The following is a 57,671-nucleotide window of genomic DNA, read 5'->3' on the forward strand; positions in this document are numbered from 1 at the left end:
CATTGGCGCGAGCCCTGGCAAAGCAGGCCCGGAAGTTTCCGGATTTGAAGCTGTTCATCGTTCTTCCGGCCGCGCCGGAAGATATTGCTTTCGACAGCAACACGGGCCTAGATGCACGGTTCGGCGAGGATCAGCAGATCAAGTGCCTCACGGTGCTAAAGGAGGCATTTGGCGACGACAGGCTTCTTGTCGCGTCACCGGTGCAGCCGCGCCGTTATTCGAGTGACGAGCGCGATGTACTCGAGGATGCCCCCCTGATCTATGTCCATTCGAAAGTTTCGATCTTCGACGAGTTCGGGGCGATCGTTTCTTCGGCGAACCTCAATGGCCGTAGCCTTAGGTGGGACACGGAAAGCGGGCTGTGGTTTGACCGGTCAGACCATGTCGAGTTGGTGCGGCGGCGGGTGATGGGGCACTGGCTGCCGTCCGGTTACGGTGATGAATTCCTTGACCCTGAGACCGCTCTGGAAAACTGGATACGCCTCGTCGACAGGAACACCGAGCGCGCTCCGGAAGATCGTGAGGGTTTTCTCGTGCATTATGATTCTGATGCCGCACGGGACATCGCGATGCCGGTGCCAGGTATGCCCGAAGAAATCGTTTGAGCGATCAGGCGGTTTCGGCGTCGGTTTCGGCCCTCTGAGGTTGTTCCGCTGGAGGCCGTTTGCGGGCGCGCCCTTCGCTGTCGAAGATGTCGAGCATGACAAGAACGATGACCAAGACGGGGATCGCGACGATACCGCCGATCGGCCCCCACAACCAAAGCCACACCACGAGCGATGCAAATATCAGGAGCGGATTGACCGAGATATGCTTGCCGATCATCGCAGGGGTGACAAACTGCGACTCGATCATGTTGAGGCACAGGAACACTGCCGCCGGGGCGAAGACCATCAGACCGTTGAACGCGATGAGACCGGCCAGGAGCAGGCCGCCGATCACCATGATCGGACCCAGGTAGAGAATGAAGTTCAGCATCGCTGCCACGACCCCCCAGATGAGAGGCGCAGGAAGGCCTATCACCATCAGCAGCGCTGCGAGGCACGCACCCAGCCCGGCATTGATGACCGAGATCGTCAGAAAGTACCGGGCCACGAGGCGCTCCGCAGTGGTGAAGCGCTTCTTGATGATCTTGGTCTCGCGCGAAGACCCGATCCAAGTGGATAGCCAGGCGTAGATGCCCTTGCGCGTAAGGAGGAAGAAGAAGAGCGTTCCGCCGAAGATGAGCACTTGCGCCATCACCAGCGGCGCCAGGAGCAGCGTCGATGTCGGATCCGGTATCGGCCCCGAGCCATCTTCTCCTCCTTGTTCTGGTTGGGTGCCGAGAGCCTGACCAACCTCGCGGTTCACCGCATCAAGGCCGCGGATCACGCCGCGAAACTCTTCGATGATGGCCCGCAGTTCCCATTTGATGTTCGGCAAGTCCTCGATCACGCGCCAGAGCAGCGGTTCCAGCAGCACGACCGCGATGGCGACGGCGGAAACACCGAGGAAAAGCACGATAGTTGAGGCGATCCCTGTCGGAATTTTCCAGCGTTCCAGCAGGTCGGTGATCGGGGCAAGTATGATGCCCGTGACGAGACCAAGAACCATAGGCGCAAAAACGTCGGAGGCCAGTTTCAGCACACCGAAGCAAAGGATCACAGCTATGACGATGACGGCGAGCCGCAGAACCGGGTCGGCCGAGGATTTCAGACCTGCCATAGACTTTGCAACGCGGTGTGTGCGGGAATGTTCCGCGGCAAGTGGCAACTTGTGGGAAAATAGCTGCGCTCGCCGTTTCCAGTTGGATCAGGACGCGTCAAAGGACATGCTCGTTGCTCCGCCCTCGCTCATGACACGCTCTCGCGGCCACCAATCGGGATGGTTCTCACGGATGTAGTTCAGAAGGTCTTCACGCAGCTGCATCTCGGTCTCCCATCCCGTCGAAGGATCGGGAGACATGACGTAGAAGCTCATTTCCTGTCCGTTCGATGTCTGGCCGGATACATAGGCGCAAAGCTTGTCGTGATCGATCACGCCGTCCTTCGCCTTGGCAAGCTCGATGAACTTCTCGCGCAGTTCGCCGATATCCGCAGAGTGATCCAGGACGAGCTTTATCGTACTGTAGATGCGGGCATCTCTGACAGACCAGTTCTCGAAAGGTTTCGAGACAAAGTATCTGACCGGTACGACGATCCGGCGCTCATCCCATGTACGCAGACGGATAAACGTGTAGTAGATGCTTTCGACGTAGGCCCAGTTGTCTTCAAAAAGTATGCTGTCGCCGATCCGCACGGGCTTGGCCAAGGCGATCTGCAACGAGGCGAGGATGTTGCCGAGCACGGCCTGGCCCGCGATCCCCAGTAGAACCGTCAGGACACCGGCGGAGGCCAGCAGCGTCATTCCGATCGACTCGAACAGGTTCAGCCTCAACAGCACGTAGACGATTGCGAACCCGACCATGAAAAGCACGATGATCCGCCGCAGGGCGAAGATCGACGTGTAGAGCTCGCGTTTCTCGAGGCTGCGGGTGTCGTCGATGTCGCCGACAACGCGCAAGGTGATCCGGTCGAGGATCGCATCGACAACGCGCAGTGCGGCGATCCCGAAGCCGGAGACCATGATGATTACCAGTGCCGGCCGCACGACGTTGGTCACTGGCCCCGAGAAGGAGACGGCGAGATTGAGAAACAATTGCGCCACGAAGGCTGTGACCATCAGCGCCAACGGCATTGCGGCGCGGTCGATGGCCTGACGGAGGAAGGCACGCGAAGTCTTCTTCGAAAGCATCAAGACGAAGCGGTTCGTGCCCCAAAGAAGAAGACCAAGAATTGCGAGGTACAGGGGCAGTGCGATCCATTCCCATGCCCTAAGAGGCCCCGCGCGGGTTTTCAGGCTTTGCGGGATGAAACGCTCGAAGCGTCGCGGGCCGAACTCGGCAAACAGGCCCGGCACGTCTTCGACGGTTTGCGGGGTGAACAGCCAAACCGGGTCTTGCCCGCTTCCCTTGTACCGCGCGAGGCGTACTTCGTAGGCTTGGCCGTTGACCTCGACCAGCTCGATCCGGATGTTCCGGCGGGTCTCGCCAGCGCGGGGATTGTTGCCCGCCTCGCTTTCGACCATGGCGTCCGGGCGTGCGGACAGCCCGCTCCAGTTGACCCAGATCCGCCGTTCGATCACCGACGCAAGCATCGCCGCCAGTCTCGGACCGTCTTCGGCCTGTTGTCCAACGGGCAGGTCAGACAGGTTCAGAATGTGCGCCGCCCAGTTGAACCGTTCCTGATCGGTCAGATCTATGAAGCTCCGCATCGCCGCGCGAGGCGTTGAACGGTCGAGATTGTCGGGTGCGGCGCCAAGGCCAGTGTTCAGATCTTCGGCCTCGTACCACGACTGGCTGTCTTCCTGCGCGCCGGCGACGGCACCAAGTAGACAAAGCAAGCAGACAAGGAACAGTCGGACAAACGGAATCATGATCATCCATCTTGTCATGATTGATCCGGCTGGGCCAGACAGGCGGCGATGGGCAGCCCAAAAGAGAAACGGCCGGCTGATCGGCCGGCCGTTTTTTGGTGATCAGGAGGCCGTCAGGCCTCTTTCATCCACCAGCGTTCGAGGAACAGGCGGCCGTCCACTTCGTAGTTGTTTGAAAGCTGGCCGACCCCGACCTTGTCGGAGACGGCGAAGACGTCATTGGCGAAAAACGGCACAACCGTCCCGCACTCGTCACGTACCAGCGTCTGCATCTCGGCATACATTTCCGACCGCAGCGGCTGGTCGAGTTCCGAGCGCGCTTGCACCAGAAGGTCGTTGAAGCGAGCGTTGTCCCAGAACGTGTCGTTCCAGGACGCGCCGGCAGCATAGGCTTGGGTAAATATACTGTCGGGCGTCGCGTAGCCCGGCCAGTAACATGCGCACCACGGCTTCTTCATCCAGACGCTGGACCAATAGCCATCGGTCGGTTCTCGCTCGACCGTGATGTTCAGGCCGGCGCGCTTGGCCTGCTCCTTGTAAAGGACAGCGGCGTCAACCGCTCCGGAGAACGCCGCATCCGAAGCGCTGAGCCGGAGATCGACACTGTCGAGACCGGCTTGCCGGAGATGCCAGCGGGCCTTGTCGGGATCGTAGGTTCGTTGTTCCAGTTCGGCGTTGAAGAACGGGTAGGCCGAGTTGATCGGCTGGTCGTTGCCAATCTGGCCGTGGCCAAAAAGGATGGTCTGAAGCATCGCCTCGCGGTCCAGGCCCAGCTTGACAGCCATCCGCACGTGGTTGTCGTCAAATGGGGCGGTGTTGGTGTGCATCGGGAAGGTGTAGTGCGTCTTGCCCTCTACTTCGTGCACGACGATGCCCGCGGTCTTCTTGAGCAGGTCGGTCGTCTTCAGTTCAAGCCGGTCGATGGCGTCGACCGCGCCAGTGCGCAGTGCGTTGGTGCGTGCCGTGACGTCCTTGATCGAGATGAGTTCGGCGCTGTCGAAATGCCCGCGCCCCTCGTGCCAGTAATTCGGGTTCTTCTCGAAATCCGCCCGCACACCGGGCTCGAAGTTCACCAGCTTGTAGGCCCCGACGCCGATACCGTCTTCGTAGGCAAGGCTGCCATCCTCTCGTGCGGCGTAAATCGGGAAATTGAAGCTGCTGAGCTTGAAGGGGAAGTCGGCATCGCCGCCACTCAAAGTGATGACCACGCGGTCGGCGCCGTCGGCCCTGATGTCGGTGATCGCGCTGACCATGCTTTGCGCCGATGAGCTGGAGTTCTCGCCCCGGTGATGGTTGATCGAGGCAATGACATCTTCGGTGCCGAGTGTCTTGCCATCATGAAATTCGACGCCGGGCCGCAGCTTGAATGTCCATGTCTTTGCGTCGGGGGTCGCGTCCCATTCCGTGGCAAGTTTCGGGATGAGCGCGCCGTCGGTGTCGACCTCAGTCAACGTATTGGTGACGGCATAATGCGTCGACGAGAGCATGCCATTTAGCACCTTGCCCGGGTCGAGCACGTCGGTCGTGCTGCCATGGGCGAAGCCAAACCTGAAATGGCCGCCCTTCACGGGAGTGGCTGCGCTGGCCTTGTTGGCCAGGCCCATGGCTGTCGTCATTGCCGCGCCGGCGGCAAGGCCCGTCTGAAGAAAGGCGCGGCGCGATAGGGCGCTTTTCCGGGGCATGTAGATGGCGGGGGTTCTTCTGGACATTTTTTCCTCCTGTTGATTGTCGCGGCCCGGTCGAGCGGGCCACTTTGTGCGCCGGCGGGGTCAGCCGGCGGAAAGTTCGCGGCCGTAAACGGTCGCGTTCACTTCGGGGTCGCCCACGATGCCGGGTTCGCGCTCGTAGACGAACACGCCCATGACCCGCATGGAGTCACCCTCGACGGGCGAGACGCGGTGAAGGGAATTGCAGCCCCGGAAGATGCACAAAGCGCCGGCGGAACGCGCGACGGAGACTGCGTCGTCCGGGCATTCGCCCTTCAGAACACTGCGGACGTAGTCGTAATTCTGGTCGTCATCGCTGCGCGTGTTAGGAACCATTTCGAAGTCGCCGCCCGCTTCGGACGCCTGAAGCATCAGGGTCATGGTAAATGCGTTGACCGAATCAAAGTGCCAGGCCGAGCGATCACCCGTCTGGTAGCAGAGCAGGTTGACGGGCTGGCATGGGTCCTCGTTGTCGTAGAGTTTCTCCTCGCCGACGATCTCGGCCACCATCTGACGCACCGGTTCCCAGTGATAGAGCGTCTTGACAGGGCAATCGTCTGGGACCTGGTCGTAGGCAAGCATCCGCGTGCTGGCTTCAAGCATCAGGTTGCGCGGGTGGTCGGAGGGCAAGGTTTCGTCGCCTTTCCGCTGAAGGTAGCAGTTGCGCTGAGAGCTGTTGTGGTGGGCACGTGGCAAAGCTGCCTTTGCATCCGCCACGGCCCGCTCGCGCGCTTCGGGCCGAATGAAATCGGGCAGCGAGACGTATTGCTTTTCATCGAGTTCCGTCTTCAGGCGTTTCACCAACTCGGCCCGTTCGGGGCTCGCCTGGTCCAAGATCGGGTAGAGATCGAGGTTCACCACATCTTCCGGTCTCATTCGCGCGCTCCTTTTCTGTTCGCGTTTCAATTCGAACGACGCTTCCATCAAAAAGTTGGACGTACAACAAATATTTTGCATCGGGTCGTGAACCCGCTATTCTCGGGCAGCATGTACCAGTCAGGAGACCATAGTGCCGAACCCCTCATCCGCAGACGCCGAAAAACGGCCGAGAACACATGCCGAAATCAATGAATACAGGCGCAGAACGCTGATCGAAGGGGCCTTGCGCTCGCTTGCCGAGCGCGGCGTCGCGGGCACGACGGTGGCCACCATCAGCAAGGAGGCAGGCGCCTCGCGCGGATTGCTTGGCCACTACTTCGCGAACAAGGATGACGTGATGGTGGCGGCCCTTCAGCACCTGTTCGGCCGGATATCCGAATCGGTTCGCGGATCCGTCGACCGGATGGAAGGCACGGCGACCGAAAAGCTGCTGGCCGTGCCCGTATCCTTGTTCGCCGGGGCGACGTTCACCGAATTGAACCGAACCGCGTTTCTTGCGCTATGGCACGAGACGCGCTTCAACGAGAAGGTGCGCAAGGCGAACCGGCAACTCTATCGCGATTACATCATCCGGATGGATCACATGGTCAGGGCCGCCGCACAGGAACAGGGCGTCAAGATCGATGCAAAACAGGTCGCATTGGGGTTCATCGCGCTGTCGGACGGTCTGTGGCTTGGGCTTTCCATCCATGATGATGTGCTGACCGGCGAGCAGGCTGTCGACTTGTGTCAGGATTATCTGAGGCGCGAATTGCGGTTGGTTTGACGTCAGCACGCGGTGCCGGCATCGGCGCGACGTTTCTTTACGTCGCTGGGGCCGGGCGCGACTGAACTTTGCCTTTCCGGACAAGTGCGGGATGATGGTGGACCAAGGTCCCGACTGCCGTGATTCTCGGCGAACAGGAACTATCTGTTGAATCATCGGGTTGAATTGTAACGCGGCGCGGAGGTGTGCGTGAATCAAAAACAAGCCAGCGAGAGGGCCATGGTTGGTAACGGCGACCTGACGGGGTTCCCAACAGGAGCCAGTTTCGAAGGCGACCTCGCGGACCTTATTGCCTGTCCGTCCTGCGACCTCGTTTACAGCATCCCCGATGTGACCTCGCATGAGCGGGCGGTGTGCGCGCGGTGTCACACGATTCTGATCTCGCCGCGGCGCAAGGCTGGCAAGCAGCTGATCGCGCTCTCGGTGACCGTGCTCATACTCATCGTGGCGGCCTGTGCATTTCCATTCTTGTCGATCGGTGCGGCCGGCCTGCATCACGACGCCTCCATTCTTCAGACCGCGCTGGCCTTTTCTGGAAGCCTCTCTCTTCTGTCGCTGGCGGTATTGTTCTTCATCGTGGTCATTCCCGTCATCCGGTTGAGCCTTTTGATCTACGTTCTTGCCCCGATTATCCGCGACAGGCCGCCCGCCCCGTTGGCGCGGCAGGCCTTTGCGCTGTCGGAGGCTCTGGTGCCGTGGTCCATGGCGGAGATCTTCGCGATCGGCTGCGCTGTCGCGCTCGTGAAACTAAGTGACATGGCGGACGTGGTTTATGGGCCGGCAGCGTGGATTTTCGCGGTGCTGGTCGTGCTTGTCGTGGCGACCGACCGACTTATGTGCAGGTATTCGATATGGAAGTCGCTGGAGAACTGAAAACCGCCCGCGAACTGGGCCTTGTCGGATGCACCGAGTGCATGCGGGTGTCTCCGCGTGGCACAAGGACATGCCCCAGGTGCGGCCACAAACTGAGGTCGCGAGATCCGAATTCACTTCAGAAAGTCTGGGCGTGGTGGCTGGTTGGCCTGGGGTGCTATGTCCCGGCAAATCTTTACCCGATGCTCGAAACGCGTACGCTCGTAAGCTCGCAAAGCGACACGATTGTCGGCGGGGCCGTCGAACTTGCCCACCATGGGAATTGGGGGGTAGCCACGATCATTCTGATCGCAAGCGTCCTGATTCCGGTTGCGAAGTTCGTCGTACTGGCGGGGCTGGCGATAGGGGTGTGGTACGGGCCGAAGGCGACGGAGGGGCGGCGCCATTTCCTCTACGAGATCGTGGAATATATCGGGCGTTGGTCGATGATCGACGTGTTCGTGGTCGCGATCCTGTCGTCCCTGGTGCAGCTTCAGTCAATCGCCACGATCGCACCCGGGCGCGCGAGCCTGTTCTTCGCGCTTTCGGTGATTTTCACGATGCTGTCGGCGCAAAGTTTCGATAGTCGACTGATATGGGATACAAGATCGGCCGGAATCGGCCGGGGGCGCGCGGCATCCGGACCGGGCGGAGAAAGGAAATTGGCGCGTGGCAACTGACGGCGATACCCCACCAAAGGCCCCTGTGCAATCGGGACGCCGCGGGTTCATGGAACGCATTTCGATCGTGTGGATCGTCCCGCTGGCGGCGCTGATTGTCGTGTTGGTCATTGCCTGGCGCAGCTATGCCGAACGTGGGCCGGTCATCGAGATCAGCTTCGAGAACGCGGCAGGCGTGAAGGAGGGTTCGACCGAGCTTCGGTATCGCGACGTCGCCATAGGCCTCGTCGAGGAAGTCAGTTTTACCGAGGGTCTCGGACGCGTTCTGGTCTCGGTGCGTGTCGACAAGGATGTTGCCCCGTTCATCGACGACGAAGCGCGCTTTTGGGTGGTGCGTCCGCAGGTGACCACGCAGGGTGTGTCAGGCCTCAATACAGTTCTGTCAGGCGTTTACATCGAGGGACTGTGGGATGATCAGCCTGCCGGACATGTCGGGCGGTTCGAAGGGCTGCCTGACGCCCCGCTCGAACGGCAGGGGCAGGACGGGTTGAAGCTTACACTTCGCGCCTCGGGCCGCGCTTCGCTGATCGAGAATACCCCGATCCTCTATCGCGGCGTGACCGTCGGGCGAGTAGGCAAACCATCTATCACCGAGGACGGCTCTTCCGCCCAGGCCGAGGCGATGATCTTCGAACCGCATGACAGGCTGGTCACCTCATCGACACGGTTCTGGGACACGTCGGGCTTTTCGTTCTCGCTGGGGCCGAACGGCGCCGCGCTCGACTTCAGTTCGGTCGCCTCGCTTGTTGCGGGCGGCGTTACCTTTGAAACGATGGTGTCTGGCGGAGAGCCTGTCGAGCCGGATAGCACGTTCACCGTCTACCCTGAGGAATCGGCGGCGCGGACAAGCCTCTTCGCAGCGGACGAGGGGGAAACGCTGACGCTCGCCGTCGTCTTCCGGGAAAATGTCGGCGGCCTGACGGCTGATGCGCCGGTAGAGTTGAACGGCCTCAAGATCGGCGAGGTCAGTGCCCTGAACGGTTTGATCGACCCCGAGCGGTTTGGTGACAACCGTGTGCGACTTGTCGTTTCGCTGTCCATCAGAGTGGGCCGTCTTGGCCTGGAAGACGGGTCCGGTGCCGAGGATGCGCTGGAGTATTTCCGCGAACGCGTTGAAGGCGGCCTGCGCGCGAGGCTGACGTCGGCCTCGATCTTGACCGGAGGGCTGAAGGTAGAATTGGTCGACGAGCCTGAAGCCCAGCCCGCCGCCCTGGTGCAAGGCGAGCAGGATACCTACTACCTGCCAACGACGGAGAACGATATCGCCGACGTTTCTGCCACCGCGCAGGGCGTGTTCAAGCGGATCAATGACCTGCCGATCGAGGAAGTCATGGTCTCGGCAACCGAGCTTTTCCAGGAGGCGCGTGCGCTGATTGCCAGCGAGGAAGTGAAGGGCGTGCCCGAGAACCTCAACAGCCTTCTCGGAGATGCCCGCAAGGTTGTCGGCTCTGACGAGGTGCAAGCCCTTCCCGGGCGGCTCGATGCGCTCATAGCCGAGCTCGACAAGACGGTAACGCAGTTCAACGAAGCGGCGCTTGCGGAAAAGCTTACCACTGCCGTGGACAATGCCGCCAATGCTGCGGAAGGCGTCTCGTCGGCTGTCGAAGGCGTGCCGGAATTGGTCGAACGTCTGAATGCGGTGGCGGCAAAGGCCGAAACCGTCGAGATCCAGGAGATGGCCGACGAGCTCACCGGTCTGATCCAGACCACCGACGCATTGTTGGCCAGCGACGACGCCAAGGCGCTTCCAGGCAAGCTGAACGGCGCGCTGTCCGAACTGAGCGCGATCCTTGCGCAGTTGCGAGAAGGCGGCGTCGTCGAGAATGCGACCGCGGCGCTCGATTCGGCGAGCGAAGCGGCGGATACCTTTGCCGAGGCGGGCCGCGGATTGCCGGATCTTATTGCCGATGCGCGTCGGGTACTCTCACAGGCGCGCTCGACGCTTGAGGGGTACCGGGCCGACAATGGCCTCGGCCGAGACGCGCGCGATGCGCTGACCGAAATCCAGAAGGCCGCGAAGGCGGTCGCGTCGCTGGCTCGTGCCATCGAACGCAATCCAAATTCACTTCTGACAGGGCGTTGATTCTCATGCCAAAACGTTTGCTCGCACTTCTTGTTCTTTCCATTTCCGCGCTCGCGGCCTGCGGCGGCCCGCCGCCGCAGCGGGTGGCGATTCCAAAGGCGGACATCGCCGACAAGCAGCGCATATCCTATCGCACGGTCGAATTGAGGGAAGTGTCGCTTCCCAGCTACGCGGCCGCGGAAGAGATCTACATCGCTGATGAGTCTGGTCTTCTGAACAGCCGTGAGGGGCTGCTCTGGGCTGACGATCCAAGCCGCGCCATTACGCTGGAAATCTCTCGCCATCTGGCTCAGGTGACAGGCGCGCAAGTGGCGTCCGAGCCGTGGCCTTTCGAGGAAAGGGCGCAGGCGACGGTCGAAATTCGTGTCGAGGATATTCTCGCGCAGAGTGACGGGACGTTCCGCCTTGCCGGGCAGTATTTCGTCTCGACCGAAACCGGCCGAGACCGGGCGCGCCTGTTCGATCTCAGCGTTCCCATCGACGGCATGGATACCGTGGCAGGGATCGCGCAGGCCCGCGGTCAGGCAGTGCGCAATCTCGTGGTCGAAATTGCCCGCTCCGGGCTCCGTTGATCAGGTTTTTTCAGGTTTGCATCCAAACGCAGTCGAGTTGTAGCTCGCGAAACCGCTCCCGGCTGAGGTTCTTGACGTTCGGGGCATGGTGCATGGTCTGGTTCCGCCAGAACGGCTGAATGATGATGCCGCTGTCGCGCAAGATGGTCTGAAGCTTCGCACTGATTTCGCGGCGGTCATCCGGGTCGGGGGTGGCCATGGCATCTTCGAGCAGCGCGTCGAATTCAGGATCTGAAAAGCCTGTTTCGTTCCACGGCTGGCCTGATTTGTAGGCGAGTGCCAGGACTTGCACGGCCAGGGGCCGGCCGCCCCAACTGGTGGTCGAGAAGGGGTAACCTGTCCAGTTGTTCCAGAATGTCTGGCCGGCGATGATCGTACGGCGGATATTGAAACCGGCCTCGCGCAGCAGTGCGCCGATGGCGTCGGTCGTCGTGGTGCGCCAGTCTCCGTCGATCGAAACCAGGTCAATCAACGTTTCGGCGTGACCCGCGTCGCTTGCCATATCAAAGGCCTTGGCCGGGTCCGTCGGGATGGGTGCGATCTCGGCGTATTCCGGTTGGCTGGGCGCCACGTGGTGGTTCTCGGCCACCGTGCCATCACCATTCAGCCCAAGTGCAAGCACGACGCGATTGTCGACGGCCATCTGAATGGCGCGGCGCAGATTGACGTCGTCGTAGGGCGCCGTATCGACCCGCATCCGGGCGACGATGGTATTGGCGGTCGGTCTGACCTTCTTGGTCAGTCCCAGGGCATCGAGCGAGTCGACGAAATCAGCCTGGGTTTCCTCGTTTGCGTCGATCTCTCCGGTGTCGAAGGCCGCGACGATCGACGCGGTATCGGCGCCGTAGTCGATGAACTCGACCCCATCGAGGTAGGCGGCACCTCCCCACCATCCGCTCTCGCGGCGCTTGAGCACGGCCTTGTGCCCGACCTGAACAGAGACCAGCTCGAACGGGCCCGTGCCTATCGGGGTTTCATGCAGGCTGCTGTCGGAGTCGAAACTGCGATGCACCATCAAGGCTGGATAATCGACCATGCCTGCGATGAGGGTGATATCGGGTTTGGGCAAGTGCAAGCGCACGGTCATGTCATCGACCTGCTCTATGGCGCCCTCGGCAGCCTTGCCCGTTGCCGGATCCACGAGCCCCCCCATACGTGATGCCATCGAATTTCCCTCGGCGTGGCGATCGCACCAGCGGGTAATATTGTGGACCACATCCTCGGCCGTGAAGGCATCGCCGTTTGTCCAGGTCACGCCGGGCCGGACGTTTAGCGTGTAGACCGTCGCGTCGTCGTTGACATGCCAGCTTTCCAGCAGGACCGGAGCGAAGGTTGCATCGTACTCCCAGCGGACAAGCGGTTCGCAGAAGGTGCGGGCGACGTTACCCTGTTCGCTCCATGAGAACTTGCGCGGGTCGGTGATCTCCATCACCCGGCTGCCGATCCGCAAAACGCCGCCCGGCGTGGGCGTACCCTCTTCCTCGGCGGCTGCGGGGGTGGGCAGGCCTAGCAGGCCGTAGGCCATTGCGGCCGAAGCCCCGAAGGTGCTGGCGATCGCAAGAAACTCCCGCCTGTCCATCTTTCCGTCCCGGGTCGCATGGGCCAGCTTTCGGACGATGGGGCGCGGTGCGCGGTCGGTGTCATTGGGCATCGGGCAACTCCGGAATGCACCCCGTTAACAGCCGGGGCCTGGGTAACGTCATATGGCAAAGCCTATAATGTCGGAGAAGACGGATTTGTGAAGGCCTGAAGCTTGCGCCCCGGTAACAGTCGTGCAGATATGCTCTGACCTGCAGGGGAGAATTTGGATGGCAGACGGCATTTCTATCGTGATTCCAGCCCGTAACGAGGCCGAGACCGTCGGCCGTGTTGTTGCGGCCGTCGCCGGCCGCCGGAGTGTGAACGAGGTTATCGTCGTCGACAACGCGTCGTGGGATGGCACGGCAGAGGCCGCTGCCGAGGCCGGGGCAACGGTCATCGAAGAGGCCGAACCGGGTTTGGGGCGGGCGCTCAAGACGGGGTTCGCTGCGGCGAAGGGCGACTGGGTCATGAAGATCGACGCCGATCTAGAGACATTCGATTCCGGTCTGGTCGAAACCCTTACCGAAGCGCGTGAGCCCGGTGTGGGAATGATAAAGGGCAACTGGCAGGATCCGACCGACGACCTGCCCATGACGCGGCTGTTGATACGCCCTGCGATCAAGTTGATTTATCCCGAGTTGGCCCATGTTCGCGCGCCGAACTCAGGGATATACCTGTTCGACCGCGATTTGATCGACCTGCCGAAGCTGGCCGACACAAACGCGGCAGACATCGATGTGATGCTGCGTGTTCACACGGCAGGTTACGCCATCGCCGAGGTCGAAATCGGTGAGATCAAGCACGACCCTCGCAACAAGCAGCATTACAACGCCATGGCAGAGAACATCCTGAATCTCTTCCTGAAGCACCATGCGCAGCAGTTGGAAGGGTGAGACCTCGCCTAGAGGGCTGATCTAGACGCCCTTGAAGTTGGCGCTTCCTTCAAGTTCCAGAGATTTCTCGATGGCGCGACGCTCTGCTCGTTCGCGGTGTAGACGGCCATATTGAGCCACGGCTATACCTGCCAGGATAATGATGCCGCCGGGGATCAGCCCTTTGCCCGGGTCTTCGCCCAGCATGACCATCGCGATGGTGATGGCAGCCAGCGGCGAGAAAGACGTCGCCAGTGCCACGTCGCCCGAGCGGGCGTATTTGAGCCCTAGATTCCACGCGAGTTGCCCAATGATGATGACGATGATGGCATAGACCCATATCCATTTCAGAACCACCGGCGCGAGCAGATCCTGAAAATGGTCGGGGCCGTAGAGGTAAAGGGCGATGCTGGCATAGATCGCGGTACCGAGCACCGTCCGGTAGATTGAAAAAATACCCAGCGGGACACCTTTCAGCCCGGCCCGTGTGACCAGTGTGGATGTTATGAACGTCAGTGTCGCTACGAAAGCCGCGATCTCCCCCTTGCCCACGCTGAGGCTCGCACCCCCTTCCTTCATGAGGATGATGACCGCAGCGCCGACAAGAGCCACAAGACCGCCGGTGAATGCCCACGGATCCAGGTCTTCCTTCAGGAAAAACCAGGCGGCAAGAATGAAGAGCGGTGGGTCGATCCGGCCGATCAGAACCACGTTCGTGACTGTGGTGTATTCCAGCGCGTAGAAAAAGAGGCCCGGTGTGACTGCCGAAGAGAGAACCGCGGACACTGTCAGCAAGCTCCAATCCCGGATTGTCAGCGCGCGAAGGTTATCGCGCGTCCAGTCCTTGTGAAAGAAGATCACCATCGGAATGAGCGAGATGAGTGAGCCAAGCGCCAACAGGTTGCAAAAGGTGATGGCATTGCGGCCCATGACCTGATGCACCTCGCCGATCTGCGTCAGAAGCGTCACGATCGAGTTCGACGATGCGTAGATCATCACGGCGATCCAGGCGAGAATGGCTCCAAACAGAACCGTCGACATCTTTCCCCGAGGGGCTTCGCTTGCATCTGCCATGCTGGCTACCTTTCGTCGATGAGCCTTGCGGCGGCACCATGACGCATGGGGTTAGACAGGCTGGCTTCTCCGATCAACTTGTTTCATAGCCTGTGACGCTTCTGTGAAGGCAAGGCGCCATTTGCTGACTGAAAGTTCAGGATTGTTTCAGCTTTTGGAATTGCTAACGACGGGGAAAGGCGGCAAAGTCTTCGGGCATTTGAAGGACCCGGGATTTTCCCGGGGCAGGGGACAGAATGACATCACAGGCGTCGCGGGCGGCCACGCCGTTCGTCACCATTTTCGACGAAACCTATGACCAGCCCGACTGTCGGGCTTACTACAGGATGTTGCGCCAACTGGGCTATTCCAACCACGCCCATGCAGTTCCGATCTTCCGCGCTGTTCTCGCCGAGCTCCGTCGTGTGCGCGGGCTCGAAACACCCAATGTTCTGGATTTTGCCAGCAGCTATGGCATCGTCACCGCGCTCATGAAGCACAGCGTATCTGCCGACGCGTTCCTTGAACGGTACGCCAATGCGGAACTTGACGCAGTTGACGCATCCGAGATGCAGGAGTTGGACCGCACTTGGCTTGCCAGTCTGCCGGAGCGTCATCCTGGAACGCGTTTCAACGGTATCGATGTGGCCGCGAACGCCGTTGGATACGCCAGCGCGACGGGCCTTTTCGAACATGGCTTTGCCGAAGACCTTCAGGTCTCGGCGCCGTCCGACCGGCTTCTGACGTGTCTGGAGGATTGTGATCTTGTTGTCGAGTGCGGCAGCGTCGCTCACCTGATGCCACAGGCGCTCGATCGTCTGCTTTCATTGGCGAAGAGGCGGCCCTGGCTTGTCACCTCGCCGGTGCGGGGCAACGAGCGGAAGGCGGCATTCGAAGTGATGGCCGATCACGGGCTGGTCGTCGAGACACTCGACCTGCCGCCCTTTCCTCACCGACGTTTCGAAAACCAGGACGAGCAGGCACGCGCCATAGGGATCGCGCGGGCCGCAGGCCACGAAACCGACGGGGTCGAGACGACCGGCAGCTTCTTCGCTCAGGTCTATGTCGCCCGCCCCGCGGAGGAGGCGACCCCGCCAGAGGTTTGGCCCATGCCGCCCGAGTTGGGTGAATCTGCAAAGTGAAGTCTTTCCTTGCCTACAAGCCCGGCCACGACGGGTCGGTTGCCCATCTATTGGATGGCCAACTTGATTTCGCCATTGAGGCAGAGAAGGATTCCTTCCTGCGCCACGACTGGATCGGGCCGGAATGCTATGTCGATACGTTGTCCAGGCTCGAGGCGCCGCCTGACGCCGTCTGCATCAGCGGCTGGAGCAAGGGCTTCAACGAGTTCGGCTGGAAGGTCGGCGCTGGGTATTTCGGCGCGGAAGAGGATGGGATCGTCACCGGTCAAACCCGGATGCTCGGCCACGAGGTTGCCTATTTTTCTTCCTCGCACGAGCGCTCGCACGTCTGGTCGGCTTACGCGTTGAGCCCCTTCCCTCAAGGCCAGCGCTGCTATTGCCTCGTTTGGGAGGGGATTATTGGCCGGTTCTACGAGGTTCATGAAGACCTGACCGTAACGGCCTTTCCAACCGTTCTCGACAGCCCGGGCTATCGGTATGCCTTTGTGTATGCGCTGGCTGATCCGACGTTTTCCAATGCCGAGCGCTATCCTCGCCTGTCTGACGCGGGAAAGTTGATGGCACTGGCGGCATTTCATGATGGTTCGGCGCCCAGCGAAGAGGACACGGCGCTCATCGATCGGATATGTGGCATCCCTGAAGTGGGCGAAAACCTGAAGAAAGCCGTATTCGCCGATTGCCGTCACTACAATGCAGGCGTTCGCGATCAGGCCTTCATGAACTTTGCGTATCATTTCCAACAGGCCCTCTATGACCGGTTCTTTGACTTCGCCCGACAGCATCTGCAACCAGGTTTGCCGCTACTGATTGCCGGCGGATGCGGGCTCAACTGTGATTGGAACGCGGCGTTCCGTGACAGCGGGTTCTTTTCCGACGTCTTCGTGCCCCCTTGTGCAAACGACACCGGCTCGGCACTTGGAACGGCGGTCGATGCCATGCGGCACTACACCGGTCGGGCCAAGCTCGAGTGGAGCGTTTACGCAGGGCAGCACTTCGAGGATAATCTCGAAAACGCAGAGGGCGTGGATATCTCACTGTATGATCCGGACCGGCTTGCGGCCCTTCTGAGGGAGGGGCGGATCATCGCCCATGCCGACGGTCGCGCGGAAATGGGGCCGCGCGCCCTGGGAAATCGGTCCATCCTTGCGTCACCGTTGCGGGCGGACTCACTCGAACGTCTCAATGCCATCAAGCGCCGCGAAAGCTATCGCCCCATCGCGCCAATCGTGGCGGAGGACTTCGCGCCCAAGGTCTTCGATCCGGGACGGCCGAGCCCGTTCATGCTGTATTTCGACACGTTGAAAACCGACGCGCTGCCGGCGATCACGCATGTCGACAATTCGGCCCGCATTCAAACTGTCGCACCACACCAGAACCGCAAGATCCACGATCTTCTAAAAGCGTTCGAGGCGCAGACCGGCTATGCTGTCCTGTGCAATACATCGCTCAATTTTCTTGGGCGCGGGTTTATCAACAAGACGACTGATCTCCTGGCCTATGCCAGGGAATTCGGCCTCGACGGGTTTGTCGCGAAAGACAGGTTGTTCTTGCTGAAGTGACGGACGGTCGTTTGCCGCGGTGATGGTTCGGCACGTCCGTATGTTCCTGGTGCCAGTGCACACGAAGCATCTCTCGGCAGGGTTCATGGTTCAATCGGGTTGTTCGCCGCCACGGACGCATAGCCGAAGCATGCAGATCCTTTGCGTTGACCAGAGCGATCAACTTGCGCACCGGCTGACCTGCGCGACCTCGCTGGCGGAAGAGATCCAGCATGTCAGAAGGACTTGCTTCATAGGGTAAATATCGACTGCCTGAATGGTGCGCAAACGACGCAAACCGCTGGTATCGCGCATTGCAGAATTGACTTTCACCGAGGCAGACAGCACGATTTATTCATTGAATTCGGAGTAATACTGATGGGTCCGACCGACAGGTCACGCAAAGGTTTGCGGGCTGCATTTTTCGCCTTCTGCTACGTCTCGCTTGCGATGGCCGCCGTCTTCCCCGGCAAGGCCGCCTTGGCTGTGACCCTTGAAGAGGCGGTGCGCGCTGCGGTGACCACCAATCCGACGGCCCGGGCCGCCGACGCAGGCGTAAAGGCCTCGGCGATGGAGCTTTTGCAGCTGGAAAGTGAGTACCGTCCGTCGCTCAACCTCTACTCGGAACTGGGAGCTTCGTATTTCGACGATGCCGACCGGCTGAACGCCGGCGACCAGCGCGACACCAAGGTCTATCGCGAGATAGGCGCCGTCGGAGAGCTTACTCTCTTTGACGGCTATCGCCGGGCCAACACGGTCTATCGCAATGCTGCACGGCTCGACGGGGCAATCTTCAGGCTTCTTGACGCCTCCGAAACGATGGCGCTGAACGCAGTCGAGGCGTATATCGACGTGCTGCGTCACCGGGAATTGATGGAAGTTGCAAACCAGAACATCGCGCGGCATCGCAAGATCATCCGGCAGGTCGACGATCTCGTAAATGCCGGTCGCCTGCCCACCAGCACAGGCTTCGAAGCGGAGGAACGTCTTCTGGCGGCCCGAATGAGCCGACTGGAAGTGCAGCAGGCGCTGCACAATGCCAATTCGCGGTACCTGGCGGTCATCGGCAAGGATCCGGAAGGTCGGATGCATGTACCGTTCCTCAAGAATCTTCCGATGAACAAACGGGAATTCGTAATTCGCAGCGTCCGGAACAGCTTTCGTTTGCAACAATACGAACTCGCCGTCGATGAGCGGAAGTTCGATGTCGGCATTTCGACCGCGGACGAACGTCCGCAGCTCAAGCTTCAGGCTGGCGTGCGGCATGGTCGCGAGGTCAGCGGAACGACGGGCAGCGAGTCGGATGCCTTTGTCGGTCTGCGAATGGACTGGGAATTCTATGCCGGAGGCCGTGACGCCCGTCGCCGTGCCCTGCAATACCGCACGAGTGAAGCCGCCGCCGAGCGAGACGAGGTGCGCCGCGAGGTCTTCGAGATGGCCGAGCGGACATGGCATGCTTTCGACGCCAATATCGAACGCGTGGTTCTGTTGGACCGTCGCCTTGCCGCAGCGCGAAAGACATCCGAGCAATACCAGCAACAATTCCAGGGCGGGCAGCGCAGCCTGCTGGATGTTCTCGATGCCGAGCGGACCTATTTCAACATCCGGTTCGAGCGGGTCAGCGCGCAGTCGAGCTACACCTTTAGCCAATATCGGCTTCTTGCCTCGCAGGGAATGCTGGCCAAGCATTTCAAACTGTCTCACGCCAACGTTGCGCTGGCTCCTGACTTCAAGGAGCGCGCGACGCGTGCCAAGCGCCCGGCCGCCATCTTCAATACCGAGATCCGGGCGCTGGAATGAGCGCCGGGCGCAGGGTGGGTTCGGGGAAAATCTCTGCCGCCAAGGCAGGGGGGACGCAGGGTCGCGCGGCGCCAAGATCAAACCCTGATAAACCGGGAACAGGGTTGGCGGCGGTCGCATGGATGGCGCATCATCACAACCAGCCCTGGAGTGACGAGGCGGTTCGCGCACGTCTGGCAGCGGGGTTCGACCCGCGCGACCCCGAGTATCTGGCAAGGGCGCTTGCTGCTGTCGGGCTTAGGTCCCGGCTCGTTTTGCGGCGCCTGAAGGCCATCGATCCGGCCGTGCTGCCCTGTCTGATTTTCCGTGATACCGGGGCGCCGCTTGTCCTTTTGGGCTTCTCGCCAGACCGTCGCAATGCGCGGGTGATAGACCCGGAACGTGACGAGCCCGAACGCGAAACGCCCCTCCGCAAACTGGCCCGGCGCACGCGGCAGGAGGTCATGCTGGTCACGCCCGAGGGTGCGCTTGCCGACCGTCGCTTGACTGAGCGGCCCGATCGCGGCGCTCAGCACTGGTTCTGGGGGCCGGTCCGGGAAAACCGCAGCGGCTGGGCACAGGTTTTCATCGCGGCACTCTGTATCAATGTGCTGGGCCTGGCCCTGCCGATTTTCGTCATGAACGTCTATGACCGGGTCATCCCGAACCTGGCTTTCATTACCTTGTGGACATTGGCGTTGGGCGTGGCGATTGCGATCGGGCTGGATCTGGTCCTACGTGGTGTGCGCGCACGTGTACTGGAAACCGTTGGGCGCCGGCTCGATACCGGTATCGCGGCCTCGCTATTCAACCACGCGATGAGCTTGCGACCCATGTCGCGAAAGGATGGCGCAACAGTTCTGGCCAGCCATATCCGCGATTTCGAAACGGTGCGGGAGTTCTTTGGCTCGGCCAGTTTCGTCTCTCTAATCGACCTGATGTTCATCGGGGTTTTCATCTTCGTGCTTTACGTGCTTGTCGGCCCGCTGGCACTGGTCCCGCTTCTGGCGCTGCCGGCGGTGTTCATCCTGGCCGTGGTCGCGCAACTGCCGATGGGGCGGATCGCGGCGGAAGCGCAGCAATTGGCCGGCCGCCGCCAGTCGGTACTCGTGGAATCGCTGATGGGCCTGGAGACCATCAAGACGCTCAATGCTGAACCCGTCATGCAGCGCGAATGGGAACGCGCCTCTGCCGCCTCGGCCCGGATCAACGGACGCAGTCGTTTCTGGTCGAACGTGGCGATGTCGGGCACCCAGATGATCCAGCAGTTCGTCAGCGTCGGTATCATTGTGTGGGGGGTATTCCTCGTTTCAGAGGGCGAGATTACTATCGGGGCGCTCATTGCCGCGAACATCCTTGCCGGCCGAGCGCTTGCGCCGCTGGGTGCAATCGCGCAGACGATCTTTCGTGCACAGTACGCGCTGAAGTCTTTACGGGCATTGTCGGCCTTTATGGCGATACCGCCGGAACGCGCGCCCGAGGTTGAAAGCAGCGCGCGCATCCGGGAAGGTGCCCTTAAGATCGAAGATGTGAGGTATCGCTATCCGGCGGCGGAGCGGTATGCAATTGCCGGTCTGTCGCTTGAGATGGCTCCGGGGGAGTGCGTCGCGCTTCTCGGTCGGGTCGGTTCAGGAAAAAGCACGCTGGGTCGGCTGCTTTGCGGCCTTCTGGAACCCGAAACCGGATCGGTCCTGCTCGACGGGCGCAGTTCGGCGCAATATGACCCGGCGGAGCTGCGGGCAGGTGTCGGGTACTTGCCGCAAGAGCCGGAGCTCTTCACGGGCACGCTGCGTGAAAACCTCGTGATCGGACGCCCCGATGCGACACATGCCGAAATCGAGGAGGCGCTGCGGGATGCGGGCATGGCCGCTTTCGTAAGTTCCGATCCGGCGGGCCTCTCGCGGTTCATTGGCGAGAAGGGCGCGCAATTATCCGGCGGTCAGCGTCAGGGATTGGCCCTGGCCCGGCTGTTGTTGCGGAAGCCGCGGATCCTGTTCCTGGACGAACCGACCAACGCGATGGACAGGCACATGGAAGCTGCGGTCGTTGCGCGGCTGCGCGCGCTCAACGCCGCCGGTACCGGGTTGATACTGTGCACACATCGCCCGGCTCTGGCTGAACTTGCGAACCGCTGGGTGATGATGGATGGTGGTCGCATCCTGCTCGACGATACCCGTGCCAAGGTGATCGAGACGATGCGCCGCTCCGCCACCGAAAAGCGTGCGGCGGAGTAGGCGATGTTCGGTGCACGTGTCGAAGACCAGTTCGTGAATGACGCTTCGGCAAGCGGCCGGCACCGCGGAGCGCGCGGGTCCCTGGCGTTGCTCGCCGCCATCGTGATCGGGCTTGGCGGCTTCTTTGCCTGGGCGTGGTTCTACGAAATTGAAGAAGTGACACGGGCCACGGGCCGGGTCGTGCCATCGCGTCAGTTGCAGGTCGTTCAGAGCTTTGACGGTGGGGTTGTGACCGAGATCTCCGTTCAAGAGGGCGACGTCGTCGAGCCTGACGCGGAATTGATGCGCATCGACGACACGCGGGCGGGTTCGGATCTCGGTGAGATCCAGGAACGGGAAGCGACCCTGATGGCCGCCGAGGCCCGGATCATGGCCGAGGCTCAAGGGGCGGAGGTAATCTTGTTCCCGGAAGGGCTGGAAGAGCGTGCGCCTGCCGCCGTCGCCGCCGAAACCGAGGTCTTCCTGTCTCGTCGCGGGCAATTGGAGGCCGAGTTGGCTGTTCTGGAAGATCAGCTTTCGCAGCGAAAGGCAGCGCTTCGCGAAAGCCGTGCCACCATCGCCAAGCTTGAAGCACAGCTTGCGCCGCTTACCGAGGAAACCGAATTGACGGAGGGGTTGGCCGAACGCGGATCCGTGCCTCGCATAGAGCTGTTGCGACTTCAGGGGCAACTGGCCGCGGTACAGGGCGAGCTGGATGTTTCGCGCGCACGCCTGCCGGGGATCGAGGCGGCCATTCGCGAGGCCGAGAACCAGATACGTACGGCAAAGTCCGCCTATGTCTTGACAGCACGTGAACGCGGGGCAGAGATCAGCGGCGAGCTGTCAGTGCTGCGTGAGGCGCTTCGCTCCGCTGCCGACAAGGTTACGCGCACCCTTCTTCGCGCGCCCGTTCGCGGCACGGTGAACCGTGTTCACGTGACCACCATAGGCGCAGTCGTCCAGCCCGGTGCGCCTTTGGTCGAGATCGTTCCGCGTGACGATAACCTGCTGATCGAGGCCCAGATCCGCCCGCGCGACGTGGCGTTCATAAGCCCCGGGCAGGCAGCATCGGTCAAGATCACCGCCTATGACTATCTCGTCTATGGCGCGCTTGACGGCACGGTAGAACGCATCGGTGCAGACGCGCTCGAGGATTCCGAGGGCAACCAGTTCTTCCGGGTCATGGTGCGCACAGCCGAGAGCGAATTGCCGGCCATTGGCGACGACACCTTGCCCATCGGCCCCGGAATGGTGGCGCAAGTGGATATTCAAACCGGCCGCAAGACCGTGCTCGATTACCTGTTGAAGCCGCTCCGTCGTGCGCAGGCCGAGGCATTGCGAGAGCGGTAGAAGCTACTTCTCTGTTGCCACATGCACGCCGTCCCAATCCAGGCGGGGTGGGCTGGCGGTAAGGTCGGCGATGCGCGCGCGGTAGCGTTCCGCGTAGCCGGTCAGATCGAGTCCAAGCGCCTCGCCTGCATTCACGACGTCGTTCAAAGCAGCTGTCGCATCGGCCCATCTCTGTTCGGTATAGGCTTGGCGCATGGCCCCGTTGGCGTGTTCCAGCCTGGCGAATTCGACGCTGTTACGCATAGCCGCGTCACCAAGGAGGCCGAAGACACGTTCCGGCTGCGTCTTGCCCTTCACGCGCAGCAGGTCCAACTCAAGCTTGGCGAAACTGTCGCCTACCGCGTTGGCCGTTGTCTCGCCAAGAATGATCCCCATCCCATAGGTCTTCGACTGTCCCTCGAGCCGTGAGGCCAGGTTGACGGCGTCCCCGAGCGCCGAGTAGTCGAATCGCATTTCGCTGCCCATGTTTCCAACCACGCAGTTACCTGTGTTGAGGCCGATGCCGACGTTGATCGGAAGCGAAGTTTCTCCCTTTTCCGCCGCGTCCTTGGCCCTGCGCGCGTTAAGGTCGGCGACGTCGGCCAGCATTGCCAGTGCGGCCCGGCAGGCTGCCGAGGGGTGATCGGGCGTATCTAGCGGGGCGTTCCAGAAGGCCATCACCGCGTCGCCCATGAATTTGTCGATCGTGCCGCCTTCCTTCAAGATCGCCCGGGACAGCACGGTAAGAAAGCTGTTCATCAAGGCGGTCAAGCCTGCCGGGTCGTCCTTGAAGCCCTCTGACAGAGTGGTGAAGCCCCGCACGTCGCTGAACAGAATTGTGAGGTCCCGGCGCTCTCCCCCGAGTGTCAGTGCGGCGGGGTTTTCCGAAAGCTGCTCGACGAGGTCCGGCGAGACGTATTGCCCGAATGCGCCGCGGATCTGCTGCCGCTGACGCTCTTCGCGCAGGTAATTCGCACTCGACATCAGCATGAGCGTCATCAGCGTGCCGAGCGCGGGCCACGTCGGATCGAGGAGGATCCGCTGATCGACAAAGAGATAGTAGACCCCACCGACATAACCCGCGAGCAGAAGTGCCGCAAAAGCAATGATCAGCCGGGCGCCGATAACCGGAACGAGAATTATGACAAGCAAGGAAAGAACCGCGACGGTGAAGAGTTCCACCGCGATCGCGTAGTTGGGTCGCTTGAGCAACGTGTCGGTCAGGATGTTTTCGAGAAGCTGGGCATGGATTTCCACCCCTGCCATCGACGTTCCGAGCGCAGTTGGCCGGTAATCTTCAAGCCCGATCGCGGAAGTGCCGGTCAAGACAAGCTGACCGGCGAGGCGACCGGTGGGCACGTCTCCGGAAAGCAACGCGCCGGCCGAGACGAACCGCGCGGGCGAAGACGGAGTGAGATAGGGCCAGACAGACCCGTCCGGCGCAGTGCGAACCAGCTTGCCGCCCAGAACGACGCCATCCACCCCTGCCGCGTTGCCCCTCAGTGCGAAGGCATTCCCGCCCGTCGCCACGCGCAATAGCTCCGGCGCAAGCCCGAGCCGAAGTTCATCCTGCACCAGCATGGCCATCGGCACCCTGCGGTATATGCCGTCGGCATCCGGGCGGACGCTGAAAACTCCCCGACCGGCGGCGGCGTCTTCCAACTCCGGCAGGTTCTGTATCAGATCCGGGAACCGCGGCAGGAAGGCGCGCGCATCCTCCCCGAGGATGGCGTGGGGCACTTGTCTTATTTGCCGCGTCTTGGCTAGGCCGGCCCGGGTCGACCGCACGCTGGTCTGCCCCACGACAACCCGGGTGCGCGAGATTGCGTCCGCCAGTGCTGCATCGGTATCCGGGAGTGCTGAAAGCCGTTCTCTCGCATCCTCCGGCAAGTCAGGATTGTCGCGTGCGATGGCGGGCGGCGACAGCCGGTCCGGCTCGGCGAAGATGATGTCGAAAGCAAGCGCCACAGCGCCTGCTTCGAAGGCGCGGATGACCAGTTCCGCAACCCGCGATCGCGGCCAGGGCCACTGACCGAAGGCTTCGAGACTCGGGTCGTCGATGTCGATGATCGTCACGGGGACCTGCTGTTGCACGCGGGGGTGCAACTGCTGATAGAGATCGAAGGCCGCGTGCCTAAGCTGCTGAACCGGCCCGGGATCGGCAACGCGCAGCACCAGCAGGCAGCCGAGCAGCGCAATGCCCAGCAACCGTCCTGCCCCGATCCGCCTGAAAAACCGCGTCAGCATCGTCACGCTCCCCGCGAGAAGGAAAGCGCGGACTTGTCCGGCGGTCAATACGGACGCTAGGGTAAACATTGAATTTAGCTTAAAATTTTGCCCGAATCGTTTTGCAGGGTAATTTGTTAACGTCGGGTAATGTCCCGGCCAACCCGGGGTCTCATTTGAAACGCGATTTCTATCTAGACGGACTGGAACTTTCTCAGGGGAATCAAGGCGAAGATGGCCTGATTATTCGTGCGGATACCGATGCCCAGATAGTTATCCCCGACCCGACATGGCTCTTCCGGGCAGAATTCGTCCGCGAGGGTCAGGATCTCGTTCTCGAAAACGAAACCGGGCCGGATATCCGCATCGTCGACTACTTCGCAACGTCGTCACCGCCGGATCTTGCAACGCCGGAAGGCGCCCGGCTGACTGGCCCCGTGGTTTCCCGTTTGGCTGGTCCCGAAGCGCCGGGCCAATACGCACAGGTCGGCGAAAGCGCCCGGACCGATCCGATCGGACAGGTGGAAACTGTCAGCGGAACGGCCACGGTTCAGCGTGTCGATGGCACGGTCGAGACCCTGACCGTCGGCATGAAGGTCTTTCAGAATGATGTCGTTCGCACCGACGAGGGCGGCAAGCTGTCTGTGACCTTCGTCGATGGTACGATGTTCACGCTGGCCTCGGCGTCACGCATGGTACTCGACGAACTCGTCTACACTCCCGAAGGCGACGCCAACAGCGCGGCTTTCAGTCTTGTCGAGGGCAGCTTCGTCTTCGTGGCCGGTCAGGTTGCGAAGACCGGTGACATGGAGGTTAACACCCCCTCCGCCACGATGGGTATCCGTGGCACGACCGTGCTGGTGGATATCGCCACCATTGCGGGGGTCGTCACCGTCTCGGCCTCGCTGACGGAAGATTTCGACGGCAGCGGCGCCGGTGTGATCGAGCTTTACGATCTTGACGGAAATCTCATTACGGTCATCACCAGCGTCGACAGCAAGTGGGTCATCCCGCTTGAAGGCGAGGCTTATGAGGTTGAGCGCACCGCAGAGGATGACGCGAGCGATGCCGAGATCATTGCGGATGCCACGAACGCTTTCGTCAACGCCTATGACCGGGTTGCAGGTGGTGAGAATTTCGTTGAACTGAACAGCTCGAGCGGCAATTCCGGTTCGACCAGCGACCCGGAATTTGACCCGGGGACAGACGAGGGGCTCGATGACGGCGGCGTGGGCGGAGGGCCGGGCGGCCCGGAAGAGGGCGGCTCCACCGGCGGGGGTGGAACGGCAGCTGGAGAAACGCCGACACCAACCCCTCCGACCGATCCCACGGAACTTGACGGCAACGCGGCTCCCGTAACCGCGGACAGCGTTGCGGAAGTTCCAGAGAATGGCACGGTCTCGGGCATTCTCGAAGCCACCGACAGCGATGGCGACAGACTCACCTTCTCCATCGAGACGCCGCCCGAGCACGGTAGGGTCGTTCTTCTTGAAACCGGGGAGTACGTCTATGAGCCGGACGAAGGATATACCGGCGAAGACAGCTTCACCTACGAAGTCTCGGACGGGAATGGCGGGACGGACACGGCGACGGTGGCGATCACGGTCGCCCCGGTGAATGACGCCCCGGTGGCGGAGGGCCTGGAGACCTCGACCGACGAGGACACGCCGCTCGAGGGCGCCGTCACGAGCTCGGACATCGAGGGTGACCCGCTGACCCACGCGGTGGTGGACGGCCCGGCGCACGGCACGGTGGAGATGGCGCCGGACGGGACGTTCACCTACACGCCGGAGGCGGACTTCGCCGGCGCGGATAGCTTCACCTACGAAGTCTCGGATGGGAATGGCGGCACGGATACGGCGACGGTGGCGATCACGGTCGCGCCGGTGAACGACGCGCCGGTGGCGGAGGGCCTGGAGACCTCGACCGACGAGGACACGCCGCTCGAGGGCGCCGTCACGAGCTCGGATGTCGAGGGTGACCCGCTGACCCACGCGGTGGTGGACGGCCCGGCGCACGGCACGGTGGAGATGGCGCCGGACGGGACGTTCACCTACACGCCGGAGGCGGACTTCGCGGGCGAGGACAGCTTCACCTACGAAGTCTCGGACGGCAATGGTGGGACGGATACGGCGACGGTGGCGATCACGGTCGCCCCGGTGAACGACGCGCCGGTGGCGGACGGGCTTGAGACCTCGACCGACGAGGACACGCCTCTGGAGGGCGCCGTCACGAGCTCGGATGTCGAGGGTGACCCGCTGACCCACGCGTTGGTGGACGGCCCGGCGCATGGCACGGTGGAGATGGCGCCGGACGGGACGTTCACCTACACGCCGGAGGCGGACTTCGCAGGCGCGGACAGCTTCACCTACGAAGTCTCGGACGGGAATGGCGGGACGGACACGGCGACGGTGGCGATCACGGTCAGCCCGGTGAACGACGCCCCGGTGGCGGAGGGCCTGGAGACCTCGACCGACGAGGACACGCCGCTCGAGGGCGGGGTGACCACGTCGGACATCGAGGGTGACCCGCTGAGCCACGCGGTGGTGGACGGCCCGGCGCACGGCACGGTGGAGATGGGGCCTGACGGGACGTTCACCTACACGCCGGAGGCGGATTTCTCCGGCGCGGACAGCTTCACCTACGAAGTCTCGGACGGCCAGGGCGGGACGGACACGGCGACGGTGGCGCTCACGGTCGCCCCGGTGAATGACGCCCCTGTGGCGGACGGGCTTGAGGCCTCGACCGACGAGGACACGCCGCTCGAGGGCGCCGTCACGAGCACGGATATCGAGGGCGACCCGCTGAGCCACACGGTGGTGGACGGCCCGGCGCACGGGACGGTGGAGATGGCGCCGGACGGGGCGTTCACCTACACGCCGGAGGCGGACTTCGCCGGCGAGGACAGCTTCACCTACGAAGTCTCGGACGGGAATGGCGGGACGGATACGGCGACGGTGGCGATCACGGTCGCCCCGGTGAACGACGCCCCTGTGGCGGACGGCCTGGAGACCGGCACCGACGAGGACACGCCGCTCGAGGGGGCGGTCACGAGCTCGGACATCGAGGGCGACCCGCTGAGCCACGCGGTGGTGGACGGCCCGGCGCACGGGACGGTGGAGATGGCGCCGGACGGGACGTTCACCTACACGCCGGAGGCGGACTTCGCGGGCGAGGACAGCTTCACCTACGAAGTCTCTGACGGCCAGGGCGGCACGGACACGGCGACGGTGGCGATCACGGTCGCGCCGGTGAACGACGCCCCTGTGGCGGACGGCCTGGAGACCGGCACCGACGAGGACACGCCGCTCGAGGGCGCGGTAACCACGTCGGACCTCGAGGACGACCCGCTGAGCCACGCGGTGGTGGACGGCCCGGCGCACGGCACGGTGGAGATGACGCCGGACGGGACGTTCACCTACACGCCGGAGGCGGACTTCGCGGGCGCGGACAGCTTCACCTACGAAGTCTCGGACGGGAATGGCGGCACGGACACGGCGACGGTGGCGATCACGGTCGCCCCGGTGAATGACGCACCGGTAGCGGAGGGCCTGGAGACCGGCACCGACGAGGACACGCCGCTCGAGGGCGCGGTGACCACGTCGGACATCGAGGGTGACCCGCTGAGCCACGCGGTGGTGGAGGGCCCGGCGCACGGCACGGTGGAGATGGCGCCGGACGGGACGTTCACCTACACGCCGGAGGCGGATTTCTCCGGCGCGGACAGCTTCACCTACGAAGTCTCTGACGGCCAGGGCGGCACGGACACGGCGACGGTGGCGATCACGGTCGCGCCGGTGAACGACGCACCGGTTGCGGAGGGCCTGGAGACCTCGACCGACGAGGACACGCCGCTCGAGGGCGCCGTCACGAGCTCGGACATCGAGGGTGACCCGCTGACCCACGCGGTGGTGGACGGCCCGGCGCACGGCACGGTGGAGATGGCGCCGGACGGGACGTTCACCTACACGCCGGAGGCGGACTTCGCCGGCGCGGATAGCTTCACCTACGAAGTCTCGGATGGGAATGGCGGCACGGATACGGCGACGGTGGCGATCACGGTCGCGCCGGTGAACGACGCGCCGGTGGCGGAGGGCCTGGAGACCTCGACCGACGAGGACACGCCGCTCGAGGGCGCCGTCACGAGCTCGGATGTCGAGGGTGACCCGCTGACCCACGCGGTGGTGGACGGCCCGGCGCACGGCACGGTGGAGATGGCGCCGGACGGGACGTTCACCTACACGCCGGAGGCGGACTTCGCGGGCGAGGACAGCTTCACCTACGAAGTCTCGGACGGCAATGGTGGGACGGATACGGCGACGGTGGCGATCACGGTCGCCCCGGTGAACGACGCGCCGGTGGCGGACGGGCTTGAGACCTCGACCGACGAGGACACGCCTCTGGAGGGCGCCGTCACGAGCTCGGATGTCGAGGGTGACCCGCTGACCCACGCGTTGGTGGACGGCCCGGCGCATGGCACGGTGGAGATGGCGCCGGACGGGACGTTCACCTACACGCCGGAGGCGGACTTCGCAGGCGCGGACAGCTTCACCTACGAAGTCTCGGACGGGAATGGCGGGACGGACACGGCGACGGTGGCGATCACGGTCAGCCCGGTGAACGACGCCCCGGTGGCGGAGGGCCTGGAGACCTCGACCGACGAGGACACGCCGCTCGAGGGCGGGGTGACCACGTCGGACATCGAGGGTGACCCGCTGAGCCACGCGGTGGTGGACGGCCCGGCGCACGGCACGGTGGAGATGGGGCCTGACGGGACGTTCACCTACACGCCGGAGGCGGATTTCTCCGGCGCGGACAGCTTCACCTACGAAGTCTCGGACGGCCAGGGCGGGACGGACACGGCGACGGTGGCGCTCACGGTCGCCCCGGTGAATGACGCCCCTGTGGCGGACGGGCTTGAGGCCTCGACCGACGAGGACACGCCGCTCGAGGGCGCCGTCACGAGCACGGATATCGAGGGCGACCCGCTGAGCCACACGGTGGTGGACGGCCCGGCGCACGGGACGGTGGAGATGGCGCCGGACGGGGCGTTCACCTACACGCCGGAGGCGGACTTCGCCGGCGAGGACAGCTTCACCTACGAAGTCTCGGACGGGAATGGCGGGACGGATACGGCGACGGTGGCGATCACGGTCGCCCCGGTGAACGACGCCCCTGTGGCGGACGGCCTGGAGACCGGCACCGACGAGGACACGCCGCTCGAGGGGGCGGTCACGAGCTCGGACATCGAGGGCGACCCGCTGAGCCACGCGGTGGTGGACGGCCCGGCGCACGGGACGGTGGAGATGGCGCCGGACGGGACGTTCACCTACACGCCGGAGGCGGACTTCGCGGGCGAGGACAGCTTCACCTACGAAGTCTCTGACGGCCAGGGCGGCACGGACACGGCGACGGTGGCGATCACGGTCGCGCCGGTGAACGACGCCCCTGTGGCGGACGGCCTGGAGACCGGCACCGACGAGGACACGCCGCTCGAGGGCGCGGTAACCACGTCGGACCTCGAGGACGACCCGCTGAGCCACGCGGTGGTGGACGGCCCGGCGCACGGCACGGTGGAGATGACGCCGGACGGGACGTTCACCTACACGCCGGAGGCGGACTTCGCGGGCGCGGACAGCTTCACCTACGAAGTCTCGGACGGGAATGGCGGCACGGACACGGCGACGGTGGCGATCACGGTCGCGCCGGTGAACGACGCCCCTGTGGCGGACGGCCTGGAGACCGGCACCGACGAGGACACGCCGCTCGAGGGCGCGGTGACCACGTCGGACCTCGAGGACGACCCGCTGAGCCACGCGGTGGTGGACGGCCCGGCGCACGGCACGGTGGAGATGGCGCCTGACGGGACGTTCACCTACACGCCGGAGGCGGACTTCGCCGGCGAGGACAGCTTCACCTACGCGGTCTCGGACGGCAATGGAGGGACGGACACGGCGACGGTGGCGATCACGGTCGCCCCGGTGAATGACGCACCGGTAGCGGAGGGCCTGGAGACCGGCACCGACGAGGACACGCCGCTCGAGGGCGCGGTGACCACGTCGGACATCGAGGGTGACCCGCTGAGCCACGCGGTGGTGGAGGGCCCGGCGCACGGCACGGTGGAGATGGCGCCGGACGGGACGTTCACCTACACGCCGGAGGCGGATTTCTCCGGCGCGGACAGCTTCACCTACGAAGTCTCTGACGGCCAGGGCGGCACGGACACGGCGACGGTGGCGATCACGGTCGCGCCGGTGAACGACGCACCGGTTGCGGAGGGCCTGGAGACCTCGACCGACGAGGACACGCCGCTCGAGGGCGCCGTCACGAGCTCGGACATCGAGGGTGACCCGCTGACCCACGCGGTGGTGGACGGCCCGGCGCACGGCACGGTGGAGATGGCGCCGGACGGGACGTTCACCTACACGCCGGAGGCGGACTTCGCCGGCGCGGATAGCTTCACCTACGAAGTCTCGGATGGGAATGGCGGCACGGATACGGCGACGGTGGCGATCACGGTCGCGCCGGTGAACGACGCGCCGGTGGCGGAGGGCCTGGAGACCTCGACCGACGAGGACACGCCGCTCGAGGGCGCCGTCACGAGCTCGGATGTCGAGGGTGACCCGCTGACCCACGCGGTGGTGGACGGCCCGGCGCACGGCACGGTGGAGATGGCGCCGGACGGGACGTTCACCTACACGCCGGAGGCGGACTTCGCGGGCGAGGACAGCTTCACCTACGAAGTCTCGGACGGCAATGGTGGGACGGATACGGCGACGGTGGCGATCACGGTCGCCCCGGTGAACGACGCGCCGGTGGCGGACGGGCTTGAGACCTCGACCGACGAGGACACGCCTCTGGAGGGCGCCGTCACGAGCTCGGATGTCGAGGGTGACCCGCTGACCCACGCGGTGGTGGACGGCCCGGCGCACGGCACGGTGGAGATGGCGCCGGACGGGACGTTCACCTACACGCCGGAGGCGGACTTCGCAGGCGAGGACAGCTTCACCTACGAAGTCTCGGACGGCAATGGTGGGACGGATACGGCGACGGTGGCGATCACGGTCGCCCCGGTGAACGACGCGCCGGTGGCGGACGGGCTTGAGACCTCGACCGACGAGGACACGCCTCTGGAGGGCGCCGTCACGAGCTCGGATGTCGAGGGTGACCCGCTGACCCACGCGTTGGTGGACGGCCCGGCGCACGGCACGGTGGAGATGGCGCCGGACGGGACGTTCACCTACACGCCGGAGGCGGAGTTCGCAGGCGCGGACAGCTTCACCTACGAAGTCTCGGACGGCCAGGGCGGCACGGATACGGCGACGGTGGCGATCACGGTCGCGCCGGTGAACGACGCCCCGGTGGCGGACGGCCTGGAGACGTCGACCGACGAGGACACGCCTCTGGAGGGGGCGGTCACGAGCTCGGACATCGAGGGCGACCCGCTGAGCCACGCGGTGGTGGAGGGCCCGGCGCACGGCACGGTGGAGATGGGGCCTGACGGGACGTTCACCTACACGCCGGAGGCGGATTTCTCCGGCGCGGACAGCTTCACCTACGAAGTCTCGGACGGGAATGGCGGGACGGACACGGCGACGGTGGCGATCACGGTCGCCCCGGTGAATGACGCACCGGTTGCGGAGGGCCTGGAGACCGGCACCGACGAGGACACGCCGCTCGAGGGCGCCGTCACCACGTCGGATATCGAGGATGACCCGCTGAGCCACGCGGTGGTCGACGGCCCGGCGCACGGCACGGTGGAGATGGGGCCTGACGGGACGTTCACCTACACGCCGGAGGCGGACTTCGCCGGCGAGGACAGCTTCACCTACGAAGTCTCGGACGGGAATGGCGGGACGGACACGGCGACGGTGGCGATCACGGTCGCCCCGGTGAACGACGCGCCGGTGGCGGACAACGTTTTCGTCGAAGGTGAGGAAGGTGACGGAATCGCAGGCGTGATAATCGCGACTGACGCGGATGGCGATCCGCTCACCTATTCACCAACGGATTCCGGTCCGACACAGGGATATGTCGTCCTCGAGCCGGATGGCAGCTTCGTTTACTACCCGTACGAGGGTGCCTCCGGGTTCGACAGTTTTGACGTCGACGTCAGCGATGGTGAGGAAGTTGTCACGGTTACCGTAACAGTCGGGATCGAGGACAGTGGTGGTGAAGAGGCCGACGACCGTGGGCTTGGCGTCGGTATCAACATCGACGGAAGCGAGGATGGCCCGGCAGGAAGTGTCAGGGTCGAGCGCTCTGCAGTGGACGCCACTCCGGTTAACATCGTGTTCGTCATCGATGCCTCAGGCAGTTTCGAAGACGAATTCGGGCTGCAGGTCGATGCGGTGCGCTCGGCAATTGCCGAGTTGCAGGAACAGTTCGAGGGGTCTGCCACACAGGTCGACATTGCGATCGTCGTTTTCTCGAGCGGAGCGACGCGCACGCTGACTTACGATCTCATCGAGGATGCGGACGAGATCGAGGCGGCGCTCGTCGAAATCGAGGAGAACGGTACCGGTGGCACCACGAACTTCGTCGCGGCGCTCAACCAGGCCGAGGCGTTCTTCGACGAAGCCGACCCAGACGGAGACGAGGCGAATTTCCTGTACTTCGTCACCGATGGTGCCCCGACGAATTCCACCTCGCAGATTGGCGCTGCGCTTGCGGCGCTGCGAATGTCGCATGATGTCGACATCCAGACTTTCGGGATCGGAGGTGGGTTCGATGCCTCCTACCTCGAAGCGGATTATACCGTGAACGGCGAACAGTACGCCTTCGACAGCGATGGATCCTCGGTCGTCCTTTCTTCAGCCAGCCAATTGGCAAGTGCACTTGCTGCCACGCCGCTGTTCAATGCAGAGCTTGTCTCCTTCTCGGTGACGCTCATCAGTGACGGCACCGATCACGGAGAGATTGCCAATCAGGACAGCGAGGCATTTACCGAAGTCGACCTCGACTTCCTGCTGCCCTTCGCCGAGATCGACGGTCTCGAAAGCATGATCGGAGACGAGAACTACTTCCAGGCGACGGCAGTCTTCGACCTGGACGGCGATCTTGAAACAACCGGGGACCGGATCACGATCGTCAGCACCGATCGTCTTGTTCGGCCCGATGAAGCCGTGACCGAAACCGGGACCGACGGCTCCGACCTTCTGGCGGGCGGACCTGGTGACGACGTAATCTCTGGCGGCGAGGGTAATGACCTGTTGCTTGGCGGCGGCGGAACTGACGAACTGTACGGGCAGGCGGGGAACGATATCCTTGTCATCGAGGGCCCCGTGGGCGATGGCTCCCCTGGAGAGGTCGACGGTGGCGAGGGGCGTGACACGCTAAAGCTTGCAATGGGCGGTGACCTGACCGTCGATGTGCTTCCAGCGCTTACCATCTCGGATATCGAAGTGATTGACATGGAAAACGGCGTTGCGAACAGCCTGGCTTTGTCGCTTGATGACCTGCAGGGCTTGTCGAGTACGGCAGACAGTGAACTCGCGGCACTTCTCGATCTCGGCCCGGGCTTCGACAGCGCCACGGTCTATGGCGATCCGGGTGATACGCTCGAGTTGACGAATGACGAGGGCGTGATTGTCGAACAGGCCGGGACGATCACCGACAGTTCCGGTGAAACGCTGGTGGTCTACGAGTTCTACAGCGGCGTCGAGATGGTCGGGGTGCTGGCTGTCGACGACGATGTTGCGGTATCAGGTGCCATGACGCCCGTGTGATCGCGTTCCGTTATTCGGCATCGCCAAGCAGCTTGTTCGTCCGGTCGAGCTTGTCGGCGAGGGTGGCGGCTACCATGCGATGAAGTGCGGCTGCCAGAACGGGGTCCTCCCCGGTGATGGCCGCGATGCGTTCGGTGCTGGCGTGGTAGACCACCGCATCGGTTTCGGCGACGACATCGGCGGTGCGTTTCAGTCCTGCGTAACTGGCGACTTCACCGACGAGCGAGCCCTCGGCCATGGTCCGTAGCCGTAACGTGCCGCCATCGGGAAGGTTGAGCAGAACCGACAGCCGGCCCTCGTCGATCAGATAGATATCGCCGGACTGGTGGCCCTGCGTGATAAGCCGGGTGCCTTTTGCGACCTGTTCACGAGACATTTTCATGAGGATGCGCTTCGTAACGGCCGGATCGCCGGTAATGCGGTCGAGTGCGGAGGTCGCGCTTTCGTGACGTTCCTTATCTTCGAGACGAGAGAGCATTTCGACCTCGACGGCTTCCAGTGCTTCGTCGGTCGTTCGTGCTGTCTGCAGAATGTGGTTTGGGCCAAGGGAAAGGTAGCTGCGCCTAATGTCACGGTTCGTTTCGTGGTTCATTTCCGAAAGGACAACGCGCGTGCCATAGCTTCCGGCCAGAAGTTCGATCCTTCGAATGGTGGCGATCGCCGACGCATCAACCCGGCTGACGCGCCGAAAATCGAGTATCACAGTGTGGATCTTCCCCGACTTTTCCAGCAGGCCGCGGATGTGCGCGGTCAAGTACATAGCCGTGCCGAAGAACAGAAAGCCTTGCAGGCTGACAATCGCCACTTCATCACCGTGCGCGTCAAGAAAGGCGGTCTGTGCGGGCCCCCGGTCAACGCGGCTGCGGCGCGTGCGCAAGTCCGAGGTCGAGCGGATGACGGGAAGGCGTGCATAAAGTACGGCGAAGATGACCGAAGCGGCCACGACCCCGACGCCGATCGCTGTCACCATTCCGAACAGGATAGATACAACCACGATGGTCAGGCTCAGAAGCCAGTCCGCCCGCCCCAGGCGCCCGAACTGGTCGAGAACCCAGACCTTTACGATCGAGGCGCCGATGAACAGAAGAAGTCCGGCGGAAACGAAGGTCGGTACGAAGTTGTAAATGTCGCTTGCGAAGGGAATGGCAACGACGGTCAGCGCACACATCGACCAGATCGGCGCACGCCCCAGTGATCCGAGTTGTTGCGACATGGCCGTCGTGGACGCGCTGAGATAGCTGATGGTGCTGCCCGCTGCCCCGGTCAGGATGTTCACTGCGCCGGCGCGCACCAGACCATGCCGGCTGTCGATGTCGCGATCGAGGATAAGCTCGGCCCCCGCACTGTTGAGCATGATGCCGAACAGGCTGATGACCGTTGCCGCACCGACGATGGGCAGGATATCTTGCAGCATGTTCTGATCGAGTTGCGCCACCACTGTGGACAGGTCTTCAGCGGATGGCAGGACGATGCCGGAAACGCGGGGCTGCAACAGGCCCATGTCTCGCGCGGCGGCGAGGTCAATTCCATGAAGGCTGAAGACTCCGTAGGTGCCTGCCAGGCCGATGATCAGTGCCAGGATCACGCCGGTGTTCCTGAACAGCCAGACCGAAAGTCCGAGAACGATGGCAAATCCGATGCTTAGCATCGGAAGCAAAGCCTCGGGTGATTGTTCAGCTATGTCGGCGGCCAAGTCCGCGAGATTCCCGGGATAGACAAGTCCAAACGCCGATCGGGCAAGCAGGGCGCCGACCGCGGCGAGGAAGCCAGCCGCGACCGGGTACGGAACCAGCCGGACAAACCGCCCCAGATCGAAAAAGCCGATTGCCGTCATGGCGAGACCTGACGCCACGGCCGTCGCACCCAGCAGCAGAAAGATGGCTGTTGGCTCACCGGTCGCGCTGAGGGTCAGGGTCGCCGGATAAAGCACGGCCACCGGAGCGTTCTGAACCGATGAGAAGAGCGGCGCGGGAAGGGCGCGTCCAGCGACGTAAACGCATGTGGCCAGAACGTTCGTGACCAGGAATAGAACAAGTGCCAAGGGCACTCCGGCGGAAAGCGCACCGCCGAAAATGAACGCGGTCAACGCCACTGTTCGAGAAATGTTGTCGACACCGGCGATCGCCCCGGCCAAGATCGAACGTGGCAAAGCGCCGGTATTATCCGTCTTGGAATGCGACATATGAGTAAATGCTTGCTTTCGAAGGCTTTGCCAAAAAGTGCCTGACGAAAGGAATGCCCACTTTGCGCAAAGGGTGCAAGGCGCAGGGCTGCCATTGGTGTTTTATGCCGAGCATCACTATCCAGAGCCGGAACGCTCCCGGCGGGACGTGCCAACAGGCTACTGTTCGCGATGTTTCAACCGGCGAAGGGTCCGAGGTTCGACGACCTGCGTTCGACCTGGAAAACCTGGTTGTAAAGCTGGGCCACCCATTGCTTGCCCTCCATGGTCTGTCCGAGATGGCCCAGAGCAGGCTGGATCAGGGGTTCCACCTGCGACCAGAAGAAATCAGGGTAATGCTCTATAAGGTCGAGCGGACTTGCATATCCAAGTTTCTCGGCAGCGCCGATCTCGGTGAATTCATGGAAGAGCGCGTTGATCTTTCGATGGTAAAACGGGTCGGCCATCTGGCCGATAAGATCGGCGGCGCGCACGAGGGCTGGTTCGCCCTCGGTATCGAGATACTTCGGGTCGTCGGGCACGGGAAACCGCGTGTAATCGACGGCGCGGGCAATGCGTTCCTCGTCAACGGTATCGGTCGGGCCGAAGCGGTGACGTGCGTAGATCATCCCTCGGTCCACGTGCCACGGTGTCAGGCAGGCATCGGATGAACCGCGCGGTGGCGTAAAGGTATTGCCCTCGGCATCGATCACCAGTTCGGTCGCAGTGTCGCCCGGGCAGGCGCCACGCGTGTAGCCGATATCGTGTACCAGAAGGGCCAGGATGTAATGCAGCCAGTCTTCGGGAAGTAGCGCTTCGGAGAAAAGGCGCCCGCGCAGGATCTGTTGCCCTACAAGGGTGACCATCATCGTGTGTTCGGCATTGTGGTAAAGTGCGTCGGAGTTCGCCAGACGTTCAAGGACCAGCCTGGCCGCCCCCTTGATATAGGCCGCATGATCAGCAGCCCGGCCAGCGAAATAATCGAGGTACGTATCGGCCAAGTGCTCGCCGAACGCAGTCGCGGTGGCCGTGGTTGGATTGAACATGCACTTTCCCCTCACCCGGCCCGGCCAACCGGGCACGAGACTGACCTTACCGGAATTTTTTCGAAAGTCTTTGGCTAAATCCCCGTGGGTTTCCGGAAATTCGTTCGCTACTTGCCTTTGGTATTGGCACACCGGCCAGGCTGTTTGCGCTGACGCGAACGCTCGCAACACATCCTGTGGCCCGGCGTATGTATGCAGGGATTAACCCGGCGGTGTTACCAATCGGTTTCATCATTTGATGAGTGAGGTGCGTTAGTCGGAAAAGCACGCAAAGCTTGGAAAAGACAAGAAAGACAGCCATGGTTCGTGATTGGACGGCCATGTTTGCGGCCAAGAACATGAGGCGTCATGTATCGGTGGCATGCTTCACAACAAGCATCGGGCTGATGGCAATCTGCCGTCGGAGCATCGGAAGGCCGGCACCACAACCACCTGTTCGGTGATGACAGCCTTGCAAGGCATGGTCTCCAAAAGCATGCGGGCCGCGGGTAAGCCGCACATTGCCGCCGCTGGAGAGGTGATGCAGGAAGACTGTCGGTCGAAGCCCTTCAAGTCACTCAGTTCATCACTTCCTTGCGGCTTTCCGGATCGCCGAACCGCTCCACCTGGCGTGACCGGTACAACTCCACTTCCTTGTCATAGGCATGGTTGAAGGCATCGAACAGCGTTGTCCCGACTTCCAGTCGCGGCATGTATACGATATCGGCGCCGGCATTGCGGATCTTGTCCACCTTGGAAAGGGTGATGGCATTCGCGATGATCGTGGCAGTCGGATTGACATGCCGCACGAGCCTGACCAGCGCGGCAGTGTCGATCCCGCGAAGCAGGTCATCGGGGATCGTGCAAAGAACGACCTTGGCCCGGTCTATCCCCGCATGGAGGAGTGCTTCCTCGTTGGTGATATCCCCGTAAACGATATGCGGCCCCATCTCGCGGATCGCGGGGTGCAGGGAAACGTTGAAGTCGACGATGGAGGTATGTGGCAAAAGGTCGGGCTGGTGCCGTGCCAGTTCGGCAAGGAATGAGGAGGCATCGCGATGTACGCCCAGAATACCGAGAACCACCTCGTGGCCGGCTTTTTCTTCTTCGGTTCCCGGCTCCTTGAAGCCGAGGCGTGAGAGCGTGGATTTCATCGAGTCATAGATGACGTAGGCTTTCTCGAACAAGGGCGTGGTGAGGATCGCCGTGATGACGAAAGCAAGGATGATGACGGCCGCGAATTCCTGGCTGATGTGGTTCAATTCCAGCCCGAGGAAGACAATCACAAGCGAGAATTCCGATATCTGCGCGAGCTGTATCGAACTGACCTGCGCGCTGCGCTGGTCGATGCCGAGGAAATAGAACACGGGAAAAAAGACAAACTGACGTGCCAGCACCGCGAGCGCGGCAATCAGCACCGCCAGCAACGGGATCTCCAGCGAGGTCAATGCCGGAATGCTCATGCCCAATCCGACGAAAAACAGGGTCACGAAGAAATCCTTCACCAGCCCGACCTTGGTCACGATTTCCACGCTGTACGGCGAACTTGCAATGGTCGCTCCGGCGATCAGTGCCGCCATGCCGGATCCGACCGCCAGCGACAGGTCAATGCCCATCATATGCAGCAAGGGATCGAAACTCGACCCGACAGCCACGATGGCAAAACACCACGACATAGCCCCGAGGAGAATGAGCTCGGGTTTCTTGGCGATCCACGAAAAGGCCCTGTGAGCGATCAGCCGAGACAGGACGCCGGCAATGATAATGAGTATGCCTATGCCGAAGAATGAACTCAGGATTGCAACGATGTCCGGGTTGTCGAGACTGGGTTGGATCAACGTTGCGACGATGGCCCAGATGTCCTGAAAAATAAGTATGATGAGCGATATTTGCCCCGGCCGCGTATCAAGCTGGAAGTGTTCCTGAAACAGTTTGACGACGAGAAGCGACGACGAGACCGAAACAGCCACACCCACGTAGAGCGGTGTTAGCGGGGCCGCGGTCAAAAGTCCGCCGATGCCCGCGAATATCAGAAGTTTGGTAGCCAGGACCCCGAACAGCAATGTCAGGGGAAATTGCAGCAAACCTGCCAACAATAGGGTTCGCCCACTTGCGAGGATGCGAGGAAGGTCGATCTCGAGCCCGATGACGAAGAGCAGGAGTACGAAACCGATCTGGGCAATCGCCTCGATGCTGCCCGGGTCGGTGATGATATGAAACCCAACCGGGCCCAAGCCGACACCGGCAAGAATGAACGCCGCGATCGAAGGGATGCCGATGCGGGCGAACAGAACGGCAAGGCCACCCGCTACCAACAGGCTTGCCCCGATATCGGCCACGAGCGTCGGCACCGCGCCGCCGGCCGCAAGGGCAGGAGAAGCGCTGAAAATCGCGAGAAATCCTGAGAGAACACCGATGGCACGGCCTGGGTGCCGCTGGGCGCCGTTCGCGCGCGCGCCGCCCGCAAACACGGCTAAGCGGTTATGAGACAACTCCTTGAAAACAAGCAGTAAGAGCCGCGCCAAGTTCATTGAGTTCCCCCGATAATCCAACTCACGCCCGGTTGGCGCCCAGTATGCCGCCGTGTTCACCACGATCTGCAATATCCAAATGAAGCGCGGTAGGTCTGTCGGCGCGCAACCTCAATAAACCTGCCTTGATCGAAGACGCGAAATTCTGCGCCAGATCAGCCCAGCCGAAATCACTCGGGAGCGTACCAGAAATTGACTGTCTGACAATAAGGCGCGTGAGCATGCTCGTTGCCTCCTCAGGATGCCGGATAAAGCGCCGGTTTCCCGCGCAATGGTGACTTGTCTGACAAGCGTTCTGAAAGCGAGCGAATTGCTTCCTGTTAAGGCGACCGGCGGCGATTTGCGGCAACGTTCCAAAAGTCGGGTCGCGGCAAACGCTGCCTTCGGCTCGGCGGAGAGGACAGCCATCGTCCGGGAACTGCCGGAAAACCGGTACAATCATCGGTTTCCGGCTCACTGGGTGAGAAAAGAATGAAGGTCGCAGATCTCATGAGACAACCAGCCGTCACTGTTTGCGCGTCGGCGAGCCTTGTCGCTACGGCCAAGTTGATGCGTGAGCGGGACGTAGGTTTTGTCGCTGTGGTCGAAAGTGGCGCGCTTGTGGGCGTTGTCACCGACAGAGACATTGTCCTCAGATCGGTCAGCGTGAACGGCCGCGTGAACGATGTCCTGGTCGCTGATGTCATGAGCCGGCATGTCTTGATCTGCCTTGAAAGCCAGACAGTTGAAAACGCGGCAGCCAGTATGGGGGACAATCAAGTTCGCCGCCTGCCAGTTCTCGACGAGACGGGAAACCTTGTCGGCGTTCTGTCGCTGGACACCATAGCCGAGGACTACTCGGAATCGCTGGCAGGTGAGACTCTTGGCGAAATAGTCGAAGAGCGCAGCCCCCCGCCAAACGTCGACCCGTGACGTCGAAATCCCGAAAGATGATGCAAACGTGACCGTCAGATTTGAGGAATGATCTCTCGCTTGAGCCTGTCAGGATCCACCCCGGCCAACCTGGCCAAAGCTTGTGAATCGAGAATCCGAATATCCATGTGATCGCTTGATTCCAGAACACCGTTTCGCGTCAGGCGGCGCATGGTGCGACAGACATGGACCGAAGACAGCCCGACATAGTCCCCCAATTGCTGCTGGGTCAGCGGTACGTGAAATGACGGGATATCGGGCTCGCAGACAGAATCCAGCCTGATGCAGAATTCAAGCAGGGCATAGGCCACACGCATCTCGGCGGTTCCCTTTCCCAAGCGCAACATTCTTTCCGCTCGTCGCGCGCGTTTCGCTGCCTCGATCAGATGAGACATCCGGGCCAATTCTGGCCAGTCCTTCGTAAGGCGTTCCCAGTTTCTATATGGCAGCGCCGCAAGCGTACCATCGGTCAGAGCCTCGATCATGACCGACGATGTCACCCCATCAGCAGATGCAGGGTCGATAATATCACCGGGCAAGGCGAAATCGATGATCTGGTTCTGTCCTTCGTCGAGTGACTTCGATAGAGCAAGCCACCCGTCGAGCACACAGTAGATTGATTCACACTCATCGCCCTCGAGGATGAGTGTGTTGCCGTCTCTGAAAGTGACGGCATGCCGGGCGAAAGTGTCCTGAAGTGTCTGGGAAATCCCTCGCGGGCCGGCTGTTGGCAGGACACGACCGAGTGCGGCCGATTTCTCGGAAGAATGATACTCTGCAAACACCGTCTGCACCTCCTTTCTGCCTCGTCCAGCATTCGCGAAACGAATTGGGGAGAGGGACAGGAGGATGCTTGATCCCGCCTGTTCCTCACTTCCCGGAAGATACATTAACACGTTTGAATGTAATGGTGCACGTCAATCGCACTCCGGCACCGATCTGATCGACAGGAGCACACGCCTCGTCGGAGCGGTTAGCTCGCCTTGTTCTTGCCCCCGCGGAACAGCCGGGTGACGATCATGAAGAACAGCGGCACGAAGATGACCCCGAGTACCGTTGCGGAGATCGTTCCGCCAAGTACGCCCGAGCCGATGGAGTTCCGGCCGCCCGAGCCCGCGCCCGAACTCAGGACCAGAGGCAGAACGCCCAGTGAGAAGGCCATCGACGTCATGATGATCGGGCGGAACCTCTGACGGGCCGCCGTGGCGACGGCGTCGATCACCCGTTCGCCGGCCTCGTAGCGTTCCCGGGCGAATTCCACGATCAGGATGGCGTTCTTGCCTGTCAGGCCGATTACGGTAAGCAGGCCCACTTGGAAGAAGACCCCGTTTTCGAACCCGCCAAGCCATGCTCCGACCAGAGATCCGAGAATGCCGATGGGCATGGCCAGCATGACCGCGAAGGGGATTGACCAGCTCTCGTAGAGCGCGGCGAGTGACAGGAATACGACCGCCAGCGAAAGTGCATAAAGCAATGGCGCCTGACTGCCTGATTGACGCTCCTCAAGTGACAGCCCGGTCCACGCGGCGTCGTAGCCCGGCCCGATGTCGGCGATGATACGTTCCATCTCGGCCATGGCTTCGCCGGTGGTCACACCCGGGGCCGGCGAACCCTGGATCTGGATCGATGGAACGCCGTTGTACCGGTAAAGCCCCTGCGCGCCATAGGCCCAGCTGCCTTCCGAGAAGTTCGAGAAGGGCACCAGCCCGCCGCTGGCATTGCGCACTCTCCACTTATCGATATCGGAGGGGGTCGACCGGGCATCCGCATCGCCTTGAACATAGACGCGTTTGATCCGGCCCTGATCTACGAAATCGTTGACGTAGGTGCCGGCCCACGCGACTTGCAAAAGCTGGCCGACATCGGTTGGTGTCAGTCCCATGGCGCCGGCCTTGCGCCAGTCGATATCCAGGTTGAACTGAGATGCATCCTCCAGCCCGCTGGGGCGGGCCGAGGCGATCAGCGGGCTTTGTGCCGCCGCACCCAGAAGCTGATTGCGCGCGGCGACGAGATCGGCGTGGCTCTGACCCTCGCGGGCCTGCAGGTAAAAGTCGAAACCAGAGACGTTGCCCAGTTCGATGACAGAAGGGGGAACAACCGGGAAGACCTGTGCGTCGCGGATCTGGCTGAAGGCCCCGAAGGCACGCCCGGCAAGCGCCTGTACGCCTTGCTGCGGCTCTTTCCGATCGTCCCAGTCTTCAAGCTGGACGAAGGCGATGCCCATGTTCTGCCCGCTCCCGCCGAAGCTGAACCCAACGACGCCGAACATGGATTTGACGACACCGTTCTCCTGCGTGAGGTAATAATCCTCGACCTGCTCCAGAACGTCGAGCGTACGTTCGGCAGAAGCGCCAGTTGGGGCCTGAATGAGCGTGAAGAGAATACCCTGGTCTTCGTTCGGCAGAAACCCCGTCGGCGTACGCATGAACAGCAGCACCATGGTAGCCGCCAAGGCGAGGTAGATGAGCCCGACGCGGAACGGGCGCTTCACCGACCATTTCACTGTGCCGGTATAGCCGTTGGTCAGCTTCGAGAACCCGCGGTTGAACAAGCCGAAAACCCCGCGCTTCTCGCCGTGATCCTTTGCCTTGAGCATGGACGCACAGAGCGCCGGTGTCAGGGTAATCGCCACGACCACGGACAGCGCCATTGCGGAAACGATCGTGATGGCGAACTGTTGGTAGATCACGCCGGTCGACCCGGGGAAGAACGCCATTGGCACGAATACCGCCGAGAGCACCATGGCGATGCCGATCAGCGCGCCGGTGATCTGTCCCATCGACTTGTGCGTCGCTTCGCGGGGCGGAAGACCTTCCTCTTCCATGATACGTTCGACGTTCTCGACCACCACGATCGCGTCATCGACCAGAAGGCCGATAGCCAGAACCATCGCCAACATGGTCAGGGTGTTGATCGTGAACCCGGCCACGGCAAGCACGCCGAAGGTGCCAAGCAACACGACCGGCACGGCCAGCGTCGGAATGAGAGTGGCGCGCAGGTTCTGCAGGAAGAGAAGCATCACGAGGAAAACGAGGCCGATCGCCTCGAATAGCGTTTTCACCACTTCCTTGATCGAGATTTCGATGAACGGGGTCGTGTCGTAGGGGATCACGTAATCCACGCCCTCGGGGAAGAAATTCGCGAATTCCTCCATGCGTGCCTTGACGGCTTCGGCCGTATCGAGTGCGTTCGCGCCGGGGGCAAGACTGATTGCCATGCCCGAGGCCGGGTTGCCGTTGAACCGTGCGATTGTCGCGTAATTCTCGGCGCCAATTTCGACACGCGCAACGTCGTCAAGCAACACCAGGCCGCCATCCGTTTCCGCGCGCAGGACGATCTGGCGAAAATCCTCGGGCGTGCTGAGCAGGGATTGGGCGGTGATCGTGGCGTTCAGCTGCTGCCCTTCGACCGCCGGCCGCGTGCCGAAGGCGCCGGCCGAAATCTGGGCGTTCTGGGCCGAAACCGCGGCGACAACATCCGACGGCGTCAACTCGAAGGCCGCCAGCTTGGCGGGGTCGAGCCAGATACGCATGGCGTATTGCCCGCCGAATACATTGACGGAACCGACGCCCTGAATGCGGCTCAGTTCGTCCACCAGGTTGGTGACCATATAGTCGGCAAGGTCGACCTGCTCGAGGCTTCCGTCTGTCGAGATAAGGCCGACCACCATAAGGAAACCCGCCGAGGATTTCTCGACCGTGAGGCCCTGGCGTTGCACGATTTCGGGAAGCAGCGGCGTCGCCCGGCTGAGTTTGTTCTGCACCTGCACCTGGGCAATGTCGACGTCTGTGCCGGTTTCGAAGGTCAGCGTAATTTCAGACCGGCCCGCGGCTGTGGAACTGGACGAGAAATATCGCAGGCCGTCGAGACCCGTCATCTGCTGCTCGATCACCTGCGTCACGGTGTTGGCCACGGTATCGGCCGAGGCGCCCGGATAGGTGCCGCTGATTGTCACCGACGGCGGAGCAATCTGAGGGTACTGCGCGATGGGAAGAAGCCGGATCGCAAGAACCCCGATCCCCATGATCAGGATCGAGATAACCCAGGCAAAGACCGGTCGGTCGATGAAAAAGCGTGCCATATCAAGCGCCCCCGTATCCGGTCGTCATTCCGACTGTGCCTGTTCGCCGGTCTCGGCGCGCTCTTCCGGAGTGACCGTGGCGCCAGGGGCCGCCTTTTGAAAACCGGCCACGACGAGCCGGTCTCCGGCTTCCAGCCCGTCGCTGACGACCCAGTCGTCGCCACGGTCCTGCACGATGGTCAGCGGGCGTTCCTCGATTGCTCCCTCGCCGTTCACCACCCATGCGTTGGGCCGGCCACGGCGGTCGCGAACCACGCCTTCCTGTGGGACGAGAAAGACATTTTCGGCCATGTCGACGGGCATTTCCACCTGGACGTACATGCCTGGAAGCAGCAGCAGGTCAGGATTGGCGAATTGCAGCCGCAGCGTGACGACACCGGTTTGCGGGTCCACGTTGGGCTCGGCGGCCTGAAGGCGCCCGGTCTGGTCATACTCCGAACCGTCCGCAAGCGTCAGCCGAACGGTACCGTCGGCGTCGGCCAGCTCTTCTTCCGTTTCTCCCCGACGCCAGCGAAGTAGATCCGCGGCAGATTGGGTGACATCAACGTAGACCGAGTCGATCTTGCGGATAACCGCAAGAGGTTCAGCCTGGCTGGCCGTTACAAGTGCGCCCTGGCTTGTCTGAGACAGGCCAATGCGGCCGGACAGGCGGGCGCGGATCGTGGTATGCGAAAGCTCGATCTCTGCAGAATTCAGCTGGGCCTGGGCAAGTTCAAGTGCGGCAGATGCGGAATCCCGTGCCGCGAGGGCGTCGTCGAGCGCCTGTTCCGAAGCGACATTTCGCGCTTGCAACTCTTGCAGCCGTTCGGCTTCCCGTTCCGCTGCACCCAGTTGCGCCTCGGCCTGAGAAACACTGGCGCGGGCCTGACGAACGCTCGCCTCGTAGCTCGCCGCGTCGATCCTGTAGAGGGGCGCATCGAGTTCAACCTGCGCGCCCTCTTCGAAAAGACGCTCGGTAATGATGCCATTCACCTGCGGCCGAACTTCGGCTTGCGCCGATGCTGCAACTCGCCCGGGAAGTGTCGAGGTCAGTGTAACCGTCTGCGGTTCGACCGTAACAACCGTCACGGTGGCGGGCGGTTGGCCCTCCTGTGCCACCGCGGCTGACAGGGAACAGGTGAGCAGAGCGACGAATGCAGCGGAGCGCCGTAGAAGCAGCGACATGGTGAACCTTTCTGAGCGAACGTACTGGCCTGCAAAATGGCGGCACGCCTCGGAATATGGGGCACTAAGATAGAACCGGGTCCGGGTTTGCAAGAGCGGATCCCGGGCGGAAGGTCCGCACCGCGAGCGTGCGCGCGAAGACAACGATGGCCTCGCCCCAATATTGACCGTCGCTCCGCGTTTGAGCTGATCTTGGGCGTCCGAACCGGATTTGTCAGCTTCTGACTTGTTTTATTGGGCATGCCGCCCTTTCTTCGATTCGCCCCCAAAAGAGGGCCGGACCCCGGAAATGCCTAACTGTGCCCACATTTCCAGCTAACGGATATGTGATGATGAAAGGGAGTGCGCAGGCAAACACAGTGCGTGTCCGCATGCGCACAGATGGTGCAACAGGACTTGGTTAAATTCTGTGCGCTGGCTGCCGGAGTTCGGCATGTTTGATGGTGATTGCAGGCCCGAATTATGAAACAGCATACCCCGATGCATTTGTCTGAGCCCTTCGCCGGCCCTGCCGCGGTGCAGCCGTCCGCCGGATCTACCATCGACTTGACTGTTTCATCCGTTGCGACAGTCGAGGATCTTCAAGAGCTTCAGTCAGAATGGGAGTATCTGTCCAGCCGCGATGGCGAATCCGGTCTGTATCTTTCCTTTCCGTGGATGTCCCGCCTCTTGAAAGCCAACCATGGCCGATGGCGCGTCTACACTGTGCGGACCGACGACAGCGAAAGGCGGCTGGTCTGCCTTTTCCCCGCGACCGTCGAACCGCAATCAGGCGACGACGGGTCGGATCTCGGCGACAGGCTTGGGGCTGCTGGGCGACTTACTCTCAGTGATCGGACTGGCTTCCTCTGCGATCCGGACTTCTCAGAGGAAGGGCCTGCCGCTCTCGCGCGCCAACTGGCAGGTGAGCGTTGGGGAAGAATATCATTGAGGTACGAACCGACAGGAATACGGTCGCGTGCCTTCGCCGGGGCCTTCGACAAGGCGCGATTTCGGGTAAGCTGGAAAGACCACTTCATCAATAATGGGCAGACGAATTACCTGATTACCCCGACGATCGATCTGCCCGACAGTTTCGAAACCTACCTGGCCAGCCACCTCGGGGCCCAGACCCGCCGGTCGATGCGGCGGGCCATACGCAAGCATCTCGAGAGCGGCGAATGCCGTGTGACCATTGCCGACGACCGAACGCTTGAAAAGGACCTGGGTATCCTTGCAGATATCTGGTGCTCGCAATGGTCCGCAGAATACGACGACAAGGCGCTCACGCGTTCAGTTCGGCGGCACCGGCGGTACTACCTGATGGCTCACGAACTCGACGCCTTCCGTCTGAGCATTCTCTGGCGTGGCGACACGCCACTAGGCGCTCAGGCCTGTGTCATAGACAGGCTGCATGGCGACCTGATCGCCAAGCAGGGGGCAAGGGTGCTGAGCGAGACGCTGCCAGTCGGTAACCTGTTGCTGTTGAACGAGGCCCGATGGGCGATCGAGGCCGGCCTGCGCCGGTTCGATCTTGGGCATGGCGATACTGCCTACAAATACAGCCTGGGTGCATCGGAAAAGGTTACCCAATATTTCAGCATACGTCGCAGGTCAGACGCCCGCGGTTGACCTGCGTTGGCGCGGCCGGGCAGCGTCTGATTGAAACCTGGCTTCGGTGGGCCCGCGGGGCTTGTATGGTCATAAAATATGCGACATGCTTAATGCATGGGCGTTATGAAAACCTTCATTTCGGCCGCGGTATGTGCTCCGTTGCTATGCACGCTCGGCAGGGCAGACCCTGACCTTCGGGTTGAGGTGCCGACTTGCGCAGGCCGGTTGTCCGCACAACTGGAGTTTCAGTGGCTCACGCGCGATCCTGCTGCCGCACGGACCGAGGCCGCGCGCGATGCAATGCTGGCTCTGCTCGGCGCGGTGGTGGAGGGGCGTGGCGACGAGACCGCCATGGCGCTCCGCATAGAGGCCAAGCTGGCGCATGCTACCCTTCTTCACCGGGCGACATTTGCTTCGGTTGGGATGGACGCGGTTCGGGCTGAACGTCTGGCGCACCGCAATGTGGCTACCTGTACAAAGCTTGTCGCAGGATACCTCGATGTACAGTTGGATGATGGCAATCCGAACGTCGATCCGACCTTGGGTAAGCCTGAATCTGCCATAGCCTTGCTTGAATAAGGGGCAACGGCGGGTAAAGAGACGCTTTTTCGGGCAATTTTTGCCAATCTTCTCGGACACCGCCCGAAAATCGATCTCGCAAACGTAGAAAGTCGTCAATCTCGGGAGCGCGACGGCATGACCCGTGCCGCGCATGGGACGTGCGATGGTGCTGGCGCTCACTCCAATTCACCACCGCACTACGCAACAACAATTGCGTGGGGGACAATTTGGGTGCCGGGTCTGCTTCTGGCAAGGTTCACCGCGCGACATTCACGAAGGAAATGGAAATGTCGACAAAGCTTTTGTCCGCGACTGCCGCTGCTGCGCTGTTCGCCGCAACTCTGCCCGCGGCGGCGGAGGTGGAATGCCCGATCAAGGTCGGAGTGCTGCATTCCCTCTCAGGCACGATGGCAATTTCGGAGACCACTCTGAAAGATACGATGGAAATGCTGATTGAACAGCAGAACGAGAAGGGCGGCGTGCTTGGCTGCGATCTCGAAGCCGTCGTCGTCGACCCGGCGTCCGACTGGCCGCTCTTCGCCGAGAAGGCGCGCGAACTGCTGACCGTGCACGAGGTCGATGTGATCTTCGGCAACTGGACCAGCGTCAGCCGCAAGTCGGTTCTGCCGGTTATTGAGGAACTGAACGGCCTGCTGTTCTATCCGGTTCAGTACGAAGGCGAGGAAAGCTCGAAAAACGTCTTCTACACCGGTGCCGCGCCGAACCAGCAGGCCATTCCGGCAACCGACTATTTCCTCGAGGAGCTGGGCGTCGAGAAATTCGCGCTTCTGGGCACCGACTACGTCTACCCGCGTACGACCAACAATATCCTTGAAAGCTATCTGCAGTCGAAAGGCATCGCCGAGGAAGATATCTTCGTCAACTACACGCCCTTCGGCCACTCGGACTGGTCCAAGATCGTGGCCGACGTCGTGGCGCTGGGCGCCGACGGCAAGAAGGTTGGCGTGATTTCCACGATCAACGGCGACGCCAACGTGGGCTTCTACAAGGAACTCGCAGCCGCCGGCGTTTCGGCCGATGACATTCCTGTCGTCGCCTTCTCGGTTGGCGAGGAGGAACTGTCCGGTCTCGACACCACGAACCTCGTCGGTCACCTCGCGGCATGGAACTACTTCCAGTCCGCCGATACCGAGGCGAACGAGGAATGGGTCGCATCGTGGAAAGCCCGCATGGGTGAAGACCGCGTCACCAACGACCCGATGGAGGCCCACTATATCGGCTTCAACATGTGGGTGAACGCGGTGACCGAGGCGGAAAGCACCGATGTCGATGCCGTGCGCGCCGCAATGTATGGGCAGGAATTCCCGAACCTGACCGGCGGAACTGCCGTCATGCTGCCGAACCACCACCTGGCCAAACCGGTTCTGATCGGGGAAATCCAGGAAGATGGCCAGTTCGACATCATCAGCCAGACCGAGGAAGTGCCGGGCGACGCCTGGACAGACTTCCTGCCGGAGTCGGCTGTTCTGGTCTCGGACTGGAAGGATCTCGAATGCGGGATGTACAACACCTCGACCGAGACCTGCGTGCAGATCAAGTCGAACTACTGATCGCGTCCTGATCGACACCTGACATTCCCGGGGGGCGAGTTGTCGCCCCCCGGCCACCCAAGGGGTTACCGGATGCTCAACTGGCTTCGACTCTCGCTGATGCTGATTTGCCTTGCCATGCCCGCCGGCGCACAGGACGCCGAGGCGCCGATTCAGCAAGTGCTGCAGGAACATGCCGACATCATCGCGAAAAGCTCGCGCCGCACGATCGGGCCGGCCATCGATGCGCTTGCCAACAGCGGCCTGTCCGAGGCCCGGCTGGTTCTGGCGAAATGGCAGAACAAGGAGATGTGGCAGAACGAGGAAACCGGCCTTTTTGTCTTTGCGGAAGAAATCGACCGCGACACGCTGCGCGTTTTTGATTTCGCAGACGGCGCGGAGATCGGCGAAGTTCCCGATGACGACTACGACCAGCTGAAACCCAACTCCGGTATCCGTGGCATGATCGGTGCGGCGCTGGTTCAGTTCCAGCTGACGGATCCGGATGCCGACATGCGCCGGCAGGCTCTCGACGCGATCGAGCGTGATGCGGAAGCCAGTCACCTTGCCGCGCTGCGAAAGGCGCTCGACGCGGAAGATAACGCTACGATTGCTGCCCGCATGGACCGGTTGGAGCGGCTGCTGGCAATTCGTTTCGAGGAAGACGAGGCCACGCGGATTGCGGCTATCGAAAGCTTCAACGGGGATCTCGGCGTCGACGTGCGCGCGACCTTGAACCCGCTTTTGGTAACGCGGCTGGAAACAGCGGCCGACCTGCCCGATAGCCCTGATGTCGCCCGCGAACTCAAGCCTGGCAGCGAGGCGCTTTCTCTCGAGGCTGCTTATGACCTGTTGGTTTCGGAAGGCATAGCCAAGCCCCGCATCAGTCGTGCCGACAAGCGCGCAGCCCTTGTCGCCAACATCGAGGACGGGTCTGTCGCAGGTGTTCAGGTGGCCACGTTGGACAGTGAATCCGCCCGTGACATGGCGTATGCAGCACTCGCGGAAACGGGCGTGGTCGAACCGGTCGCCGCCGAGTCGGAAATCGACGCGGCGCTTTCCTCACAGGTCTTTTTCGAACGCTACGTAGGTGCGCCGCCGGAGATTGCGCTTGCCGCCGCGTCGGTTCTCCAGAGCATCGAGAACAAGGTCGCCTTGAACCAGGCCTTCGATCTCGGTCTCGACGCACTGTCGCTTGCCTCGATCTACTTCCTTGCCGCGATCGGTCTTGCCATCACGTTCGGCGTAATGGGCGTGATCAACATGGCACATGGCGAATTCATCATGATGGGCGCCTACACGGGCTACGTCGTCCAACAGATTGTACCTGACTATACCGTGTCGATCATACTCGCGTTGCCACTGGCCTTTGCCATCACCTTCGGCGCGGGTGTGGCAATGGAGCGCCTAGTCATCCGTTGGCTGTATCACCGCCCGCTTGAAACGCTGCTGGCCACGTTTGGCATATCCATCGCGCTGCAGCAGATTGCAAAGAACATCTTCGGCACCCAGGCCCGTCCGTTGACATCGCCCGACTGGCTCGACGGGTCGCTTGTATTCAACGACATCGTCGCCATCAGCTATATCCGCATCGCGATCTTCGTACTCGCGCTTCTTTTCCTGGCCATGTTCCTCTTGGTGATGAACCGCACCCGTCTTGGGCTTGAGGTTCGGGCGGTCACGCAAAACCCGCGCATGGCGGCCTCGATGGGGATCAACCCTGACCGGATCAACATGCTGACCTTCGGCTTCGGGTCGGGCATCGCCGGCATCGCGGGGGTGGCCATTGGGCTCTATGCCAAGGTGACATCGGAAATGGGCGCCGACTACATCGTTCAATCCTTCATGACCGTCGTCGTGGGCGGGGTCGGGAATATCTGGGGTACGCTTCTCGGCGCGACGCTGGTTGGTTCGGTACAAAAAGGCATCGAGTGGTTAAACCCGTCGAACACGCTGGCGGCGCAGACCTACATGATCCTCTTCATCATCCTCTTCATCCAATTCCGGCCACGAGGCATCATCGCCCTCAAGGGTCGCGCGGCGGAGGCGTGAGATGAGTGAATCCAGCCTGTCCGCCGGCCGTATCCGCACGCCCCTCGCGCTGAGGTTCCCCTCTGTGCTGGTTTTTCTCGCGGTGCTGGGCCTGTTCACCCTAGGCGTGACCGTACTATCCGAGGGCTTCGGCATAGGCGCGATCTCAACCAGCTTCGTCAAGACCCTTGGCAAGACACTCTGTCTCTGCCTCGTAGCGCTGGCGATGGACCTTGTCTGGGGCTATTGCGGGATCCTCTCGTTGGGGCACATGGCCTTCTTCGGGCTCGGCGGCTACGCCATCGGCATGTGGCTGATGTACGAGCGCACGCGCCTGATCGTGGTCGACAGCCTTGCCGCGGCCGAACTGCCGCCGACGGCGCAGGAAATCTCCGACGGCATCGCCACCCAGATTTTCGGCGTGGTCGGCGCCTCGGAATTCCCGCCGGTCTGGAGCTTTGCCCATTCCCTGCCAATGCAACTTGCCTTTGTCGTTCTCGTCCCTGGGCTTCTGGCGCTGGTCTTCGGCTGGCTTGCCTTCCGCAGCCGGGTGACCGGCGTCTACCTTTCGATCCTGACGCAGGCGATGACGCTGGCCTTGTCGCTCTACCTCTTCCAGAACGACAGCGGGCTGCGTGGAAACAACGGCCTTTCGGGACTTCAGAACCTGCCCGGGCTTGATGCGGTGCCGCAGGCGACCGTGTCGGTCTGGTTCTTCTGGGGGTCGGCCTTTGCCCTTGGCGCGGGGTATGTGCTTTGCGCGTGGATCGTCTCGGGCAAGTTCGGTTCGGTCATCCGCGCGATCCGGGATGACGAGGCGCGTGTGCGCTTCCTCGGTTACCCGGTGGAGACGTTCAAGCTTTTCATCTTTACGCTCACGGCCATCATCGCCGGCATTACGGGCGCGCTTTACTATCCGCAGGCCGGGATCATCAATCCGACCGAAATCGCGCCCATAGCATCGATCTATCTGGCCGTCTGGGTTGCGATCGGCGGGCGCGGTCGTCTTTACGGAGCGGTCATCGGCGCGGCCTTCGTGTCTCTTCTGTCGACATGGTTCACGGGCGGGCAGGCGCCCGACGTCAACCTTGGCTTCTACCGTATCCAGTGGGTCGATTGGTGGACGGTTCTTCTGGGCCTGTCATTCGTCTTGGTCACACTTTTTGCGCCGAAGGGAATTGGCGGGCTGGTCGATATCATCGTCGACCGCACAACACCGAACCGCCACGGTGCCGACCTTGGCCCCGATCCCGGGGCATTGCGGGAAAAGGAGGCTGAGAAATGAGCACTCTCCTCGAGGTCTCAGGCGTCTCCGTTTCCTTTGACGGGTTCAAGGCCATCAACAATCTTTCCTTCCAGATTGCAGAACGGGAATTGCGCGCGGTGATTGGCCCCAACGGTGCGGGAAAGACCACCTTCATGGATATCATCACCGGCAAGACCAGACCCGACGAAGGGCGTGTCACCTATGGCGACAAGGGCGCCTCGCTCCTGTCGATGAGCGAAAGCCGCATCGCCCAGGCCGGGGTCGGTCGCAAGTTTCAGCGACCGACGGTCTTCGAGGATCAGTCGGTCGCCGACAACCTGATGATGGCACTGAAGAAAGCAAGGGGGCCCTTCAGTGTTCTGGCCTTCCGTCCCGACGAAGAGGATCACGCCAAGATCGCCAAACTCGCCGAGGAAATCGGCCTTTCCGGGGCGCTTCACCGCAAATCGGGCGAATTGAGCCACGGCCAGAAGCAGTGGCTGGAAATCGGCATGCTGCTTGCGCAGGAACCACGCCTTCTGCTGGTGGACGAGCCCGCTGCCGGGATGACGCCCACCGAACGGGAACACACCACGGATATCTTGCGCGAGGCCGCAAGGACGCGGGCGGTGGTGGTTGTTGAACACGACATGGAATTTGTCCGCCGGCTGAATTGCAAGGTCACGGTTCTGCACGAGGGCTCGGTTCTTGCAGAAGGCTCCATCGACTATGTGACCAAGAACGAAAAGGTAATCGATGTCTATCTCGGGCGATGAAATCCTGAAGACGCAAGGCCTGACGCTGCATTACGGCGGCAGCCAGATCCTCAACGGTATCGACATGGTCGCACGACGGGGTGAGGTGACCTGCGTGATGGGTACGAATGGCGTGGGCAAGACCAGCCTGCTCAAGGCGATCTCGGGTACGCATGGCTTTTCCGGTGGCAGCTACATGCTGGACGGTGAGCCGGTTCAGCGCTCGACGGCGCATGCGCTGGCCCGGAAAGGCGTTGGCTATGTCCCGCAGGGCCGGGATATCTTTCCTCTGCTGACAGTGCGCGAGAATCTCGAAACCGGCTTCGCCTGCCTGCCGCGTTCGGAACACCATATTCCCGACGAGGTGTTCGAACTCTTCCCGATCCTCAAGGACTTCCTTGGCAGGCGGGGCGGAGACCTTTCGGGCGGACAACAACAGCAGTTGGCCATTGCCAGGGCCATGATTGCCAAGCCGAAACTCCTGTTACTGGACGAACCGACCGAAGGCATCCAGCCGAACATCATCCAACAGATCGGCCGCGTCATTGCGCATTTGCGCGAGCAGGCGGAGATGGCCATCGTCCTTGTCGAACAGTATTTCAGCTTTGCCTACGACCTTGGTGATGCGTTCTATGTGCTCGAACGTGGCGCAGTTCGGTTGAGCGGGCGGAAAGATACGCTCGGTCGCGAAGACCTGTTGAAAAGCGTTTCGGTCTAGGCGCAAACGACGACCTTGGTATCCCATTCCCGGCATTTCGCGACAAGCTTGGGGCTGATCGCGATGTCGGTGTAGAATGCGTCGATATCCCTCAGCGAAGCAATCAGTGCCGGCGCATGGCGTTGGAACTTGGAGTGATCCGCGACGAGGAATGTCTTGCGGGCCTGCCGGATGATCGTCTGGCTGACCTTCACCTCCTGGAAATCGAAATCGAGCAGGTCGCCGTCGCCATCGAGCGCGGAACACCCGATCACCGCGAAGTCGAACTTGAACTGCTCGATCGTCGCAGTGGTGAGGTTGCCAACGAGCCCGCCATCCGAGCGGCGCAGGACACCGCCGGCAACGATGATTTCGCAGTCGGAATTACCGGCAAGGATGTTCGCAACGTTCATGTTGTTGGTGATGGCCATCAGGTTGTGATGGTGACGCAGCTCCCGTGCCACGGCCTCTGTCGATGTCCCGATATTGAGAAAGACCGAGGCATTGTCAGGTATCTCAGTCGCGCAAACCTGTGCGATGCGCTGTTTCGCGTCCTCGTTCAGGCCGCGCCTGTCCTCATACCCGATATTGGAAACGCCCGAAGGCAGGACAGCGCCGCCATGTACCCGCTCCAGCTTGCCCGCATCGGCCAGCTCGGTCAGATCCCGCCGGATGGTCTGCACGGTCACGCCAAAGCGCTCGGCCAGATCCTCGACCACGACCTTCCCTTCGCGCCGTGCAATCTCGAGGATATCCGGATGCCGGAAAGTCTGAGACATGGGCCGATCCTCCTGTTTCGCGCCGCGCCTGAAATCTGGCATGCGCGTATCCCATTGGAAAGAATGCATAGCATTCGACATTGCGAACATAAACGAAAATAAAAATTGACATATCGCGCATGCCTATGGTTCGTTTCCCCCGACTTCTGGGAGGAGACAGAGATTGGAATCAGCGCCGCATCATGCTGACGTGCGTGATCTTTTCGTCATCGGCGGGGGGATCAACGGATGCGGCATCGCGCGCGACGCGGCGGGTCGGGGGCTTTCGGTCACGCTGGCCGAGATGAACGATCTGGCCTCCGCAACCTCTTCCGCGTCCACCAAGCTCTTTCATGGTGGCTTGCGCTATCTGGAGTTTTTCGAATTCCGCCTCGTCCGCGAAGCACTCGTCGAACGCGAGACGCTCCTGCGGGCCATGCCGCATATCAGTTGGCCGCTTCGCTTCGTGCTCCCATGGCACAAGGACATGCGGTTCGAAAGCGGCACGCCGACCTCGAAGGTCCTTGAAACGCTCATGCCGTGGATGAAGGGGCGTCGGCCCGCGTGGCTGATCCGACTTGGGCTTTTCCTGTACGACACCATGGGCGGCCGGAAAATCCTGCCCGGCACGACGCGGCTGAGCCTCGACGCCACACCAGAAGGCGCGCCACTCAAGCAGAAGTTCAGGCGTGCTTACGAGTATTCGGATTGCTGGGTAGAGGATTCCCGCCTCGTCGTCCTCAACGCGCGCGACGCAGCGCAGATGGGGGCAGAAATCCTGACGCGTACCAAGGTGGTCGAGGCGCGGCGCGAGGGTGAGTTCTGGGCTATCACGCTTGAGGACACCGTCAGCGGCCAGCAAACGACCAAGCATGCCCGTGCGCTCGTAAACGCCGGCGGGCCATGGGTGGGCAAAGTGATCCAGGAGGTCGCCTCGATCGACTGCACCGAAGGTGTTCGGCTGGTACGTGGCAGTCACATCGTGACCCGCAAGCTTTATGATCACGACAAGTGCTATTTCTTCCAGGGCAAGGATGGGCGGATCATCTTCGCCATTCCGTACGAGACGGATTTCACCCTCATCGGGACGACGGATGCCGACCATAGCGACCCGTCGGAGAAGCCGGTCTGCACGCCGGAAGAGCAGGCCTATCTATGCGACTTCGCGTCGGAGTATTTCGAGCGGCCGGTGACGCGTGATGATATCGTCTGGACCTATTCCGGCGTGCGTCCACTGCATGACGACGGGGCAAAATCGGCCACCGCTGCCACGCGGGATTACGTTCTGAAAGTCGATGACCAGGGCGCGCCGCTGCTCAATGTCTTCGGTGGAAAGATCACGACCTATCGGCGGCTTGCCGAAAGCGCGATGGAGCAGCTATCACCCTTTTTCCCGGCTCTCATGGGGGCCTGGACGGCTGGCGCACCCTTGCCCGGTGGAGATTTCAAAGTGGGCGAGGTCGAGCAGATCGTGGCCGGCCTTCGTGCTTCTTACCCATTCCTGTCGGAATTCTGGGCAAGGCGGCTGGTGCGCGGATACGGCACCGAAGCCCGCGACATTCTCGGAGATGCCGCGACTGCCGATGACCTAGGGCGCGATTTCGGAGCCACGCTCACGGAACGCGAGGTGCGCTGGCTCATGGACAAGGAATATGCGCGAGAGGCCGATGATGTCGTGTGGCGTCGATCCAAGCTTGGGCTTCGCATGACCGACGGGGAGGTGGCCGCCCTTGGTGAATGGATGAATGACGCCCGGCCCGCCAACAATGCTGCGGAAGCGGCGGAATGAAACACAAGGACGCCTGATGACCCTGGTTCTGGAAAACGTGTCGAAGCAAGTCGAGGGGCAGGTGCATATCCACCCCACCGACCTGACGCTTGAGAAGGGAACGATGAACGTCCTTCTCGGGCCGACACTGGCGGGGAAGACTTCCTTGATGCGGCTGATGGCCGGGCTCGACGCGCCATGGACGGGGCGTATCCTGTGGGATGGTGAGGACGTGACTGGCAAACGCGTGCAGGATCGCGGTGTCGCAATGGTGTACCAGCAGTTCATCAACTACCCGTCGATGACGGTTTACGAGAACATTGCCTCGCCCCTGCGGCTGAAGCGGATGCCGGAGAGCGAGATCGATGCGGCCGTCAGGAAGACGG

38 protein-coding genes (2 of these 38 running past the window's edge) are annotated in these 57,671 nt (G+C 62.0%); 23 read left to right on the forward strand and 15 right to left on the reverse strand.

Translation table 11 applies throughout. The annotated features are described in order from the left end of the window. Positions 1-605 carry the end of a phospholipase D family protein gene (locus RIdsm_RS03300; RefSeq protein WP_082647538.1) on the forward strand. Its footprint begins 988 nt before the window's first position, so 605 of the gene's 1,593 nt are visible here — the last part of the coding sequence; its start codon lies off the left edge, out of view; it ends in the stop codon at positions 603-605. Positions 606-609: 4 nt separating this feature from the next. Here the strand turns inward: RIdsm_RS03300 and RIdsm_RS03305 are convergent, their stop codons facing one another. The 4 genes from RIdsm_RS03305 to RIdsm_RS03320 all read right to left on the reverse strand — a co-directional run bounded on the left by RIdsm_RS03305 (position 610) and on the right by RIdsm_RS03320 (position 6,035). Further along, positions 610-1,704 carry an AI-2E family transporter gene (locus RIdsm_RS03305; RefSeq protein WP_082647539.1) on the reverse strand — a complete coding sequence of 365 codons (1,095 nt, stop codon included), beginning with the start codon at positions 1,702-1,704 and terminating at the stop codon, positions 610-612. Between the two features lie 87 nt (positions 1,705-1,791). After that, a complete protein-coding gene (locus RIdsm_RS03310; protein ID WP_057820779.1) occupies positions 1,792-3,459 on the reverse strand; it encodes a mechanosensitive ion channel family protein in 1,668 nt (555 codons plus the stop codon). Between the two features lie 107 nt (positions 3,460-3,566). After that, the gene (locus tag RIdsm_RS03315) at positions 3,567-5,162 is read right to left on the reverse strand and encodes an ABC transporter substrate-binding protein (protein WP_236553395.1); all 1,596 of its coding nucleotides are present in this window, start codon (positions 5,160-5,162) and stop codon (positions 3,567-3,569) included. Between the two features lie 60 nt (positions 5,163-5,222). Next, on the reverse strand, positions 5,223-6,035 hold the full coding sequence (locus tag RIdsm_RS03320; protein ID WP_064258328.1) for a HalD/BesD family halogenase: 813 nt from the start codon (positions 6,033-6,035) through the stop codon (positions 5,223-5,225). Between the two features lie 226 nt (positions 6,036-6,261). On the opposite strand from RIdsm_RS03320, the gene RIdsm_RS03325 reads away from it, so the two are divergent. From RIdsm_RS03325 to RIdsm_RS03345, 5 genes are all read left to right on the forward strand, one after another. Then, a complete protein-coding gene (locus RIdsm_RS03325; protein WP_161490414.1) occupies positions 6,262-6,804 on the forward strand; it encodes a TetR family transcriptional regulator C-terminal domain-containing protein in 543 nt (180 codons plus the stop codon). Between the two features lie 219 nt (positions 6,805-7,023). Beyond that, a complete protein-coding gene (locus RIdsm_RS03330; protein WP_057820787.1) occupies positions 7,024-7,677 on the forward strand; it encodes a paraquat-inducible protein A in 654 nt (217 codons plus the stop codon). Then, the gene (locus RIdsm_RS03335; RefSeq protein WP_074940542.1) at positions 7,656-8,336 is read left to right on the forward strand and encodes a paraquat-inducible protein A; all 681 of its coding nucleotides are present in this window, start codon (positions 7,656-7,658) and stop codon (positions 8,334-8,336) included. Before RIdsm_RS03330 ends, RIdsm_RS03335 begins: the two co-directional genes overlap by 22 nt. A gap of 49 nt (positions 8,337-8,385) precedes the next feature. Continuing rightward, positions 8,386-10,419 (forward strand): MlaD family protein, encoded by a 2,034-nt coding sequence (locus RIdsm_RS03340; protein ID WP_082647541.1) that lies wholly within the window; start codon positions 8,386-8,388, stop codon positions 10,417-10,419. A 5-nt stretch (positions 10,420-10,424) separates the two neighbouring features. Further along, positions 10,425-10,991 carry a PqiC family protein gene (locus RIdsm_RS03345; RefSeq protein WP_057820791.1) on the forward strand — a complete coding sequence of 189 codons (567 nt, stop codon included), beginning with the start codon at positions 10,425-10,427 and terminating at the stop codon, positions 10,989-10,991. A gap of 10 nt (positions 10,992-11,001) precedes the next feature. Here the strand turns inward: RIdsm_RS03345 and RIdsm_RS03350 are convergent, their stop codons facing one another. After that, positions 11,002-12,642 (reverse strand): ABC transporter substrate-binding protein, encoded by a 1,641-nt coding sequence (locus tag RIdsm_RS03350; protein WP_057820793.1) that lies wholly within the window; start codon positions 12,640-12,642, stop codon positions 11,002-11,004. 157 nt (positions 12,643-12,799) lie between these two features. On the opposite strand from RIdsm_RS03350, the gene RIdsm_RS03355 reads away from it, so the two are divergent. Beyond that, positions 12,800-13,465 carry a glycosyltransferase gene (locus RIdsm_RS03355; protein ID WP_057820795.1) on the forward strand — a complete coding sequence of 222 codons (666 nt, stop codon included), beginning with the start codon at positions 12,800-12,802 and terminating at the stop codon, positions 13,463-13,465. A 21-nt stretch (positions 13,466-13,486) separates the two neighbouring features. Here RIdsm_RS03355 and RIdsm_RS03360 read toward each other — a convergent pair whose 3' ends face one another. Then, the gene (locus RIdsm_RS03360) at positions 13,487-14,518 is read right to left on the reverse strand and encodes a DMT family transporter (protein WP_057820797.1); all 1,032 of its coding nucleotides are present in this window, start codon (positions 14,516-14,518) and stop codon (positions 13,487-13,489) included. A 236-nt stretch (positions 14,519-14,754) separates the two neighbouring features. Here RIdsm_RS03360 and RIdsm_RS03365 point away from each other — a divergent pair, with 236 nt between their 5' ends. The 5 genes from RIdsm_RS03365 to RIdsm_RS03385 all read left to right on the forward strand — a co-directional run bounded on the left by RIdsm_RS03365 (position 14,755) and on the right by RIdsm_RS03385 (position 22,519). Next, complete coding sequence (locus RIdsm_RS03365; protein WP_057820799.1) at positions 14,755-15,639, forward strand: hypothetical protein; 885 nt, start codon at positions 14,755-14,757, stop codon at positions 15,637-15,639. After that, a complete protein-coding gene (locus RIdsm_RS03370; RefSeq protein ID WP_057820801.1) occupies positions 15,636-17,198 on the forward strand; it encodes a carbamoyltransferase C-terminal domain-containing protein in 1,563 nt (520 codons plus the stop codon). The genes RIdsm_RS03365 and RIdsm_RS03370 overlap by 4 nt, the downstream gene beginning before the upstream one ends. 357 nt (positions 17,199-17,555) lie before the next feature. After that, complete coding sequence (locus RIdsm_RS03375) at positions 17,556-18,977, forward strand: TolC family protein (RefSeq protein WP_082647542.1); 1,422 nt, start codon at positions 17,556-17,558, stop codon at positions 18,975-18,977. A gap of 122 nt (positions 18,978-19,099) precedes the next feature. Beyond that, positions 19,100-21,190 (forward strand): type I secretion system permease/ATPase, encoded by a 2,091-nt coding sequence (locus RIdsm_RS03380; protein WP_160325901.1) that lies wholly within the window; start codon positions 19,100-19,102, stop codon positions 21,188-21,190. Between the two features lie 3 nt (positions 21,191-21,193). Further along, positions 21,194-22,519: an HlyD family type I secretion periplasmic adaptor subunit gene (locus RIdsm_RS03385; RefSeq protein ID WP_057820806.1), complete on the forward strand. Its 1,326-nt coding sequence runs from the start codon at positions 21,194-21,196 to the stop codon at positions 22,517-22,519. A 3-nt stretch (positions 22,520-22,522) separates the two neighbouring features. On the opposite strand, the gene RIdsm_RS03390 is transcribed toward RIdsm_RS03385, so the two are convergent. Continuing rightward, the gene (locus RIdsm_RS03390; protein ID WP_057820809.1) at positions 22,523-24,745 is read right to left on the reverse strand and encodes a CHASE2 domain-containing protein; all 2,223 of its coding nucleotides are present in this window, start codon (positions 24,743-24,745) and stop codon (positions 22,523-22,525) included. A 155-nt stretch (positions 24,746-24,900) separates the two neighbouring features. On the opposite strand from RIdsm_RS03390, the gene RIdsm_RS03395 reads away from it, so the two are divergent. Beyond that, positions 24,901-34,452: an Ig-like domain-containing protein gene (locus RIdsm_RS03395; RefSeq protein ID WP_151175213.1), complete on the forward strand. Its 9,552-nt coding sequence runs from the start codon at positions 24,901-24,903 to the stop codon at positions 34,450-34,452. 10 nt (positions 34,453-34,462) lie between these two features. Here RIdsm_RS03395 and RIdsm_RS03400 read toward each other — a convergent pair whose 3' ends face one another. The 4 genes from RIdsm_RS03400 to RIdsm_RS03415 all read right to left on the reverse strand — a co-directional run bounded on the left by RIdsm_RS03400 (position 34,463) and on the right by RIdsm_RS03415 (position 40,392). Further along, a complete protein-coding gene (locus RIdsm_RS03400; RefSeq protein ID WP_057818790.1) occupies positions 34,463-36,634 on the reverse strand; it encodes a cyclic nucleotide-binding domain-containing protein in 2,172 nt (723 codons plus the stop codon). A 176-nt stretch (positions 36,635-36,810) separates the two neighbouring features. Further along, positions 36,811-37,659, reverse strand: coding sequence for a hypothetical protein (locus RIdsm_RS03405; protein ID WP_057818792.1), 849 nt, complete (start codon positions 37,657-37,659; stop codon positions 36,811-36,813). A 557-nt stretch (positions 37,660-38,216) separates the two neighbouring features. Beyond that, complete coding sequence (locus RIdsm_RS03410) at positions 38,217-40,169, reverse strand: cation:proton antiporter (RefSeq protein ID WP_082647469.1); 1,953 nt, start codon at positions 40,167-40,169, stop codon at positions 38,217-38,219. A gap of 22 nt (positions 40,170-40,191) precedes the next feature. Beyond that, a complete protein-coding gene (locus tag RIdsm_RS03415; protein ID WP_138179043.1) occupies positions 40,192-40,392 on the reverse strand; it encodes a hypothetical protein in 201 nt (66 codons plus the stop codon). A gap of 248 nt (positions 40,393-40,640) precedes the next feature. On the opposite strand from RIdsm_RS03415, the gene RIdsm_RS03420 reads away from it, so the two are divergent. Next, entirely contained in the window at positions 40,641-41,081 is a 441-nt protein-coding gene (locus tag RIdsm_RS03420; RefSeq protein ID WP_057818796.1) for a CBS domain-containing protein, read from the forward strand. 35 nt (positions 41,082-41,116) lie between these two features. Here the strand turns inward: RIdsm_RS03420 and RIdsm_RS03425 are convergent, their stop codons facing one another. The 3 genes from RIdsm_RS03425 to RIdsm_RS03435 form a co-directional block, all read right to left on the reverse strand. Further along, positions 41,117-41,866: a Crp/Fnr family transcriptional regulator gene (locus RIdsm_RS03425; RefSeq protein WP_160325872.1), complete on the reverse strand. Its 750-nt coding sequence runs from the start codon at positions 41,864-41,866 to the stop codon at positions 41,117-41,119. A 188-nt stretch (positions 41,867-42,054) separates the two neighbouring features. Then, on the reverse strand, positions 42,055-45,162 hold the full coding sequence (locus tag RIdsm_RS03430) for an efflux RND transporter permease subunit (RefSeq protein WP_057818800.1): 3,108 nt from the start codon (positions 45,160-45,162) through the stop codon (positions 42,055-42,057). Between the two features lie 24 nt (positions 45,163-45,186). Further along, complete coding sequence (locus tag RIdsm_RS03435) at positions 45,187-46,326, reverse strand: efflux RND transporter periplasmic adaptor subunit (RefSeq protein ID WP_057818802.1); 1,140 nt, start codon at positions 46,324-46,326, stop codon at positions 45,187-45,189. 462 nt (positions 46,327-46,788) lie between these two features. Here RIdsm_RS03435 and RIdsm_RS03440 point away from each other — a divergent pair, with 462 nt between their 5' ends. The 7 genes from RIdsm_RS03440 (at position 46,789) to urtE (ending at position 54,780) form a co-directional block, all read left to right on the forward strand. Further along, on the forward strand, positions 46,789-47,937 hold the full coding sequence (locus RIdsm_RS03440) for a GNAT family N-acetyltransferase (RefSeq protein WP_082647470.1): 1,149 nt from the start codon (positions 46,789-46,791) through the stop codon (positions 47,935-47,937). 105 nt (positions 47,938-48,042) lie between these two features. Further along, complete coding sequence (locus RIdsm_RS03445) at positions 48,043-48,498, forward strand: hypothetical protein (RefSeq protein WP_143100509.1); 456 nt, start codon at positions 48,043-48,045, stop codon at positions 48,496-48,498. A gap of 269 nt (positions 48,499-48,767) precedes the next feature. Continuing rightward, complete coding sequence (urtA, locus tag RIdsm_RS03450) at positions 48,768-50,051, forward strand: urea ABC transporter substrate-binding protein (protein WP_350485243.1); 1,284 nt, start codon at positions 48,768-48,770, stop codon at positions 50,049-50,051. A gap of 72 nt (positions 50,052-50,123) precedes the next feature. Continuing rightward, a complete protein-coding gene (urtB, locus tag RIdsm_RS03455) occupies positions 50,124-52,082 on the forward strand; it encodes an urea ABC transporter permease subunit UrtB (protein ID WP_057818811.1) in 1,959 nt (652 codons plus the stop codon). Between the two features lies 1 nt (position 52,083). Then, entirely contained in the window at positions 52,084-53,346 is a 1,263-nt protein-coding gene (urtC, locus tag RIdsm_RS03460; RefSeq protein ID WP_057818813.1) for an urea ABC transporter permease subunit UrtC, read from the forward strand. After that, positions 53,343-54,083, forward strand: coding sequence for an urea ABC transporter ATP-binding protein UrtD (urtD, locus tag RIdsm_RS03465; RefSeq protein WP_057818815.1), 741 nt, complete (start codon positions 53,343-53,345; stop codon positions 54,081-54,083). The genes urtC and urtD overlap by 4 nt, the downstream gene beginning before the upstream one ends. Continuing rightward, positions 54,064-54,780, forward strand: a complete 717-nt coding sequence (gene urtE, locus RIdsm_RS03470; RefSeq protein WP_057818817.1) for an urea ABC transporter ATP-binding subunit UrtE — start codon at positions 54,064-54,066, stop codon at positions 54,778-54,780. The genes urtD and urtE overlap by 20 nt, the downstream gene beginning before the upstream one ends. Here the strand turns inward: urtE and RIdsm_RS03475 are convergent. Then, the gene (locus RIdsm_RS03475) at positions 54,777-55,538 is read right to left on the reverse strand and encodes a DeoR/GlpR family DNA-binding transcription regulator (protein ID WP_057818819.1); all 762 of its coding nucleotides are present in this window, start codon (positions 55,536-55,538) and stop codon (positions 54,777-54,779) included. The genes urtE and RIdsm_RS03475 overlap by 4 nt on opposite strands. 163 nt (positions 55,539-55,701) lie before the next feature. Between RIdsm_RS03475 and glpD the strand changes: the two genes are divergently transcribed. Both glpD and RIdsm_RS03485 read left to right on the forward strand, forming a co-directional pair. Then, on the forward strand, positions 55,702-57,306 hold the full coding sequence (gene glpD, locus RIdsm_RS03480; RefSeq protein ID WP_057818821.1) for a glycerol-3-phosphate dehydrogenase: 1,605 nt from the start codon (positions 55,702-55,704) through the stop codon (positions 57,304-57,306). A gap of 16 nt (positions 57,307-57,322) precedes the next feature. Next, on the forward strand, positions 57,323-57,671 hold the 5' end (the start) of the coding sequence (locus RIdsm_RS03485) for an ABC transporter ATP-binding protein (RefSeq protein ID WP_057818823.1). The gene runs 740 nt beyond the window's last position; the window shows 349 of its 1,089 coding nt (coding positions 1-349); it begins with the start codon at positions 57,323-57,325; its stop codon lies beyond the right edge, outside the window.

Origin of the sequence: Roseovarius indicus (genome assembly GCF_008728195.1) — a bacterium.
Lineage (GTDB): Bacteria > Pseudomonadota > Alphaproteobacteria > Rhodobacterales > Rhodobacteraceae > Roseovarius > Roseovarius indicus.

Coding starts and splice junctions, on each gene's coding strand:
- RIdsm_RS03305 (WP_082647539.1), bottom strand. CDS start 1,704: ATGGCAGGTCTGAAATCCTCGGCCGACCCGGTTCTGCGGCTCGCCGTC.
- RIdsm_RS03310 (WP_057820779.1), bottom strand. CDS start 3,459: ATGATCATGATTCCGTTTGTCCGACTGTTCCTTGTCTGCTTGCTTTGT.
- RIdsm_RS03315 (WP_236553395.1), bottom strand. CDS start 5,162: ATGTCCAGAAGAACCCCCGCCATCTACATGCCCCGGAAAAGCGCCCTA.
- RIdsm_RS03320 (WP_064258328.1), bottom strand. CDS start 6,035: ATGAGACCGGAAGATGTGGTGAACCTCGATCTCTACCCGATCTTGGAC.
- RIdsm_RS03330 (WP_057820787.1), top strand. CDS start 7,024: ATGGTTGGTAACGGCGACCTGACGGGGTTCCCAACAGGAGCCAGTTTC.
- RIdsm_RS03335 (WP_074940542.1), top strand. CDS start 7,656: ATGGAAGTCGCTGGAGAACTGAAAACCGCCCGCGAACTGGGCCTTGTC.
- RIdsm_RS03340 (WP_082647541.1), top strand. CDS start 8,386: ATGGAACGCATTTCGATCGTGTGGATCGTCCCGCTGGCGGCGCTGATT.
- RIdsm_RS03345 (WP_057820791.1), top strand. CDS start 10,425: ATGCCAAAACGTTTGCTCGCACTTCTTGTTCTTTCCATTTCCGCGCTC.
- RIdsm_RS03350 (WP_057820793.1), bottom strand. CDS start 12,642: ATGCCCAATGACACCGACCGCGCACCGCGCCCCATCGTCCGAAAGCTG.
- RIdsm_RS03355 (WP_057820795.1), top strand. CDS start 12,800: ATGGCAGACGGCATTTCTATCGTGATTCCAGCCCGTAACGAGGCCGAG.
- RIdsm_RS03360 (WP_057820797.1), bottom strand. CDS start 14,518: ATGGCAGATGCAAGCGAAGCCCCTCGGGGAAAGATGTCGACGGTTCTG.
- RIdsm_RS03365 (WP_057820799.1), top strand. CDS start 14,755: ATGACATCACAGGCGTCGCGGGCGGCCACGCCGTTCGTCACCATTTTC.
- RIdsm_RS03375 (WP_082647542.1), top strand. CDS start 17,556: ATGGGTCCGACCGACAGGTCACGCAAAGGTTTGCGGGCTGCATTTTTC.
- RIdsm_RS03380 (WP_160325901.1), top strand. CDS start 19,100: ATGGCGCATCATCACAACCAGCCCTGGAGTGACGAGGCGGTTCGCGCA.
- RIdsm_RS03385 (WP_057820806.1), top strand. CDS start 21,194: ATGTTCGGTGCACGTGTCGAAGACCAGTTCGTGAATGACGCTTCGGCA.
- RIdsm_RS03390 (WP_057820809.1), bottom strand. CDS start 24,745: ATGCTGACGCGGTTTTTCAGGCGGATCGGGGCAGGACGGTTGCTGGGC.
- RIdsm_RS03400 (WP_057818790.1), bottom strand. CDS start 36,634: ATGTCGCATTCCAAGACGGATAATACCGGCGCTTTGCCACGTTCGATC.
- RIdsm_RS03405 (WP_057818792.1), bottom strand. CDS start 37,659: ATGTTCAATCCAACCACGGCCACCGCGACTGCGTTCGGCGAGCACTTG.
- RIdsm_RS03410 (WP_082647469.1), bottom strand. CDS start 40,169: ATGAACTTGGCGCGGCTCTTACTGCTTGTTTTCAAGGAGTTGTCTCAT.
- RIdsm_RS03415 (WP_138179043.1), bottom strand. CDS start 40,392: ATGCTCACGCGCCTTATTGTCAGACAGTCAATTTCTGGTACGCTCCCG.
- RIdsm_RS03420 (WP_057818796.1), top strand. CDS start 40,641: ATGAAGGTCGCAGATCTCATGAGACAACCAGCCGTCACTGTTTGCGCG.
- RIdsm_RS03430 (WP_057818800.1), bottom strand. CDS start 45,162: ATGGCACGCTTTTTCATCGACCGACCGGTCTTTGCCTGGGTTATCTCG.
- RIdsm_RS03435 (WP_057818802.1), bottom strand. CDS start 46,326: ATGTCGCTGCTTCTACGGCGCTCCGCTGCATTCGTCGCTCTGCTCACC.
- RIdsm_RS03440 (WP_082647470.1), top strand. CDS start 46,789: ATGAAACAGCATACCCCGATGCATTTGTCTGAGCCCTTCGCCGGCCCT.
- RIdsm_RS03445 (WP_143100509.1), top strand. CDS start 48,043: ATGAAAACCTTCATTTCGGCCGCGGTATGTGCTCCGTTGCTATGCACG.
- urtA (WP_350485243.1), top strand. CDS start 48,768: ATGTCGACAAAGCTTTTGTCCGCGACTGCCGCTGCTGCGCTGTTCGCC.
- urtB (WP_057818811.1), top strand. CDS start 50,124: ATGCTCAACTGGCTTCGACTCTCGCTGATGCTGATTTGCCTTGCCATG.
- urtC (WP_057818813.1), top strand. CDS start 52,084: ATGAGTGAATCCAGCCTGTCCGCCGGCCGTATCCGCACGCCCCTCGCG.
- urtD (WP_057818815.1), top strand. CDS start 53,343: ATGAGCACTCTCCTCGAGGTCTCAGGCGTCTCCGTTTCCTTTGACGGG.
- urtE (WP_057818817.1), top strand. CDS start 54,064: ATGTCTATCTCGGGCGATGAAATCCTGAAGACGCAAGGCCTGACGCTG.
- RIdsm_RS03475 (WP_057818819.1), bottom strand. CDS start 55,538: ATGTCTCAGACTTTCCGGCATCCGGATATCCTCGAGATTGCACGGCGC.